The sequence below is a fragment of the Janthinobacterium sp. HH102 genome, assembly GCF_001758625.2.
In the GTDB taxonomy this organism is placed as follows: Bacteria; Pseudomonadota; Gammaproteobacteria; order Burkholderiales; family Burkholderiaceae_D; genus Janthinobacterium.
Map to the genome: position 1 here is coordinate 4960986 of NZ_CP062062.1, position 57183 is coordinate 5018168.

Annotated in this window: 51 protein-coding genes (2 of these 51 running past the window's edge); 17 read left to right on the forward strand and 34 right to left on the reverse strand. The window is 63.9% G+C overall.

Annotated features, from left to right (window positions below):
- The 5 genes from asd to leuC form a co-directional block, all read right to left on the reverse strand.
- A protein-coding gene (gene asd / locus JAB4_RS22630; RefSeq protein WP_071650193.1) for an aspartate-semialdehyde dehydrogenase crosses the window boundary here: on the reverse strand, window positions 1-662 show its 5' portion. It extends 466 nt beyond the left edge of the window; the window shows 662 of its 1128 coding nt (coding positions 1-662); it begins with the start codon at window positions 660-662; its stop codon lies off the left edge, out of view.
- Window positions 663-707: 45 nt separating this feature from the next.
- On the reverse strand, window positions 708-1778 hold the full coding sequence (leuB, locus tag JAB4_RS22635) for a 3-isopropylmalate dehydrogenase (RefSeq protein WP_070221124.1): 1071 nt from the start codon (window positions 1776-1778) through the stop codon (window positions 708-710).
- 11 nt (window positions 1779-1789) lie between these two features.
- Entirely contained in the window at window positions 1790-2437 is a 648-nt protein-coding gene (gene leuD, locus JAB4_RS22640; RefSeq protein WP_070221122.1) for a 3-isopropylmalate dehydratase small subunit, read from the reverse strand.
- Between the two features lie 51 nt (window positions 2438-2488).
- Window positions 2489-2611, reverse strand: a complete 123-nt coding sequence (locus tag JAB4_RS22645) for an entericidin A/B family lipoprotein (RefSeq protein ID WP_010400408.1) — start codon at window positions 2609-2611, stop codon at window positions 2489-2491.
- Window positions 2612-2705: 94 nt separating this feature from the next.
- Window positions 2706-4109 carry a 3-isopropylmalate dehydratase large subunit gene (leuC, locus tag JAB4_RS22650; protein WP_070221120.1) on the reverse strand — a complete coding sequence of 468 codons (1404 nt, stop codon included), beginning with the start codon at window positions 4107-4109 and terminating at the stop codon, window positions 2706-2708.
- A gap of 311 nt (window positions 4110-4420) precedes the next feature.
- On the opposite strand from leuC, the gene JAB4_RS22655 reads away from it, so the two are divergent.
- The gene (locus JAB4_RS22655) at window positions 4421-5557 is read left to right on the forward strand and encodes a S41 family peptidase (protein WP_175444692.1); all 1137 of its coding nucleotides are present in this window, start codon (window positions 4421-4423) and stop codon (window positions 5555-5557) included.
- A 64-nt stretch (window positions 5558-5621) separates the two neighbouring features.
- On the opposite strand, the gene JAB4_RS22660 is transcribed toward JAB4_RS22655, so the two are convergent.
- Together JAB4_RS22660 and JAB4_RS22665 are read right to left on the reverse strand one after the other, a co-directional pair.
- The gene (locus tag JAB4_RS22660) at window positions 5622-7517 is read right to left on the reverse strand and encodes a chemotaxis protein CheA (RefSeq protein WP_070221116.1); all 1896 of its coding nucleotides are present in this window, start codon (window positions 7515-7517) and stop codon (window positions 5622-5624) included.
- Entirely contained in the window at window positions 7517-8371 is an 855-nt protein-coding gene (locus tag JAB4_RS22665; RefSeq protein WP_083286940.1) for a protein phosphatase CheZ, read from the reverse strand. Before JAB4_RS22665 ends, JAB4_RS22660 begins: the two co-directional genes overlap by 1 nt.
- 466 nt (window positions 8372-8837) lie before the next feature.
- Between JAB4_RS22665 and JAB4_RS22670 the strand changes: the two genes are divergently transcribed.
- From JAB4_RS22670 to JAB4_RS22695, 6 genes are all read left to right on the forward strand, one after another.
- Complete coding sequence (locus tag JAB4_RS22670) at window positions 8838-9305, forward strand: universal stress protein (protein WP_070221114.1); 468 nt, start codon at window positions 8838-8840, stop codon at window positions 9303-9305.
- Window positions 9306-9459: 154 nt separating this feature from the next.
- Window positions 9460-10104 (forward strand): response regulator transcription factor, encoded by a 645-nt coding sequence (locus JAB4_RS22675; protein WP_070221113.1) that lies wholly within the window; start codon window positions 9460-9462, stop codon window positions 10102-10104.
- 336 nt (window positions 10105-10440) lie between these two features.
- Complete coding sequence (locus JAB4_RS22680) at window positions 10441-11247, forward strand: helix-turn-helix domain-containing protein (RefSeq protein ID WP_070221155.1); 807 nt, start codon at window positions 10441-10443, stop codon at window positions 11245-11247.
- Between the two features lie 251 nt (window positions 11248-11498).
- Window positions 11499-11696 carry a hemin uptake protein HemP gene (locus tag JAB4_RS22685; protein ID WP_034750559.1) on the forward strand — a complete coding sequence of 66 codons (198 nt, stop codon included), beginning with the start codon at window positions 11499-11501 and terminating at the stop codon, window positions 11694-11696.
- A gap of 85 nt (window positions 11697-11781) precedes the next feature.
- The gene (locus JAB4_RS22690) at window positions 11782-12108 is read left to right on the forward strand and encodes a hypothetical protein (RefSeq protein WP_070221111.1); all 327 of its coding nucleotides are present in this window, start codon (window positions 11782-11784) and stop codon (window positions 12106-12108) included.
- Between the two features lie 48 nt (window positions 12109-12156).
- Complete coding sequence (locus tag JAB4_RS22695; protein ID WP_083286939.1) at window positions 12157-13386, forward strand: DUF2325 domain-containing protein; 1230 nt, start codon at window positions 12157-12159, stop codon at window positions 13384-13386.
- A gap of 15 nt (window positions 13387-13401) precedes the next feature.
- Here the strand turns inward: JAB4_RS22695 and JAB4_RS22700 are convergent, their stop codons facing one another.
- From JAB4_RS22700 to JAB4_RS22720, 5 genes are read right to left on the reverse strand one after another with little or no spacing between them, the layout of a single operon-like run.
- Window positions 13402-14766 carry a sulfite reductase subunit alpha gene (locus JAB4_RS22700; RefSeq protein ID WP_070221109.1) on the reverse strand — a complete coding sequence of 455 codons (1365 nt, stop codon included), beginning with the start codon at window positions 14764-14766 and terminating at the stop codon, window positions 13402-13404.
- A gap of 12 nt (window positions 14767-14778) precedes the next feature.
- Window positions 14779-15807: an FAD:protein FMN transferase gene (locus tag JAB4_RS22705; protein ID WP_070221107.1), complete on the reverse strand. Its 1029-nt coding sequence runs from the start codon at window positions 15805-15807 to the stop codon at window positions 14779-14781.
- 26 nt (window positions 15808-15833) lie between these two features.
- A complete protein-coding gene (locus tag JAB4_RS22710; RefSeq protein ID WP_070221105.1) occupies window positions 15834-16658 on the reverse strand; it encodes a DUF4198 domain-containing protein in 825 nt (274 codons plus the stop codon).
- A 12-nt stretch (window positions 16659-16670) separates the two neighbouring features.
- Window positions 16671-17186: a DUF2271 domain-containing protein gene (locus JAB4_RS22715; protein ID WP_070221103.1), complete on the reverse strand. Its 516-nt coding sequence runs from the start codon at window positions 17184-17186 to the stop codon at window positions 16671-16673.
- Window positions 17187-17217: 31 nt separating this feature from the next.
- On the reverse strand, window positions 17218-17871 hold the full coding sequence (locus JAB4_RS22720) for a PepSY-associated TM helix domain-containing protein (RefSeq protein WP_070221101.1): 654 nt from the start codon (window positions 17869-17871) through the stop codon (window positions 17218-17220).
- Window positions 17872-18133: 262 nt separating this feature from the next.
- Between JAB4_RS22720 and JAB4_RS22725 the strand changes: the two genes are divergently transcribed.
- Window positions 18134-18631, forward strand: a complete 498-nt coding sequence (locus tag JAB4_RS22725; protein WP_070221099.1) for a pyridoxamine 5'-phosphate oxidase family protein — start codon at window positions 18134-18136, stop codon at window positions 18629-18631.
- An 84-nt stretch (window positions 18632-18715) separates the two neighbouring features.
- Window positions 18716-19324 (forward strand): DUF2239 family protein, encoded by a 609-nt coding sequence (locus JAB4_RS22730; RefSeq protein WP_070221097.1) that lies wholly within the window; start codon window positions 18716-18718, stop codon window positions 19322-19324.
- A 9-nt stretch (window positions 19325-19333) separates the two neighbouring features.
- Here JAB4_RS22730 and JAB4_RS22735 read toward each other — a convergent pair whose 3' ends face one another.
- From JAB4_RS22735 to JAB4_RS22795, 13 genes are all read right to left on the reverse strand, one after another.
- Window positions 19334-19600 (reverse strand): hypothetical protein, encoded by a 267-nt coding sequence (locus tag JAB4_RS22735; RefSeq protein ID WP_070300427.1) that lies wholly within the window; start codon window positions 19598-19600, stop codon window positions 19334-19336.
- A 194-nt stretch (window positions 19601-19794) separates the two neighbouring features.
- Window positions 19795-20169, reverse strand: coding sequence for a KGG domain-containing protein (locus tag JAB4_RS22740; RefSeq protein ID WP_070221093.1), 375 nt, complete (start codon window positions 20167-20169; stop codon window positions 19795-19797).
- A gap of 193 nt (window positions 20170-20362) precedes the next feature.
- Window positions 20363-21052, reverse strand: a complete 690-nt coding sequence (gene pdeM / locus JAB4_RS22745) for a ligase-associated DNA damage response endonuclease PdeM (protein WP_070221091.1) — start codon at window positions 21050-21052, stop codon at window positions 20363-20365.
- A complete protein-coding gene (locus JAB4_RS22750) occupies window positions 21049-23508 on the reverse strand; it encodes a ligase-associated DNA damage response DEXH box helicase (protein WP_070221089.1) in 2460 nt (819 codons plus the stop codon). The genes pdeM and JAB4_RS22750 overlap by 4 nt, the downstream gene beginning before the upstream one ends.
- 7 nt (window positions 23509-23515) lie before the next feature.
- Window positions 23516-25156 carry an ATP-dependent DNA ligase gene (locus tag JAB4_RS22755; RefSeq protein WP_139143547.1) on the reverse strand — a complete coding sequence of 547 codons (1641 nt, stop codon included), beginning with the start codon at window positions 25154-25156 and terminating at the stop codon, window positions 23516-23518.
- Window positions 25149-26189: a ligase-associated DNA damage response exonuclease gene (locus tag JAB4_RS22760; RefSeq protein WP_070221085.1), complete on the reverse strand. Its 1041-nt coding sequence runs from the start codon at window positions 26187-26189 to the stop codon at window positions 25149-25151. The genes JAB4_RS22755 and JAB4_RS22760 overlap by 8 nt, the downstream gene beginning before the upstream one ends.
- A gap of 87 nt (window positions 26190-26276) precedes the next feature.
- Window positions 26277-27968, reverse strand: a complete 1692-nt coding sequence (locus JAB4_RS22765) for an ATP-dependent DNA helicase RecQ (RefSeq protein WP_070221083.1) — start codon at window positions 27966-27968, stop codon at window positions 26277-26279.
- A gap of 106 nt (window positions 27969-28074) precedes the next feature.
- Window positions 28075-28473 carry an MAPEG family protein gene (locus tag JAB4_RS22770; protein ID WP_070221081.1) on the reverse strand — a complete coding sequence of 133 codons (399 nt, stop codon included), beginning with the start codon at window positions 28471-28473 and terminating at the stop codon, window positions 28075-28077.
- A gap of 48 nt (window positions 28474-28521) precedes the next feature.
- Window positions 28522-31920: a PAS domain S-box protein gene (locus JAB4_RS22775; protein ID WP_070221079.1), complete on the reverse strand. Its 3399-nt coding sequence runs from the start codon at window positions 31918-31920 to the stop codon at window positions 28522-28524.
- Window positions 31917-33041, reverse strand: a complete 1125-nt coding sequence (locus JAB4_RS22780) for a hybrid sensor histidine kinase/response regulator (protein WP_070221151.1) — start codon at window positions 33039-33041, stop codon at window positions 31917-31919. The genes JAB4_RS22775 and JAB4_RS22780 overlap by 4 nt, the downstream gene beginning before the upstream one ends.
- A gap of 106 nt (window positions 33042-33147) precedes the next feature.
- Window positions 33148-33756 carry a chemotaxis protein CheB gene (locus JAB4_RS22785; protein WP_070221077.1) on the reverse strand — a complete coding sequence of 203 codons (609 nt, stop codon included), beginning with the start codon at window positions 33754-33756 and terminating at the stop codon, window positions 33148-33150.
- A gap of 1 nt (window position 33757) precedes the next feature.
- On the reverse strand, window positions 33758-34582 hold the full coding sequence (locus JAB4_RS22790) for a CheR family methyltransferase (RefSeq protein ID WP_200899269.1): 825 nt from the start codon (window positions 34580-34582) through the stop codon (window positions 33758-33760).
- Window positions 34583-34722: 140 nt separating this feature from the next.
- Complete coding sequence (locus JAB4_RS22795) at window positions 34723-35709, reverse strand: aldo/keto reductase (RefSeq protein WP_070221072.1); 987 nt, start codon at window positions 35707-35709, stop codon at window positions 34723-34725.
- 89 nt (window positions 35710-35798) lie between these two features.
- Between JAB4_RS22795 and JAB4_RS22800 the strand changes: the two genes are divergently transcribed.
- Window positions 35799-36689, forward strand: coding sequence for a LysR family transcriptional regulator (locus JAB4_RS22800; RefSeq protein ID WP_070221070.1), 891 nt, complete (start codon window positions 35799-35801; stop codon window positions 36687-36689).
- Window positions 36690-36756: 67 nt separating this feature from the next.
- The gene (locus tag JAB4_RS22805; RefSeq protein WP_070221149.1) at window positions 36757-37266 is read left to right on the forward strand and encodes a GAF domain-containing protein; all 510 of its coding nucleotides are present in this window, start codon (window positions 36757-36759) and stop codon (window positions 37264-37266) included.
- Here JAB4_RS22805 and JAB4_RS22810 read toward each other — a convergent pair whose 3' ends face one another.
- Together JAB4_RS22810 and JAB4_RS22815 are read right to left on the reverse strand one after the other, a co-directional pair.
- Window positions 37267-37854 carry a class I SAM-dependent methyltransferase gene (locus JAB4_RS22810; RefSeq protein ID WP_070221068.1) on the reverse strand — a complete coding sequence of 196 codons (588 nt, stop codon included), beginning with the start codon at window positions 37852-37854 and terminating at the stop codon, window positions 37267-37269.
- Window positions 37855-37892: 38 nt separating this feature from the next.
- The gene (locus JAB4_RS22815; RefSeq protein WP_070221066.1) at window positions 37893-38783 is read right to left on the reverse strand and encodes a DMT family transporter; all 891 of its coding nucleotides are present in this window, start codon (window positions 38781-38783) and stop codon (window positions 37893-37895) included.
- 101 nt (window positions 38784-38884) lie between these two features.
- Here JAB4_RS22815 and JAB4_RS22820 point away from each other — a divergent pair, with 101 nt between their 5' ends.
- On the forward strand, window positions 38885-39664 hold the full coding sequence (locus tag JAB4_RS22820; protein ID WP_070221064.1) for a helix-turn-helix transcriptional regulator: 780 nt from the start codon (window positions 38885-38887) through the stop codon (window positions 39662-39664).
- 81 nt (window positions 39665-39745) lie between these two features.
- Window positions 39746-42208, forward strand: a complete 2463-nt coding sequence (locus JAB4_RS22825) for an SEL1-like repeat protein (RefSeq protein WP_070221062.1) — start codon at window positions 39746-39748, stop codon at window positions 42206-42208.
- Here the strand turns inward: JAB4_RS22825 and JAB4_RS22830 are convergent.
- From JAB4_RS22830 to JAB4_RS22845, 4 genes are read right to left on the reverse strand one after another with little or no spacing between them, the layout of a single operon-like run.
- Window positions 42205-42852, reverse strand: a complete 648-nt coding sequence (locus JAB4_RS22830) for a heme-binding beta-barrel domain-containing protein (protein ID WP_070221060.1) — start codon at window positions 42850-42852, stop codon at window positions 42205-42207. The genes JAB4_RS22825 and JAB4_RS22830 overlap by 4 nt on opposite strands.
- A 56-nt stretch (window positions 42853-42908) precedes the next feature.
- The gene (locus JAB4_RS22835) at window positions 42909-43313 is read right to left on the reverse strand and encodes a hypothetical protein (RefSeq protein WP_070221058.1); all 405 of its coding nucleotides are present in this window, start codon (window positions 43311-43313) and stop codon (window positions 42909-42911) included.
- A 2-nt stretch (window positions 43314-43315) separates the two neighbouring features.
- Complete coding sequence (gene map, locus JAB4_RS22840; protein WP_070221056.1) at window positions 43316-44119, reverse strand: type I methionyl aminopeptidase; 804 nt, start codon at window positions 44117-44119, stop codon at window positions 43316-43318.
- A gap of 17 nt (window positions 44120-44136) precedes the next feature.
- Window positions 44137-44736, reverse strand: a complete 600-nt coding sequence (locus tag JAB4_RS22845) for a TetR/AcrR family transcriptional regulator (RefSeq protein ID WP_070221054.1) — start codon at window positions 44734-44736, stop codon at window positions 44137-44139.
- 113 nt (window positions 44737-44849) lie between these two features.
- Between JAB4_RS22845 and JAB4_RS22850 the strand changes: the two genes are divergently transcribed.
- The gene (locus tag JAB4_RS22850) at window positions 44850-46364 is read left to right on the forward strand and encodes an AMP nucleosidase (RefSeq protein WP_070221052.1); all 1515 of its coding nucleotides are present in this window, start codon (window positions 44850-44852) and stop codon (window positions 46362-46364) included.
- Window positions 46365-46796: 432 nt separating this feature from the next.
- Entirely contained in the window at window positions 46797-49319 is a 2523-nt protein-coding gene (locus JAB4_RS22855; protein ID WP_070221050.1) for a TonB-dependent receptor, read from the forward strand.
- A gap of 97 nt (window positions 49320-49416) precedes the next feature.
- Here the strand turns inward: JAB4_RS22855 and JAB4_RS22860 are convergent, their stop codons facing one another.
- From JAB4_RS22860 to JAB4_RS22870, 3 genes are all read right to left on the reverse strand, one after another.
- Complete coding sequence (locus JAB4_RS22860; protein ID WP_070308398.1) at window positions 49417-50385, reverse strand: IS1595 family transposase; 969 nt, start codon at window positions 50383-50385, stop codon at window positions 49417-49419.
- 140 nt (window positions 50386-50525) lie between these two features.
- On the reverse strand, window positions 50526-50996 hold the full coding sequence (locus JAB4_RS22865) for a DUF1854 domain-containing protein (protein WP_070221406.1): 471 nt from the start codon (window positions 50994-50996) through the stop codon (window positions 50526-50528).
- Window positions 50997-50998: 2 nt separating this feature from the next.
- On the reverse strand, window positions 50999-53269 hold the full coding sequence (locus JAB4_RS22870; protein ID WP_083286938.1) for an ABC transporter ATP-binding protein: 2271 nt from the start codon (window positions 53267-53269) through the stop codon (window positions 50999-51001).
- Window positions 53270-53736: 467 nt separating this feature from the next.
- Here JAB4_RS22870 and cphA (JAB4_RS22875) point away from each other — a divergent pair, with 467 nt between their 5' ends.
- Both cphA (JAB4_RS22875) and cphA (JAB4_RS22880) read left to right on the forward strand, forming a co-directional pair.
- Entirely contained in the window at window positions 53737-55914 is a 2178-nt protein-coding gene (gene cphA, locus JAB4_RS22875; protein ID WP_070221407.1) for a cyanophycin synthetase, read from the forward strand.
- Window positions 55915-55981: 67 nt separating this feature from the next.
- Window positions 55982-57183 carry the beginning of a cyanophycin synthetase gene (gene cphA / locus JAB4_RS22880; protein WP_070221408.1) on the forward strand. 1369 nt of this gene lie beyond the right edge of the window, so only the first 1202 of its 2571 coding nucleotides appear in the window; its start codon is at window positions 55982-55984; its stop codon lies off the right edge, out of view.

Genomic DNA, 57183 nt, shown 5'->3' on the forward strand with positions numbered 1-57183 from the left:
GCGCCGAATTGCTTGATTTCATCCGGGGAATAGCCGTGCTGGGTGGCCAGCACCTGGCGGTCGATTTCCAGGATGGCGGACGCCGGGTTTTCCAGCAGCGCCTTGACGGAGCTGTTGATGGTGCCAAATTGCGTCAGCAGTTCGCGCATGTGCTGCGCGCCGCCGCCCGAGGCCGCCTGGTACGTCATCGACGTCATCCAGTCGATCAGGTCGTGCTGGAACAGGCCGCCCAGGCCCATCATCATGCACGACACGGTGCAATTGCCGCCGATGTAGTTCTTGACGCCCTTGCCCAGCGCATCCTTGATGACGTGCAGGTTGACGGGGTCGAGCACGATGACGGCGTCTTTTTCCATGCGCAAGGTCGAGGCCGCATCGATCCAGTAACCGTTCCAGCCCGCTGCGCGCAGCTGCGGGAAGACGGCGCTCGTGTAGTCGCCGCCCTGGCAGGAAATGATGATGTCGCACTTGGACAGTTCGGCGATGTTGTTGGCATCCTTGAGGATGGTTTCATTCTTCGCCATGGCCGGCGCCGCGCCGCCCGTGTTCGACGTGGTGAAAAACACCGGTTCAATGTGGGCGAAATCGCCCTCTTCCTGCATGCGCTGCATCAGGACCGAACCGACCATACCGCGCCAACCTACCAAGCCAACTAATTTCATTACCATTCCTCAAGATGAGACGGCGACTGCCATCATTGAAATATTTTATCCTAATGCACGCACTACGGCATCACCCATGGCCTCGGTACCGACCAAAGTCGTGCCCGCTTCGTGGATGTCGGCCGTGCGCAGCCCCTGCGCCAGCACCTGCTTGACGGCGCCTTCGATGCGGTTTGCCTGCTCTTCGCGATTCAGCGAATAGCGCAGCATCATGGCGGCCGACAGGATCGTCGCCAGCGGATTGGCGATGCCCTTGCCCGCGATATCGGGCGCCGAACCGTGCGACGGCTCGTACAAGCCCTTGTTGTTGGCATCGAGCGAGGCGGACGGCAACATGCCGATCGAGCCAGTCAGCATGGCGGCCGCGTCCGACAAGATATCGCCGAACATGTTGCCGGTCACCATGACATCGAATTTCTTCGGCGCCCGCACCAGCTGCATGGCCGCGTTATCGACATACATATGGTCGAGCGCCACGTCCGGGTATTCCTTGTGCACATCGGTGACGATGTCTTTCCAGAACTGGAAGGTTTCCAGCACGTTCGCCTTGTCCACGCTGGTGAGCCGCTTGTCGCGCTTTTGCGCGGCCTGAAATGCCACGTGGGCGATGCGGCGGATTTCGCCTTCCGCATAGCGCATGGTGTCGAAGCCTTCGCGCTGGCCCTTGAACGGACCGTCCGGGCACTCGCGCACGCCGCGGGGCTGGCCGAAATAAATATCGCCCGTCAATTCGCGGATGATCAGGATATCCAAGCCCGACACCACTTCCGGCTTCAGGGTCGAGGCGCCCGCCAGTTCCGGATACAAAATGGCCGGACGCAGGTTGGCGAACAGGCCCAGGTTCTTGCGCAAGCCCAGAATCGCCTGCTCCGGGCGGAACTGGCGCTCGAGGTTGTCGTATTGGTAGTCGCCCACGGCGCCGAACAGCACGGCATCGGCCGCTTTCGCCAGGGCCAGCGTGCCTTCCGGCAGCGGGTGGCCATGGGCCGCGTAGCCGGCGCCGCCCACGGGCGCCGTTTCCAGCTCAAACGATTCGCCCAGCACATTCAAGACCTTGACGGCTTGCGCGACGATTTCAGGACCGATGCCGTCGCCGGGTAAGATTGCAATTTTCATATTTTAATCGTTTAAATGACGTTGGCCAGCCAGGGCTGAGCAGAAAGATGGCGTTCTTCGAAGGCGCGGATGTCGTCGGCATGGCACAGGGTCAGGCCGATATCGTCGAGTCCATTCATCAGGCAATATTTGCGGAAGGCATCGATCTCGAATGGATAGGAGACGGAACCATTGCTGGTGCGCACGCACTGCTGTTCCAGGTCCACCACCAGCTTGTAGCCGGGGAAGGCCTTGACTTCATTGAACAGGTGCTCGACCTGGCTTTCCGACAGCACGATGGGCAGCAAGCCGTTCTTGTAGCAGTTATTGAAGAAGATGTCGGCAAACGAGGGCGCGATGATGGCGCGGAAGCCATATTGATCGAGCGCCCACGGCGCGTGTTCGCGCGAGGAGCCGCAGCCGAAGTTCTTGCGCGTGAGCAAGATCGAGGCGCCCTGGTAGCGCGGCTCGTTGAGCACGAACTCGGGGTTCAGCGGGCGGCGGCTGTTGTCCTGGCCCGGTTCGCCATGGTCGAGATAGCGCCATTCGTCGAACAGGTTGGGGCCGAAGCCGCTGCGGTGGATCGATTTCAGGAATTGCTTCGGAATAATCGCGTCGGTGTCGACGTTGGCGCGGTCCAGCGGGGCGACCAGGCCTTCGTAAATCGTAAATTTATCCATGCTGTTTCTACTCGGTAAGACGCGCGGCGCGGGGCGCCGCCACGTCACGGTTTATTTTCCGCCGGCGCCAGTGACGACCTGGCCGACTTTCTGCACATCGCGGCCGATGCCCGAGACGGTGTTGCAGCCGGACAAGATGACGGTGGCGATGAGGAGGGCGAAGAGTTTTTTCATGATGATTTCAGTCTATGTGCTAATGGTTGCAAATCCCGTTAGTGTAAACCACCGGCAAATGCTGGGGTCAGACCCAACGGGTCTGACCCCAAATTCATCGCAATCCCCGCACGTCGACAAAATGGCCGGCGATGCCCGCCGCCGCCGCCATCGCGGGCGACACCAGGTGGGTACGACCGCCCTGCCCTTGCCGGCCCTCGAAGTTGCGGTTCGAGGTCGAGGCGCAGCGTTCGCCCGGTTCCAGACGGTCCGCATTCATGGCCAGGCACATGGAACAGCCCGGCTCGCGCCACTCGAAGCCGGCATCCTTGAAGATGCGGTCGAGTCCTTCGCGCTCGGCCTGATCTTTCACCAGGCCGGAACCGGGCACGACCAGCGCCAGGGTGACGTTCGAGGCGCGGTACTTGCCGCGTACCACGGCGGCGGCCGCGCGCAAATCTTCGATGCGCGAATTGGTGCAGGAACCGATGAAGACCTTGTCGATGCGGATGTCCGAGATCGGCGTGTTCGGCTTCAGCGCCATGTAGACGAGCGCCTTTTCGATGGCGTCGCGCTTGACGCTGTCTTTCTCATTGTCCGGATCCGGTACGCGGCCATCGATGCCAACCACCATCTCGGGCGAGGTGCCCCACGTCACTTGCGGTTCGATCTCTTGCGCGTTGAGCGTGACGACGAGGTCGAAACGGGCGCCCGGGTCCGAATGCAGCGTGCGCCAGTAGGCCACGGCGCGTTCCCAGTGCGGACCGGCCGGCGAAAACGGACGGCCCTTGACGTAATTGATGGTGGTATCGTCCACGCCGATGATGCCGGCGCGCGCGCCCGCCTCGATGGCCATGTTGCACACCGTCATGCGGCCTTCCATCGACAGGGCGCGGATGGCCGAGCCGCCGAACTCGATACAGTAACCGGTGCCGCCGGCCGTGCCGATCTTGCCGATGATGGCCAGCACGATATCTTTCGCCGTCACGCCGGCCGGCAGAGCGCCGTCGACCTGCACCAGCATGGACTTGGATTTCTTTTGCAGCAAGGTTTGCGTGGCCAGCACGTGTTCCACTTCCGACGTGCCGATCCCGTGCGCCAGCGCGCCGAACGCGCCGTGCGTGGACGTGTGCGAATCGCCGCAGACCACCGTCATGCCGGGCAGGGTCGCGCCCTGTTCGGGGCCGATCACGTGCACGATACCCTGGCGCTTGTCGTTCATGTTGAAGTAGGTCAAGCCGTAGTGCTTGGCGTTCTTGTCCAAGGTTTCCACCTGCAGGCGCGAGACGGGATCGGCAATGCCGTCGACCCGGCTGGTGGTGGGCACGTTATGGTCGGCCACGGCCAGGTTGGCGGAAATGCGCCACGGCTGGCGGCCCGCCACACTGAGGCCATCGAAGGCTTGCGGGCTGGTGACTTCGTGCAGCAAGTGCCGGTCGATGTACAAAATTGTCGTGCCATCATCTTCGGCCCGAACAACGTGGGATTCCCAGAGTTTGTCGTAAAGCGTCTTCATCATGATTTATGCAGCGTTGCCACAGCCTGTAGTAAGTGATCAAGTGATACCAGGTCATACGGTGATCCACGAGGATTATGCCATATATTGCGCGACACAGAACCGAAACAGGCAAAAGCGTGGGATTGGCGATACAAAGTTTGGCCGCATTGTTGGATATGAGCTGGAAATTGCCGATATCGGCATATCGGCGACATGACGGCCCCATCTGCGGGCAGGCCGCCGAACGAGCCACGGCGCGGCCAGAAATCGATACTTTTTCTTTAATCTTTCGTGTATTGTATTCGACAACAATTTCAGGAAAGACTGCATTGATGAGACTGTGTTCTTTTGCCGCCACGCTCCTGGCTACTTTGACAGTCAGCCATACGCAAGCGGCCACGCCGGGCGAGACCTGCCGGCAGGACTTGCGCGCCCTTCCCGCCTTTTTGCTGGAAAACGATACTGGCGCGCGCCAGCATCTGGCACAAAAAGGTCAAGCGTATTTCGACCAGGCATTGGCCAGCGCCAGCACCGCGGCGGCCAGGGTGAACGATGAGGCTGCCTGCAATACGGTACTGTCCGGTTACCTGAGCCAGTGGCGCAAAGGCCACCTGCAGATCATGCCGACCGGTGCGCTGAAACATGAGACACCAGCTGCAGCGCCATCCTCAACCGCCGCGCCAACGGCCACCATCGATGACAGGGCGCCATCGCTGCAGCTGCTGTCGCCGCACACGGCGCTGCTGACCTTACCGAGTTTTTTCCCCGGGTACGCCGGGCTCATCAATGATTTACTGGAAAGCAAGCGCGACGAACTGGCCAGCCGTCGAAACTGGATTATCGATGTGCGGCGCAACAACGGCGGCAGCGACAGCACATATGCGCCCTTGCTGCCATGGCTAGCTTCAGGCGAGAGCGTCAATATCGGTGGTGAATGGCTGTCCACGCCGGCCAATATCGCCAGCCAGGAAAACATCTGCGCGCTGTACGCTCCCGGCGACGCCACCTGCACGAAATATATGGCACTGGCCGTCACCCGCATGCGCAGCGTGCAGCCCGGCCAGTTCGTGGCGCAAAGCACCAACGGGCCTGTCAGCTATGCGAGTGTGTCTGGCCAGGCAGTACAGCCGTCCAGGGTGGCGGTGCTGGTTGACCGCGATTGCGGCAGTTCCTGCGAACAGTTTCTGCTGGAAGCGCGGCAAAGCTTTCGCGTCAAGCTGATCGGACGCAACAGCGGAGGCGCGCTCGATTATTCGAATCTGCGCATGCACCCTCTGCCCTCGGGACGGCGCCAGCTGGCCTACGCCACCTCGCGCTCGGCCCGCTTGCCATATCTGCAGGTCGATCTCGACGGCATCATGCCCGACATCTATCTGCCGCCGCCGAAGGACGAGGCGGAGCGCGCCCAGGAAATCGTGCGCGTGCAGCGCTGGCTGGAAGGCGGCACCTTACGCCCTAACAACATCTGACACCGCTGGCGCCATAAAAAAAGCCCGCTATGCCTAGCGGGCTTTCTAACGATTGAAGCAAGACTCAGGCAGCTAGACGAACGCTTCCCCGGCAGCCGTCCATCAGGAACGACAGGCCCACGACCAGCACCAGCTCGCCTTCGGCCGAGCGGGCCGTACCGGTAATGCCTTCCACGGTGATGGCCGTCATCGGCTTGATCACCAGGTCGGCCGTGCCGTCGACGGCTTCCACGGCAAGAATGTACGGCTGTGGCGCGGCGACGACGATGCCGACGCGTTCGCTGCACGATTCATAGCCCAGGGCACCGGCCAGCGACCGTACGGGCAATGGACGGCCCTGGTCTTTCAGCACGGGCGCGCCGCCCACTTCCATGAAGGTTTCCGGCAATTCGACGACGCGCTGCACCACCGCCATCGGCAGCGCCAGCGCGGCGCCCGAGGTCGACACGAGCATGGTCGGCACGATCGACAGTTCGATCGGCAGGCGGATGGCGAACTTCGTGCCCTTGCCCAGCGTCGACTCGATGTGGATGGCGCCGCGGTTTTTCTCCACGGCCGTTTTCACCACGTCCATGCCCACGCCGCGGCCGGAGACGCTGGACGCCACTTCCTTGGTCGAGAAGCCCGGCAGGAACACCAGCTGGAAGCATTCGTCGTTGCTCAATTGCGCGTTTTCGCTGATCAAGCCCTTTTGCTGGGCCTTGCTGCGCAGGAAGACCGGGTCCATGCCCTTGCCGTCATCCTGCAGCACGATCATGACGCTGTTGGCCTCTTGCCAGGCTTTCAGCGAAATATACGACTTGGCGGGCTTGCCGGCGGCCAGGCGCGCTTCCGGCGATTCGACGCCATGGTCGAGCGAGTTGCGCAGCATGTGCACGAGCGGATCGTACAGGCTGTCCACGACGACGCGGTCGACTTCCGTTTCCGCGCCTTCGATGGTCAGCTCGACATCCTTGCCCAGGTCTTTCGCCAGCTCGCGCACCAGGCGCGGGAATTTCTGGAACAGGCGGCCGACAGGCTGCATGCGCGTGGCCAGGGTGGCCCGCTGCAGTTCGGTCGAGTAACGCGAGGCGCGCTCCAGGGTTTCCGCCAAGGTCGCCATCAGGGTAGCGGCCTGGCCTTCGAATTTGAATTGCAGCAAGCGTTCGAGCAGCACGGCGGCCTGGTTGGCGGCCTGCACGGATTCGCCCGCCACTTCCAGCAGCGCGTCGAGCTTGACGGCGTCGACGCGGATGCTGTCTTCCTTGACGGGCGCGGCATGGCGCACTTCCGGACGCTCTTCGCGTCGTTCGGCGCCATCCCAGGCCTTGGCGGCCGGCTTGGCGGCAGCGGCAGCAGCGGCGGGCGCAGCGGCGGCCACGACGGCAGGGGCAGCGGCGACGGCGGACACCGGCGCGGCAGCGACCCGGCTGCCCTCGGGCACGACGGCGTTATACATGCCTTCCCAGTCCAGGCCATCGGCGCCGGCGGTGGAGACGGCGGCGGCAGGCGTGGCGGCAGGCACTTCCGCAACCTCGGCAACGGGCGCGGCCACTTCCGCCACCACGGCGGCGGCAGGCGCAGGCGCGTCCATGCCCTTGCCTTCGATGGCGTTCGTCAGGATGTGTTCCAGCTCTTCCGGCATGGCCGGCAAACTTTCCGGCGCGGCGCCGTTGGCCAGTTCCGTCAGCTGGTCGGCGACGAAACCGGACGCCTGCAGCGCCGCCTCGATGGCGATGGGGGTGACGGGCGCGGCGCCCGTACGCAAGGCGTCGAACAGGTTTTCCGTCAGGTGGCAGGCCGCCACCAGCGCGGGCAAGCCCATGAAGCCGGCACCGCCCTTGATCGTGTGGAAGGAACGAAACACCGCATTCAGTGTTTCCTTGTTGTCAGGATCGCGCTCGAGGCGCAACAAGTGCTCTTCAACATTAACCGCAAGATCCATCGCCTCAACGACGAAATCCTTGAGCATATCGTCCATTAGAATCCCAAATCCGCAAGAAGGTCGTCTACATTATCCTGGTCCAGCGCCACCGACGGCACGGACGGGCCCTGCATCAGCGGCACCGGCTTTTGCGCCAGTTTCTCGCGCACCTCGGCCGGCGCGTTGTCGCGCAACAGCTGGGCCAGTTCGTTTTCCACGGTCTTGGTGATGTTGACCACTTTTTTGATCAGCTGGCCCGTGATGTCCTGGAAGTCCTGCGCCATCATGATTTCCAGCAAGCGCGCTTTTTCCGCTTCCGTCGCTTCGGCAACGGCTTGCGCGAACTGGCGCGAGTCGCCGGCCAGGGCCTTGAATTCTTCCAGGCTCAGCTTGCCGTCGAACAGCGCCGTCCAGCGGCCGTCCATGTCCTTGGCTTTCTTCGACAGTACATCCTGCGCCGGCATGCCTTCGTCGAGCGTGTTCAGGACCTTGTTGGCGGCCTGTTCGGTCAGGGTGGCGACGTATTCCAGGCGGTCCTGGGCGTCGACGATCTGCGACGACGCTTCCGTCAGCGCCTTGTCGTAGCCCAGTTCGCGCAGCGAATCGTGCAGCAGGCGCACGATGCCGCCCAGACGCTCGAACATCGGCTTGTCGGACTGGTCGACGGGATCGGCCGCGTCGCCAGACGCCTCGGCGCCGGCCACAGGCAGCGCTTCCGCCTCGCCGGCCACCGGCTCGGCGGCTGCCGGCACGGCGGCGTTGGCCGACACCGAGTCGAACAGCGCGTCGAAATCGTCCTCCGCAATCACGGCGGGAGCGGGCGCGGCGGCAGACGCGGGCTGAGCCGCGGCCGCACTTTGCGCAGATACTTCATCGAATAATGCGTCGAAATCATCAGCGGCGTTGGTCATATCCCTGCTTCTCCATAATTTGTCAAAATTCCGCCTGAACTGTGCGTTTTACAGACTGATACCCACAATTTCTCGATTAAGATGATTTGAGGCAATACCGCTGCGATGGTGCGAGTGTAGCAGGGCGCCGCCCTGTTGGTAAATCTCAAAACGCGCTTCCTGGTGCAAAGCTGGCCTACAAGAGCTTTTCCACAAGGAAATATGTGTTCCAGCTGTTGTATTTTGAAATACTACCATTGGCGTGCGTGCAAGACCACGCACAGCAGAAGAAATCCTGCTTCCGGGCGTCTGCGCAACAGCGCCACATGGACATCGTTGCAGCTACACACGATCTTTCTGCCAATGTTGTCTATACTGAAGGTGCAGTTGTATTGATAATTATCAAGTCTTTGCATGAATACAATGCTGCCGCCGCGTCTACAATAAGAGGCGTTGCGCGCGCTCAGTCACCGCCAAAGGACCTGCCATGTATAAGAAAATTCTGATCGCCACCGATGGCTCCACCGTCTCCAACCTGACGGCCTGCGCCGGCGTTGCTTTTGCCGAACAGATGCACGCCGACATCCTTGCCTTGTATGTGGCGCCCGAATACCAGTACCCGGTGTACATCGAAATCATTCCGCCAAGCTATCCCAGCGAGGAGGAGTACCGCATCGCCATGCGCAAGGCCGGCGCCGACCACTGGCAGCCCATCCTCGACGCGGCCGCCAAGCGCGGCCTGGAAGCGACGGGCCTGACGGCCTTTTCCGACAGCCCGGCCCTGAAGATCGTGGAAGTGGCGCAATTGCAGCATTGCGATCTGATTTTCATGGGTTCGCATGGCCGCAGCGGCTGGGGGCAATTGCTGTTGGGCAGTGTGACCAATAAAGTGCTGTCGCACTCGAAATTGCCCGTGCTCGTGCATAGGCTGATCAAGGAACCCCCGTCCGAATAAGAGGTCACATGACCACCGGGGCCGCCGTTGCCGGCATATGCAGAAAAAGGCATAATGCGGCCGCCTCAGTTAAAATGACAACGTTTCTCGTTTCTCAACATTTGATTGTCCGGTGACGGACAGAGCAGATTTCACGCATCCAGATTGCCCGCCTATGATACGTATTGTAATTGCCGACGACCACACCATCATGCGAGAAGGCTTGAAGCGCATCCTTGACGGCGCGCCGGATATCGATATCGTGGGCGAAGCCATCGACGGCTTTGAAGTACTCAATCAGGTGCGCCAGGGCGGCTTCGACCTGCTGCTGCTCGACCTGTCAATGCCGGGCCGCAGCGGCGTCGACCTGATCCGGCAAATCCGCAGCGAGGCGCCCAAGCTGGCCATCCTGATCCTCACCATGCACGAGGAAGAACAATATGCGGTGCGCGCCATCCGCGCCGGCGCACAAGGCTATCTGACCAAGGAAAGCGCTGGTACCCAGCTCGTGGGCGCCATTCACAAGGTGGCGTCGGGACGCCCCTACATCAGCGCCGAGGTGGCCGAGCAGCTCGTGCTCAACATCATGATGCCGAATGAAAGCTTGCTGCACAAACAGTTATCGGACCGCGAGTTCGAAGTCTTTTCCCTGCTGGTGGCGGGCAAGTCGATCACGGAAATCGCCAACAACCTGCACCTGAGCGTGAAGACGGTGAGTACGCACAAGACGCGCATCATGCAAAAAATGGGCATGAGTTCGCTATCCGAAATGGTGCAGTACGCCGTGGCGCACCGCCTGCTCTCCCCCTTCAAGACGTAAGCCCGGCGGCGCGCGCCCGCGCGTCGACCGTAGGAACAATCCTACTCCCCCTACCGTAGCTCCTACTGCCATATTCAGCCACTGCTGATATTAATTGCATATGGTTGTTGGCATACTGAAACCAGTAATCAAGTTGCTGGGAAGTTATTTCATCACACAGCAAGTCGTCAGCGAATTGAGCTTTATCAGCCTGGACGCGCGCCGCCCTTTCCCTGCCCGCCGTCTGCGCACCCTGTCATTCAACTCTGAACTACCTGTCACCAGGAGATGAACATGCTGTCCACGCAAACGCCCGAAACCCGCGCCGCCGCCCCATCGCTGGCTCCCTCTTCCCCGATGGAAGCGGGGCGCCAGCGCCAGGGGCGGCTATGGTCGAACCTGAAGGAGGTATGCGATCTGCTGCATATCTCCAGTGCCTGCACCATCGCCGCAGACGAACTGCTGTTCCAGCACGTGCAATTCAAGACGGGCCAGCGCGTGCATACCATCGGCCAACCGTTCGACACCTTGTACATCGTCAATTCGGGCTTCCTGAAAACCGTGCTCATCGACGAATTCGGCAATGAACAGGTACTGAGCTTTCCCATGAAGGGCGACATGCTGGGCGTCGACGGCATCCACTCGCGCCACTACTCCTCGGAAGCGGTGGCACTGTCCGACTGCGACCTGATCCTGTTGCCGTTCAAGAAGCTGACGGCGCTGGGACGTGTTCACCTGGAACTGGAAAACGTCATGTACGGCGTGATGAGCCGCGAACTGGTGCGCGAACAGGCGATGATCGGCATGCTGGGCGCCTTGAGCGCCGAAGCCCGCGTGGCGCGCTTCCTCGTCTCGCTGGCCGACCGCTTCGCGCAGATGGGCTATTCGAGCAAGCTGTTCAACCTGCGCATGACGCGCCACGAAATCGGCAGCTACCTGGGCCTGACCCTGGAAACGGTGAGCCGCACTTTGTCCGCCTTCAATGAAATCGGCCTGATCTCGGTTGACCAGCGCACCATCGGCATCAAGGATCCGGACGCCCTGAAAACCCTGCGCCGCTTGCCGCCGTCGCGCTCGCGCGCCAAGCAGCTGGCTGCCGCCAAGCTCAAGGCCGACACCACCGCCGCCGCGGCCGCCTCGGCGCAATTGCTGGCCACGATTTAACGCCATCCCGATTTCTTCCAGCTTGGCACAGGCTTGACCCGACCAAGGCGCGCACCGCCTTGCCGGGTCTTTTTTGCTGCCGCTCCCCTTCCATGCCGCGCCAGTGGCCGCCTTCGCGCAGCGCCATGCTCCACGCTGCCATCCCATCGCAAAAAAGCACGGATTGCGCATAAATAAGCCTTGCTTTTCGGGCCACATTCAACAATAATGCAAATACGAATCATTCTCAACTGAGATAAAGAAAGCCCAACATGCAAAGCTCAAAACCAGCCTTGATCCAGGATGCCGCTACCGCCCACGTCCGTCCTCCCGTCAGCATGGCCCAGCCAGCGCGCCGCATCACCAGCGAAGCGCTGCTGCAGCAGGGCCGCGAAGTGGAGATTGAGCACAGCGGCAAGATCTATCGCCTGCGCGTCACCCAATTGAACAAGCTGATCCTGACTGCCTGAAGCAGCACGGCAGCCAGTCACCACGCTCGCCAGCCAGTCGCGCCCCGTGCGCGCAGCCAGCCAAACCACCGCACAGGAGTGTTTGATGGCGAACGACCGACCTTCCTCGATGTTTCCTTCCCCGCAAGGCCAGCAGCCTGAATTGCTGCTGTCGGCCGTGCTGCACCTGATGTCGCACTACCATGCGGACAGTCCCTGCGAGAAACTGGCCGCAGTCATCGAACGCCATCTGCAAGCGCTGGCCGGCTCGCCCGGCCTCGGCCCCGTGCTGCAAGCGACTTGCCAGCAACTGTCGCAGCAATGGGCCACCCTGGTGGCGCTGCACCGGCCCGCGCCGCCGAAGACCACCTTGCTCGAGCGCCTGGCACGCATGCTGAGCGCCAGACGTCCTGCCTCGCCGCTGCCGCACTAATTTCTATTTCTCTTCCACCGCTGCCCCACCGCCCAACAGGATATCGCCATGTGTGACAAAGACCAGTCCCTGCCCGTCATCAGCAATTGCGCCCACGCCGACACGGAAACGGCCGCGCTCGCTTCGCGCCGCCGCCGGCTGTGGGAACTGTCGCATACCTGCCATTGCCCGCTGGTCGGCGTGGGCTTGCCATTGGGCTACCTGCGCAAGCTGGTGGGCAAGATGACGGGCGGGCGCGTGCTGGCCGACGACTACGAAGTGCACGTGGGCGCCGTGACGGAATGCGGCGCGCGCAACCGCCTGTCCGAAGCGCTGCAAAAGGAACTCGAACGCCGCTACGCTCCCGTGATCCTGCGCTTTCGCGGCGCCAAGACCACGGAACAGGTAGCGCAACTGTGGCGCACGGCCGTCGCCAACGGCGACGTGTCGGGCGCCTTCTGGGCCGGCCTGACGCACCCGCGCTGCGACGCCGAGCTGGAAGAGCAGATGTGCCGCGACTTGCACATGATCCAGCACCAGGCCGGCGCCTGCGTACGCGCCGACATGGGCAAATTTACAGCCTTGCAGGAAGAAAACGCGCGCCTGACGCAAGAACTGGCCAAGCTGCAGCAGCGCAGCCAGGCCGCACTGACGGAAAAAACGGGCGAACTGGAACGCCAGGAAGCCGTGCTGCTGCGCACGCGGGCCGAGTCCATCGGCAAGGATAGCGTGATCGACGGCTTGCGCGCGGAACTGGCGCAATTGCAGGCGGCCGTCCCGGCACTGGAATCGCGCACGCGCCTGGTCGAACGCCTGGCGCAAATGGATGAGCGCGAAAAGGAATTGCGCCAGCAAATCGCGGAATTGAAACAGGCCCAGCCGCGCCAAGCCGCCGCCGTGCCGCCACCGGCACCCAAGCTGGAAGTGCCGACCGGCGGCAAGCTGAAAATGCCGATCCGCCTCGTCGATCAAAGCGTCTTGTGCGTGGGCGGACGCAGCGGCAATGTCGCCACCTACCGCGCCCTGATCGAGCGGGTCGGCGCGCAGTTCGCCCACCACGACGGCGGCCTGGAAGACAATGCCAACCTGCTCGACTCGAGCCTGGCGGCCGCCGACCTGGTGATTTGCCAGACGGGCTGCATCAGCCACAGCGCCTACTGGCGCGTGAAGGATTATTGCAAGCGCACGGGCAAGCGCTGCGTCTTCATCGACAACCCCAGCATCTCCAGCCTGGCGCGCGGCTTGCAGGAAGTGAGCGGCGACATGGACACGGCGCCGCTGGCTGCGATCCAGCCATAAGCAATCGCTGCTGCATTAATACACGTCGCGCCGGTAGCGCCCTTCGGCCGCCAGCGCGTCGAGCGCGGGCCGGCCCAGTATCTCTTGCAGGGCCTGGTCGACGCCGCCCGCCATGCCGGCCAGGCTGCCGCAGATATAGATGGCCGCGCCCTGCTCCAGCCACAGCTTGACTTCATCGGCATTGCCGCGCAGGCGGTCCTGCACGTAGGTGCGCTCCGTCTGGTCGCGCGAAAACGCCAGGTCCAGCCGAGGCAAGTCGCCGCTGGCATGCCAGCCTTCAATCTCTTCGCGATAATGAAAATCGTGGGCCAGGTTGCGCTCGCCAAAGATCAGCCAATTGCGCCGCTGCCCTGCCAGCACGCGGCTCTTCAGGTGGCCGCGCAAGCCGGCGATGCCGCTGCCGTTGCCGATCAAAATCAATGGCCGCTGGGCATTGTCTTCCAGGCGAAAGCGTTTGTGCTGGCGCAAGCGCAGCTGCACCACGTCGCCCACCTTGGCCTGCGCCGTGAGCCAGCCCGAGGCCAGGCCCAGGCTGCCGTCGGGATGCGCATGCTGGCGCACCAGCAAGTGCACGCCGCCGTCGCGCGGAATCGAGGCGATCGAGTATTCGCGCGGCTGCGAGGGGTCGGCGGGCGCCGTCACCTGCACCAGGTCGCCCGACTGCCAGTCAGGCAGGCTGCCGGCCACGGGCGCCAGTTCCACGTGATAGATGGCGCCGCCGGCGCTGCCCGGATTGAGCAGCTGCCTGTGCGTCAGGCGCCAGTCGCCGAAGGCGGGGGCGCTCCAGTCGGGCGCGTCGCTGGTGCCGGCCAGGTGACTCAGATGCTGGAACCATTGCTCGATGCTGACGCTGGCGCTGCGGTCGACTTCGATGCGCTCGAACAGGCGCGAGGCGCCCTGCGCCACCAGCCAGGCATCGAGCGCGCGGCCAAAACCGCAAAACTGGCCATAGCTGCGGTCGCCCAGGGCCAGCACGGCGTAATGCAATTGCGGCAGCGCCAGCTCGCCCGTCATCAGGCGGCCCATGAAGGCGGCCGCATTGTCGGGCGCATCGCCTTCGCCATAGGTGCTGACTAAAAACAGAGTCCGTTCGGCTTGTTGCAGATCAACGGCCGTGACTTCGGCCAGCGCGCACAGGCGCACGGGGATGCTGGCAAGTCGCAGGCTCTGCGCCGTTTGCGTGGCCAGTTCCTCGGCATTGCCCGTCTGGCTTGCATACGTCACCAGCCAGGCGGGACTGTTTGCCAGCGCCGCCTTGGCGGCGGCGGACGCGCGGCGCCTGGCGCGCGCGCGCAACCAGGGCGCCAGGCACACGCCCGCGTAGCTGAGGGACAGGGCCGCCAGCAAGGCCAGCCGCGTCGTATCGTGCGTAAAAATCATGGAATTAATCGTTCATTCGTCGAGCATGGCCAGCATGTGGCTGCTCAGCGTTTCGTGAAAGCCAGAGCCGTCGCGCTGCAGGAAGCGCGCGGCCAGGCCCTGCTCTTCGGCCAGCGCCATGCCGGCCTCGACACCGAGCACGGTCAGGGCCGTCGACCAGGCGTCGGCCGCCATGCATTGCTCATGCACGACGGTAACGGAAGCGAGTTGATTGGCGATCGGCATGCCGCTGCGCGGATCGATGGTGTGTGAGAAACGCGCCGTGCCGTCCTCGAAGAAACGCCGGTAGTCGCCCGACGTGGCTACGGACAAGCCGTGCAGCGCCAGCAGCATTTCCGGCGGATGTAGATCCGCGTCGGCGCCGTCGACCTGTTCCAGCATCACCCACCACGGCTGGCCGTCGGGCTTGCTGCCGGCGCCGCGCAGCTCGCCGCCCACTTCGACCAGGTAATGGCCGATGCCCTGGCTGTCCAGATAGCGCGCCAGGCGGTCCACGCCATACCCCTTGGCGATGGCCGATAAATCGAGCTGCAAGCCGCCGGGCTGACGCGCGCGGCGAGCCGGCAAGTCCAGCTCCAGGCGGCGGCGCTGGCGCTGCGACAGCAGCAAGGCCACCGTCTCTTTGTTCGGCGGCAGAAAACCGGACTCGTCGTAGCGATGGCGGGGGCCGAAGCCCCACAGGTTGACGAGGGCGCCCGCGCACGGATCATACGCGCCGCCGGACGCCTGCGACACGTGCATGGCAAAGCCCAGCACCTCGCAAAAGGCGGCGGGCAGGCTGTGCCAGCTGCCGGGTTCGGCCCGGTTGAAGCGGCCCAGGTCGGACTCATCGCTCCAGTGGCTCATTTGCGCCACGACCAGGTCCAGCTGCTGCTGCAGGCCCTGCTGCAAATCGGCGCTGCCGGCGCGTCCCGGCATGGCGGACTCGAGCAGGCGCACCGACCAGCTGGTGCCCATGGTCAAGCCGCGCAAGTCCCGGATCACGGCGCCGGGCGGCGCGGCCTGATCGGAAATATGCTGCGGCAGCAGGACCCGGCGCATCGGCGAGCTCGTGACGATGCCGCCGCTTACTGCGGCAGCACTTCCACGGTGGCCGCGTAGGTCATGCGGCGCTCCGGCATGGCTGGCGGCTGGCCGGCCACGGCAGGTGCGGCCGCAGGCCAGGTGCTGCTCAGGTAATACATGCCGGCGGCCGGCACGGTGAACGTGATCTCGCCCTTGGCATCGGTGCTCTGGCGGATTTCTCCCAGCACGCCACGGTAGCGCACGCCGCCCGGCACCAGGCTGAAGGCCTGATTCGCGGCCGGCTTGCCGTCGATCAGGAAGCGCCACGTGGCTTTTTCGCCCGCGCGCAAGTCGTTCGGATGGGTCACCGGCACGAATTCCAGGCCCACGCCCGTCGGCTTGAATACTTCCGTGCTGGTTTCGCCATTGCTGAAGAAGGTTTCCAGGCGCGCTGCCGTGCGCGTGATTTTCAGCTCTTGCGCATCGGCCGGCACTTCCTTCTTGAACGTCTCTTCATTGCCGCGGAAACGCTTCTGCTCGCCATTGAGCTTGTAGCTGGCCATCACATTCTGCGACACGATGGCCGCTTTATACGTGCCCGGCTTTTCCATCTTCACATCGAACACGCTGCGCAAGCGGCCCGTGAGCGTATTCGCCGGCGCCACTTTCGCGCCATCGGGGCCGGTCACTTGCAGCGCATCCAGGCGCAGCGGCTGGTGGTCGATCTCGAACAGGCCGTCGGAGACGGCAGCGTCCACCGTCACCCAGGCGTCCTTGCTTTCCACCATCGTGCTCGATGGCACCATCCAGCCCCGGTGGGCGTGGGCATTCATGGCCAGGCCGGCCAGCGCCAGGGCGATCAGCGGTTTATTCAGTTGCTTCAACATGGTAGAGGCGCCTTAAGGTTTGAGTTGGACGACGACATTGCCGAGTTCTTCCTTGCCCTTGCCAGGAACGGACTGGGCCGATTTCAGCGGCCACTGGAACGGCACGCGCACCAGTTCGCGTCCGCCCGCTTCGCGTGCCGCTTCCACCACCACCTGGTATTCGCCGGCCGGCAGCTTGTCGAGCAAGGCCTTGGCGCCAGGGAAAGTCAGGGTATGTTCGCCCGGCGCGCGCGTGGCGCCGCTGACGCCGTCCACGGGCATGGCCAGGTCGCGGCCGCTCTTGCGCCACCATTGACGCATGTCCTTCAGCCATTTTTCGCCCGCCTTGTCCTTCTTTTTCACGTCATACAGCACAGCCAGATTGCCAACGACCTTTTGATCGGCCGTTTCCAGCCACGCCGCCACATAGGGGCGGTGGTATTCCGCCACGTTCAGTTGCGGCAGTTCAATCTTGAGGGACAGGTCGGCAGCCATCGCCGACGTACCGATCAGGGGAAGGCCAAGCGCCAGGGAGTAGCGTAATTTCATGGTGTGCCTGTAAAAAGGAAAAATAAAAACATCAGTGGATAAACAGCAAGGCGATCGCGCAAGGTATCAGGATACCGAGGCCCACCATCGGCCAGGTAAATGGCCGGTTGGCCGCGTGGAACTTCAAAATCAATAACCCCGTCAGGCAAAACACAATGCAGGCGCCGGCAAAGATGTCGATGAACCAGCTCCACGCCACGCCCGTGTTGCGGCCCTTGTGCACGTCGTTGAGCCAGGACACCCAGCCCCGGTCCGTCAATTCATATTCGGCGGCCCCGTCTTCCAGGCCGATGCGCACCCAGGCGTCGCCGCCCGCCCTAGGCAACGGCAAATACACTTCGTCGATCGACCATTCGGCGGGACGCCCGCCCGCGTTGAGCGACCATTGCTTTTTCAACCACGCTTCGGCGGCGGCCGGCATGGGCGCGTTGGCGCCATCATGCTGGGCGGCATAGGCGGCCAGTTCCGTGACCAACGGGGCCGGCAAGGTCGCCTTCTGGCGCGTGATCGACGGTTTCGACTCGATCTGGCCGGCGTGGTTCAGGGTGATGCCGGTGATGGCGAACAAAAACATGCCCAGCAAACAAAGTGCCGAGCTGATCCAGTGCCATTGATGCAAGTTCTTCAGCCAGACGGCGCGGCTGGCGTTGTTCCTGGCCTTGTCGGCGGCGCCCGCACTATGCATGCTCCGCTCCCGGCAAGGGGCGGGCCAGCTGGCGCGACAAGTCAGTGTGCTTCATTCCCATCCTTCAATCAGAGTGCATGCCGATATTTCAAACAAATGATAATGATTATCATTTATTAAGTCAAGACATGGGGCGCCCCGCCGGGCCGGCGTTTTGTAACAGCTTTGAAACAAAGCACCGCTGCTACGTAAGCTGCCGTACAGAGCCGCATGCAGCAAGCGCCTATGCTTGTTGTTCAGGACAACCAACAAGGGAGCACCCATGCAATCGTATTCCAGCGAACAACTGGCCAGCATCGCGGCCAAGATCAAGGACGTCAAATTCGGCATGCTGACCACCAGCGACGACATGCGCACCCTCACCAGCCGGCCGCTGACGCAGCAGCAGGTCGATAACGAAGGGCAGATCTGGTTCTTTGTTTCCGACGAGGCCAGCTATACGCGCGACTTGCTGAACAATCCGCAAGTCAATGTCAGCTTTGTCGACACGGGCGACAGCCTGTATGTATCCGTCTGCGGCCACGCGCAGCTGCTGAAAGACCGCGCCAAGGCGGAGGAATTGTGGAATCCGCTCGTGAAAGCCTGGTTCCCGGGCGGGCTCGACGATCCGAAGCTGTCGCTGATCAAGGTGACAATCCAGTCGGCCGAGTATTGGGATAGCAGCGCCAGCAAGATGATGCAATTCTATGAAATGGCCAAGGCCGCCATCACGGGCGAGCCGCCGAAAGACATGGGCGAACACGGCCGGGTCGATCTGTAGCAGATTTATCCTATTTTACCCGGGTAATATTGACTTTCCATTTAACCCGGGTAAAATTGCCTGCATTCCCCATGGAGGCAAGACATGCATACCCCCGCACCACCTCAGCTCACCGCCTTTGCCGGCAAGCGAAAAGTCGCCGCCGGCCCTTTACATGCGCTTGCGCAAACACTGAAGGAACTGGTGACGCGCGATCCCGATGCGCAGATCCTGATTTTCGACGATGCCAGCGGCAGCCAGGTCGACCTGAACCTGCACGGCAGCCTGGCCGAGGTGCTGCAGCGCCTGCCTCGCGCGGCAACGCCGGCGCCGCAGGACGACGCTCCCGCCCCCGCACGCACGGCAGGCCGCCCGAAGCTGGGCGTCGTGGCGCGCGAAATCACTTTGCTGCCCCGTCACTGGGAATGGCTGGCGACGCAGCCGGGCGGCGCTTCCGTCGCCTTGCGCAAACTGGTGGAACACGCGCAGCGCGGCAACAAGCTGCACGATGAGCAGCGCCAGGCACGCGAAGCGGCCTATAAAGTCATGAATGCGCTGGCCGGCGATGCGCCAGGCTTCGAGGAAGCAAGCCGCGCCCTGTTCGCCGGCAAGCAAGCAGCGTTTCTCGCATGCGTACAGGAATGGCCAGCGGACGTGCGCGAACACGTCTTGCAGCTGGCCCGGCGCGGATGGCTTGAGAGTGAAGAAAGTTAGGCGGCCAGATCAGACGCCCGTACTGCCCGTGGTGTCGGGCGCATCGTCGGCGCTCTGCCGGCTCTGCCCGGCGGAGCCGGACTGATGATGGGGCAAGCGGTCGGCGCGCCGCACTTCGCCGATGGAAAACAGATCGTCGCCGATATCGAGCCCTTGCTCGCTATCGACCAGCACAAAGTTCTCGGCAGAATCGGCCGTACTTTGCTTGTTGCCTGCCACGGACGGCGTGCCGCCCTGGCTATTGCCGGCTTGCGGCGTGGTGGAGTTGCCCATCATCTTCTCCCTGATCGTGAGTGCGATTTGACTGCGTTGACTGCGTGTCGGCCTTGGCCGGCGCAGCTATTTCATCATAGTCCATGCCTGCTGCGTTGCATCAAAATTTTGCGGCAGCCAAATAAGCGTGGCCCTGACCAGCGGCGTGCCTGCTTCCCGCTGGCCAGAGTCACTTGCAAATTGCTACTCAGCTGGCGCTACTTGTTGCGCGACCCGGAGCTGGAACCGGACCCGGAACCGCCGCTTTGCTTGTTGCCACTGTCACGGTTGCCCTCCTGGTTCATGCTGGCGTTATCGCGCGAACCGCTGGAGCTGGAGGCGCTTTGCCGGTTGGCATCGTTCTTGTGGCTTTGGCTGCCTGCGCGGCGGGCCTCTTCCGACGTGAATTCATGGGCCGTGCCTTTTTCATGCGCGGCACGTCCGCCTTCGCTGGCGATTTCGCGCTGCTGGGCGGGGTCCATGGAAGCGAAACCCCGCTTGCTGGTATCGCTTTGCTTGCTGCCGCCGCTGCCGCCGCTGCTACTGCTACTGGTTTTACTACCTTGCTGTTTATTGTCGCTCGATGTGGCCATGATGATCTCCTTGATCGATGGAATCGGAAACAGTGCAAACCATGCAATTCTTCCCCCTCGCATGGCAAGGGAACCGTCATCTTAGTGCGCACATGGGGCACAAGAAATAGGAGGATGGCAAGAGCGCATGTAGGATGAGTCCCGCCTACGGTGGCACAGTTACTTTCAGTTTTCCACCAAAAGTACCAAGCACTCAGCAGTTAGCGGGCAGCGGAAAAATCGCCGCGTCGGCCGTCACGTACACGCGCTCGCCAGTGCCTGGCAGCACCGCATGGCCGCCCGTGAAGGCGCCAAACGAGGGCAGGATGGCGCGCTGTTGGCCCAGCAGGAAACACGGCAGGCGCAGGCCGCCGCCGTGCGCTCCGCTCCCTTTGGCACGCAAGTGAAACACGGGATGCACGTGGCCCGCCAGCACGTAGCCGGGCGCGACGGTGTCCGGGTGATGGCAGAACGACAGCTTGCCCACCTGGTGCGGTTCATCGACCATGCGGATGCCCAGCGCGGCGGCAGGATCGCCCGCATGCGCGTCATGGTTGCCGCGCACCACCGTCAGGCGCACGTCGCGATGACGCATGCGCCACGCCAGCATGGCCGCCACGGTGGCGGCCGCATGGGCGGCGCGCGCGTGCAAAAAATCGCCGAGAAAGACGATTTCCTCGCAGGCGTAACTGGCCAGCAAGGCGTCGAGCGCCAGCAGGTTTTGCGTGGTGGTGCCGCGCGGCACGGGCACGCCCAGCGCGCGAAACGCCGCCGCCTTGCCGAAATGGATGTCGGCAACGATCAATATCCTGCGCGCCGGCCAGTACACGGCCTTGTGCGCCAGCAGCCAGACCACCTCGCCGGCCAGCTCCACCGCGCAATGCGCCTGCTCCTGTCCCTTCATGCGGCCGCCTTTTCCAGCGCCAGCACCAGCCGCGCCACCCGGTCCGACAGTTTTTCCGTCGTCAGCTGTTCGCGGAAGCGCTCGACCATCAGGCCGAAGGCAAATGGCGAGGCGCGCTCCAGCGCTTGCAGGCAGATGCTGCGTCCATGCAGTTCGCGCAAGGTGGCGCGCAGGCGCGTCAGTTCCAGTTCCTGCTCCAGCACTTCGCGCTGCGCCTGCGTGAGCAGCAAATTGGCCGCGTCGTGCTTGCGGAACACTTCAAAGAACAGCGAGGACGACGCTTGCAGCTGGCGCGCGCTTTTCGGCTGACCCGGATAGCCCTGGAACACGAGGCCGGCGATTCGGGCGATTTCACGGAAACGCCGCTGCGACAGTTCCGTCGCGTTCAGGCTGGCCAGCACGTCTTCCAGCAAGTTGTCCGTGCTGAACAGGGGAAGATCGGCACCGCTGGCGGCCGTCAGCAGCGGCGCAAAATCGATATCGTCCGCGCCCAGCAATTCAAAGCCGTAATCGTTGACGGCGATCGACAAGGTGGCCGGCTGCACGCGCGCGATGCGATAGGCCAGCAGGGATGCCAGGCCCAGGTGCACGGAGCGGCCTGCGAACGGATACACGAACAGGTGATGGCCTTCGCGGCTGGACAAGGTTTCCAGCAGCAGGCTGGCGCGCGTGGGCAGGCTGGACCATTTCTGCTGGATGGCCAGCAGCGGCGCCAGCGCGCGCATTTCCGGCCCGCTGGCACGGCCCTCCTGCGCCAGCTGCAGCTGGTCCAGCACGGCGTGCGCCAGTTCCGACGACAGCGGCATCTTGCCGCCCTGCCAGCGCGGCACGGCACCGCGGCTGCCCGTGGCGCGCCGCACGTAGGCCGTCATCTCATGCACGCGCACGAATTCCAGGATGCGCCCGCCAAACAGAAAATGGTCGCCCTGCTTCAGGCGCGCGATGAACGATTCCTCGATGCTGCCGATGCGTCCCCCGCCGAGGAATTTGACCTGGATCGCCGCTTCCGAGACGATGGTGCCGATGCTCATGCGGTGGCGCCGCGCCAGCGCCACGTCCGGCACGCGGTAGACGCCTGCATCGTCCGGCAGCACTCTGCGGTATTCCGGGTACACGGTCAGGCTTTGCCCGCCGCGCGCGACGAAGTCGAGCGCCCATTGCCACTCGTCCGGCGTCAGGTGGCGATACGACCAGGCCGCGCGCACTTCCGCGTACAGCGCCGGCGAATCGAAACCGCCGCCCAGCGCGATCGTCACCAGGTGCTGCACCAGCACGTCGAGCGGCTTGTCCGGCACGGGCCGCGCTTCCAGGTGGCCCTGCGCCAGGGCAGCGCGGGCGGCGGCCGCTTCCAGCAATTCCAGGCTGTTGGTCGGCACCAGGGTGACGCGCGAAATGCGCCCCGGCGCGTGGCCGCTGCGCCCCGCCCGCTGCACCAGGCGCGCGATGCCTTTCGCGCTGCCCACCTGCAGCACCCGTTCGACGGGCAGGAAATCGACGCCCAGGTCCAGGCTGGACGTGCACACGACGGCTTTCAGCTCGCCCGTCTTCAGGTGCTGCTCGACCCACTCGCGCACTTCGCGGTCCAGCGAACCGTGGTGCAGGGCGATCAGGCCGGCCCAGTCGGGGCGCGCATCGAGCAGGTGCTGGTACCACAGCTCGGCCTGCGAACGCGTGTTGGTGAACACCAGGGTGGTGGCGCTGCCCTCGATCTCGGCGATCAGCGGCTGCAGCATCTGGATGCCCAGGTGGCCGCCCCAGGGAAAGCGCGTGGGATTGACGGGAATCAGACTGTCGACAAGGATGCGCTTCCTGACTTTACCTTCGACCAGCACGCCATCGCTTTGTTCTCCCAGCAAGACGTCCTGCGCCTGGCGCAGATTGCCCAGGGTGGCCGACAAGCCCCACGTCATCAAGGTTGCATTCCAGCGGCGCAAGCGGGCCAGCGCCAGCTGCACCTGCACGCCGCGCTTGCTGCCCATCAATTCATGCCACTCGTCGACGATCACCGTTTCCAGCAGGCTGAAGCGTTCCTGCGCGTCCGCCTGGCTCAGCATCAGGGACAGGCTTTCCGGCGTCGTGACGAGCACCTCAGGCCACGCTTTCGCCTGCCGCGCCCGCTGCGCGGCGCTCGTATCGCCCGTGCGCGCCTCGATGCGCCAGCCGGGCGCCAGCGTTTCGCCGGACGCCTGCAGCGCGCGCACGGTGTCGGCCGCCAGCGCCCGCATGGGCGTGATCCACAGCACGCGCAAGCCCTGCTTCCTGCCCTTGCGCGCCAGGCGCTCGGCGCGCAGCAAGGCGCCGAACCACACGGCATACGTCTTGCCGGACCCCGTACTCGCATGCAGCAAGCCCGATTGCCCCTGTGCGCCAGCGCGCCAGACGGCGCGCTGGAAAGAAAAGATCGTCCAGCCGCGCCCCGTGAACCACGCATCGATGCGCTGCGCCAGCGTGCTCATTGCCTGCTCATGCGGCGCCCGCCAGCATGGCCTTCAGGGTGGCCAGGGTGTCGGCGTCGGCGACTGTCTTGTCTTCGCGGCGGCGCAGGATGCGGGGAAAGCGCACGGCGATGCCCGCCTTGTGGCGGCTGGACGCGGCGATGCCCTCGAAGCCGATCTCGAACACCATGGTCGGCTGCACGCTGCGCACGGGGCCGAATTTTTCTATCGTCGTCTTGCGGATGGCCGCGTCGACCTGTCCGATCTCGGCATCCGTCAAGCCCGAATACGCCTTGGCGAACGGTACCAGCTTACGTTCCCCCTGCCCGCCCTCCTCCACGTCATCCCACACGGCGAACGTATAGTCCGTGTACAGCGACGCGCGGCGGCCATGGCCCGCCTGGGCATAGATCAGCACGGCGTCGATGGCATACGGATCGATCTTCCATTTCCACCACGTGCCCACGTCTTTCGTGCGGCCCACGCCATACGCGGCCGACACGGCCTTGAGCATCAGGCCTTCCACGCCGCGCGCGCGCGATTCCTCGCGGATGATGGCCAATGCCTCCCAGCTAGCCGCGTCAACACGCGGCGACAGGCGCAACGCGGGAGAGTGCACGCCGGCCACCACGCTTTCCAGCAGCGCGCGCCGTTCAAGCTGGGGCAGCTGGCGCACGTCCACGCCATCGAGTTCCAGCACATCGTAAGCCACCAGCACGGCGGGCAGCTCGGCCAGCAGCTTGGGCGAGACCGTCTTGCGGCCCATGCGTTGCTGCAAATCGGCAAATGGCGCCGGCACGTCGCCCGGCTGCCAGATGAGGATTTCGCCATCGAGCACGGTACCCTCGGGCAAGGCCAACTGCGCCAGTTCCGGAAAGCGCTCCGTGATCAATTCCTCGCCGCGCGACCACAGCCAGTTCATGCCATCGCGGCGCAGCAACTGGGCGCGCATGCCGTCGTATTTCCACTCGGCCAGCCAGCCGGAGAGCTCACCCAAGGTTTCCGGCGCCGTCTGCAAGGGATGCGCGAGGAAAAACGGATACGGCTGGCCGCCGCGCAGCGCATGTTCGCCGTCCGACTGCGCGGCGATCAGTTTCAAAAATCCCGCGCCCGTGGGGTTGACCTTGCCATCGGTCCAGCCCATCAGGCGCTGGGCGATCAGCTTGCTGTCGACGGCGGCGATGGACGCCAGCGCGCGCGTCACCAGCAGTTTTGAGACGCCCACGCGAAAGCCGCCGCCGATCAGCTTGATCAGCAGAAAACGTTCGCGCGTTTCCAGCTCGTCCCAGTACCCCAGCAGGGCGGCGCGGATGGCGTCCGGCGCCGCGCCGCGCAACGGTGCGATGCGCTGCTCGACCCACTCGGCCAGGCCGACGTCGCTGCGTTTGGCGGGCGCGGGCAGGATCAGGGCGATGGTTTCGGCCAGGTCGCCCACGGCGTGATAGGCCTCGTCGAACAGCCAGGCATCGAGGCCCGCCCGTTCGGTCGCGTATTCGCGCAGCAATTTGGTGGGCACGGCCTGACGCGGCTTGCCGCCGGCCAGGAAATACACGGCCCAGGCCGCGTTCTCGGGCGAGGCGCCGCGAAAATAGGCTTGCAGCGCCGCCAGCTTGCGGCTGGTGGAGGTCGTCTCGTCGAGTTCCGCGTACAGCCGGGCAAAGTCACGCATGGCTGACGTCCTCCGCCGCCGTGGCCGCACCGGGCGCACCGTCATCGGCCTCGTCATCGCCGTATTCCGTCTCGAAGCCGCCCGCCTGCCAGCCGTTCTGCTGCAGCCAGCGCACCATGACGGGAATCGAGCCATGCGTGACGATGATGCGTTCGGCCTGCGTGGCCGTGATCGCTTGCATCAGGCCGGGCCAGTCGGCATGGTCGGACAACACGAAACCCCGGTCCACGCCGCGCCGCCGGCGCGCGCCGCGCAGCAGCATCCAGCCGCTGGCAAACGCATCGCTGTAGTCGCCGAAGCGCTTCATCCACGGCGAGCCGGCGGCCGATGGGGGCGCGATCACCAGCGCCGTCTTCAGGGCGGCCTTGTCCGTCACCTCGCCCACCATCACGGTGGCGGGCAAGGCCACGCCCGACTCGCGGTAGACCTGCGTCAGGGCTTGCGCCGCGCCATGGCAGATGAGGGGGCCGATGCTGGCATCGAGACCCGCCAGGATGCGCTGCGCCTTGCCGAAGGCATAGCAGAACAGCACGCTGGTGCGCCCTTCGGCCGCATTCCTGCGCCACCACTGGTTGATGTCGTCGTAGATTTCCTGCGGCGCCTGCCAGCGGTAAATGGGCAGGCCGAAGGTCGATTCGGTGATAAAAGTGTCGCAGCGCACGGGTTCGAACGGCAGGCAGGTGGGGTCGGGCTGCAGCTTGTAATCGCCCGACGCCACCCACACTTCGCCGCGATATTCCATGCGCACCTGTGCCGAACCGAGCACGTGGCCGGCCGGATGCAGCGACACCTGCACGCCGTGGTGTTCGATGGTCTCGCCATACGCGAGCGCCTGGATGGACACGGGGCCCAGGCGCGCGCGCAGCACTTGCTCGCCTGGCGCGGCGCACAGGTAATGCCGGTGCCCGACCCGCGCATGGTCGGCGTGCGCATGCGTGATGATGGCGCGCTCGACGGGGCGCCACGGGTCGATGTAGAACTGACCCGGCACACAGTACAAACCTTCCTTGCGCACCACTACCATGTCTGCCATGCCCTGCTCCCTGCGTTATCACGCGTTGGAATGGGCTGATTCTAGCGCTCTTGCGCCAGATCATCTGTCAGACAGCGCACACTGGGTTCACGCCGGTGCGACAAACTCGGCCATGAAGGTGCGCGTGGTGTTTTCCGGAAAGGCAATCGTGACCTGGTCGCCCGCCACCGACAGCACGGTACCGATCTGGTAGCGGGGCACGCGCACGCGGCTGCCGACGGCAATCTGCGGCGCTGGCGGCGGCGATGGCGCTTGGGACGGGACCGGGGGCAACTCGTCGAGGGAAATGGGCGCGGCCAGCGCGGGCGGCGACAGGCAATTGTCGCAGGTGCAGCAGCGCTGGAAATCGCCGGCATCGCCAAAATAATCGAGCAGCAGTTTCCAGCGGCACAAGCCGCTTTGCGCATAGGCCACCATCTGCTCGAGCGCCTGTTTGTCGCGCTCCTGCTTGTCGACGTAGATCTGCGCCAGCTGCGCATACGCGGGCGAGCTGGCCGAGGGCGCTTTCAGGCTGTAGCCCAGCTTGCGGTCCTGGCGCAGCAGCTTGCCGTCTTTCAACAGTTTCAGGCATACCTTCAGGTGGCCGTCAGAAAAATCGGGCAGGCTGGACGCCAGCGCAGCGAAAGTAAACGTGGCCGGCAATTCTTGCGCTGCCGCCACGATGGCGGCCAGTTCCTCGGCCGTCGGGTAATGCTTGGCCAGAAAAAATTGCTGCACCCGCTTGTCTTCCTGGAAGTACAGCAAGGTGCAGTCGGCGGGCAAGCCGTCGCGCCCTGCGCGGCCCGATTCCTGGTAGTACGCCTCCAGGTTGGCCGGCACCTGCAAGTGAATGACGAAGCGCGTGTCGGGCTTGTCGATGCCCATGCCAAAGGCGTTGGTGGCCACCATGATGCGGCGCTCGCCATTCATGAACAAGTCCTGGTGGTGCTTGCGCTCGCGCGCCGCCAGCTTGCCGTGGTAGCAGGTGACACTCTCGCCCAACGCTTCCAGCCGCGCCGCCAGGTCTTCGACGGCCTTGACCGTGGCCGCGTACACGATGCCCACGCCCGGCGTCTCGCGCAGCAGGCGCAGGACTTCGTCCTGTTTTTCTCCCGCATTCGTGACCTGGATCACGCGGTAGCGCAAATTGGCGCGGTAGATGCCGGTATTGATGACGTTCAGCTTGCGCGCTTCGAGTTGCGTATCGATATCGTCCATTACTTCCCCGGTGGCCGTGGCGGTCAACGCCAGCACGGGCGGGCGGCCCAGCGCGCGCAGGGCGGCCGCGATGTCCAGGTAGGCGGGACGGAAGTCGTGGCCCCACTGGGAAATACAATGGGCTTCATCGATGACGACCAGGCTGGGCGGCGCGCCGGCCAGCAGGGACAGGAAGGCGGTATTGGTAAGACGTTCCGGCGTGCAAAAGATGATGAGCCTGCCGCCCTGGGCGATGCGGGCGATGGCGTCGTCTTCCTCGGCGCGCGACAGGCTGCTGTTGAGCTGCACGGCCGTGATGCCCAGTTCGTGCAGCTTTTCCAGCTGGTCCTTCATCAGAGAAATCAGCGGGGACACCACCACGGTGGCGCCCGGCAACAGGGCGGCGGGTAGCTGGTAGCACAGCGACTTGCCGCTGCCCGTGGGCATGATGGCCAGGGTGTCGCGTCCGGCCAGCACGCTGTCGATGACGTCCTGCTGGCCCGCGCGCAGCCGCGCCACGCCAAATACGGAGCGCAGCAGACGCTGGATCTTGCGCTGGCGGGCGCTGCCCGCTTCGTTCACTGCAGAAATGGTAGTCGCCATCGTGGTCCGGTCCCTCACATGCCGGCGCCAGTCGCCAGCTTGCCGCCACTTTACGGCCGGGTCTGGCGTACGACCATAGGACGGCTGCTACAGCCAGCGTAGGATTTCAGGAAGCGAACAGGATGGCCCAGAACAGCATCAGCAGCCCGGCAATCGACACGCACCACACGAGCGTGCGCACGACGGGCACGCCGAACGCGTACAGGGGCAAATACAGTACGCGCGCGGCCAAATACAGGGCGGCGCCGTACAAGGTCAGTGCGCTTTCCTGCGCCGTCACGTGGGCGATCAGCACGGCGGCGGCGAACAGGGGCAGGGTTTCGAACAGGTTTGCCTGGGCACGCCGCAAACGGCCCGTGATCTTGCCCACGGGCGGTCCGTCGCCGTCGCGCGCGCTCACGTTATAGGCCGTGCCCGTTTCGCGCGTGCGGAACAGCGCGGGCAGCAGGATTTGCACCAGCGCCAGCACCAGGGTACCGGCCAGCATCGTCAGTTCAGGGGTCATGCCTTACCTCTACGTGTGAGACGGGCGGGCCGAAGCGGCGCGTGCCCGTCAAGGTTGGTCGAGTGCCGCTTGCAACTCCATCAAATCATAGGGCTTGCGCAAGACACTGGCGGAAAAACCCAGCTCATCCATCGATTCCTTGCCATAGCCCGTGGAAAAGATGATGCGCATGGCCGGTTTATCGCGCAGCACCATGCGCGCCAGCGCGATGCCGGACATGCCGGGCAGGCTGACATCGGTAAACAGGATATCGAAGTCTTGCTCATTGAGCAATTTCCACGCCGCCTCGCCATCGGATACGCCGCTGACCGTATGGCCCAGCATGCCCACCAGTTCGCACACCATCAGCTGCGAATCGAGGTTGTCTTCCACCACAAGTATTTTCATCGATGTCGGCATGTCCCCCTGTGGTTCCGGAGCATGGCCCGTCAAGTCCAGTCCCGGCGTGTCACTTCCCAGCACGCTGGCAGCCGCGCTGCCGGTCGGCAGGATGCCGGCCACCGGCGCGCCGGACCGTTCAAACTGGCGCGCACGCATTTGCTGCTGGCGGTTGGCCAGCACATGGCGCAGCTTGCGCGCCAGCTCTTCGCGCCGGTACGGCTTGCTGAGCAATTCCACTCCCGCGTCGAGACGCCCCTCATGCACGATGACATCCTGCGCGTAGCCCGACGTAAACAAGACGGCGATATCGGGCTGCAACTCGCGCGCCTGGCGCGCCATCTCCGTGCTGCTGACGGGACCGGGCATGATGACGTCCGTAAACAGCAAGTCGATCTGCGCGCCGCTATGCAGCACGGCCAGCGCGCTTTCGCCATCCTCGGCCTTGAGTACCTTGTAGCCCAGCGCGCCCAGCATATCGACCACGGTGGTGCGCACGCCCACGTCGTCTTCCACTACCAGCACGGTTTCCGTGCCGCCCGTGACGACGCCGCTCAATTCCAGTTCCTCGTCCGCTTCGGCCATCAGGGAACGGGGCAAGTAGATTTTGACTCCCGTGCCCACGCCAGGTTCACTGTAAATGCGGATATGGCCGCGGCTTTGCGTGACGAAGCCATACGCCATCGACAGGCCCAGGCCCGTGCCCGCGCCTTCCGGCTTGGTGGTGAAGAACGGCTCGAACGCGCGCTGCAGCACGGCGCCGCTCATGCCGCGGCCCGTGTCCGTCACCGACAGCATCACGTACTGGCCCGCCGGCACGTCGACCAGATTGTGCACATACTGTTCGTCGAGCACGACGTTGCCCAGTTCGATCGTCAGCTTGCCCACGCCATCCATGGCGTCGCGCGCATTGATGGCCAGGTTGAGGATGACGTTCTCGATCTGGCTGCGGTCGACCAGAGTATTCCACAGCCCGCCGCCGCCCACCAGCACGATGTCGATCGCTTCGCCCAGCGCGCGCCGCAGCAGCGCATCCATGTTGCGCACCACGCGGGCCAGGTCGGCCACCACGGGTTTCAACGGTTGACGCCGCGCAAAGGCCAGCAGGTGCGACGACAATTTGGCGCCTCGCTCGACGGCGGCAATCGCCGTGTCCAGGCGCTGGCGCATGAGGCCATCCGTGCCCGCCAGATGCTGCAGCAAGTGCAAATTGCCGGAAATAATTTGCAGCACATTATTGAAATCGTGCGCGATGCCGCCCGTCAACTGGCCCACGGCTTCCATCTTTTGCGCCTGGCGCAACGCGTCTTCGGCCTTGGTGCGCTCACCGACTTCCTGTTCGACCCGGTGCTCGAGCGTTTCGTTCAATTCATGCAGCGCTTTTTCCACGCGGCGCCGGTCCGTGATGTCCGTCTTGACGGCGATCAGGGAACGCGTATGACCCTGCTCATCGACGAGGCGGCTGACATTGCTCGACACCCACACTTGCGTGCCGTCGGGCTTCAGGTAGCGCTTTTCCAGCGAAAACGACTCGCCCGTTTCCACCAGACGCTGGAACAGCACGTTGTTGCCGGGCACGTCCGCCGGATGCATGATGTCGTTCATGTTCAAGCTCAGCAGTTCCTCGGCGGAACGCCCCAGCATGCAGCACAGGGCACCGTTGACCCTCTGGAAACTGCCATCGAGGCCCAGCTCGGACAAGCCCACCGAGGCCTGGCCGAAAATGGCCGCCATGCGCTCCTGGCTGGCGTTGAGTTCGTCCTCGATCTGGCGCCGCTCCGTCACGTCGAAGGACACGCCCACGTAGCGGCGCTGCCCCGGCATGCGGCCGGCCACCACCTCGCCCTGGCGCGCGATCCAGCGCAGCGCGCCATCGGCGGGGCGGCGGATGCGGTACTCGACGTATTCGAGGGGATTGGGCGCGAGGTCAAGCTTGCTGGGGCCGACCTTTTGCTGGTCGCGCGCATCGACCAGGCTCACCAGCAGGCGCTCCGTCACTTCTTCTTCGTCGGCAATGCCCCACAGGCGGCGGAAGGTGGGCGACACCACCATCGCGCCCGTCTCGGGGAACCATTCGAAGGTGCCGATGCCGCCCGCCTGCTGGGCCAGGCGCAAGCGCTCCTCGCCTTCCATGCGCTCGGTCACGTCAATGCCTTCGACGAGGATGCCCGTCACCGCGCCCTCGTCATCCTTGATGGGCTGATAGACGAAATCGATCTGGCGCTGGCCCGTCTGCCCGTCCGCCGTCTGCAAGTCAACCTTCACCTGGCGCCCTTCGAAGGGCACGCCCGTGCGGTAGACCTGGTCGAGCAAGTCGATGAAACCTTGCGCCTTGACTTCAGGCAAGGCCTCTTCGACGGTCTTGCCCAGCAGATCGCGGTGCCCCACCAGGCGCAGATAATGCTCGTTCGCCAACTCGAACACGTGCCGCGGCCCGCGCAGCAGGGCCATGAAGCTCGGCGCCTGCTGGAACAGGGCGCGCAGCAGCGCCCGCTCCTCGCCCAGGCGGCGGTTGGCCGCGCGCACGGCCTCGCTCTCCAGCTGCAAGGTGGTGTTGAGTTCGCCCAGCTCAGCCGTGGCCAGCTTCAGCTGGCGCCCCTCTTCCATGCGCGCCGTCAATTCCAGCGCCGTGCACAGCACGCCGTCCACCTGGCCGTCGGCGCCATGCACGGGCGTGTAAAACAGATCGAAACAGACGTCCGTGCGCTGTCCGCCGCGCAACAGCGGCAAACAGCATTCGCGGTGCACCTGCGTCTCGCCGCGCAATCCCGCTTCGAGGATGTGCGCGTTCCAGTCCCAGATTTCGGGCCAGATGGCCGGCACCGTGCCGCCCAGCGCCGCCGGATGGCGCGCCCCGGCGATCTGGATGTAGTCATCGTTGTAAATCATGACGTGCTGCGGCCCCCACATCAGCACCATCGCCATCGGCGAATTGAGCACGATGTCGACGCTGGTGCGCAGATGGGCAGGCCAGCCATCAAGGGCGCCCAGGCTGGTGGCGGACCAGTCGAACTGGCGCACCAGTTCGCCCATGCTGCCACCGCCGCGCGGCAAGGCCGGCGCGCTCATGTGGTCAGTCCCGCTTGCACGCACACCTGGCACTGGCGCGGAATGCGCACCGTCGCCAGCGTGCCCTGCGCGGCCGTCGAACTGAGCTCGAGCGTGCCGCCATGGGCCTTGACGAACATATTTGCCGTGTACAGGCCCAGTCCCAGGCCCTGCCCCGTCCGGCGCTTTTCGCCCGCCTGCTGGAACGGTTCGAACAGGGTCGGCAGCAAGGTGGCGGGAATGACGCCACGATTGGCGATGCGCAATTCAATACTGCCGGCGTCCCGTCCGTCGAGGGCCAGTTGCACGGGCGCGCCCGGCTCGCCATGCGTGATGGCATTGTTTAACAGATTCGAGATGACTTGCGACAGCAAGCCCGCATCGCATTGCCCGTGCAGCTCGCCCACGCTGCTGACCTCGACCAGCGGCGCCTGACCGGCCGTCTCGCATTCCTCGACGATGGCGCGCGCCAGCGCCAGGTAGTCGTGCATGCTGCCGCGCAACTCCATCGTGCCGGAACGGATGCGCGCCAGGTCCAGCAACTGGTCGACCATGCGCGCCATGCGCTTGGCGCTGCTTTCGATGCGCTGCGCCGTGACGATCACCTTCGGGTGGTCGCTCATCATCGGCAACAGCATGGCGCCGTTCATCACCACCGACAAGGGCGTGCGCAAGTCGTGACCCAGCACGGCCGTGAACAGTTCATTCAGGTGCAGCGCATGCTTGAGTTCGTCGAGCTGGGCCGACAATTCGCGTTTCTGCTGGTAGAGCTGGACCAGCACGGCCACCTTGCTTTGCAAGGCTTTCACGTCGATGGGCTTGTAGAGAAAGTCGACGGCGCCCGCCTCGTAGCCGCGGAAACTGTAGCTCGGCTCGCGCGACGCGGCCGTGAGGAAAATCAGGGGGATGCTGCGGGTGCGCTCGCTGCCGCGTATCAGCTCGGCCAGCTCGAAACCATCCATCTGCGGCATTTGCACGTCGATCAGGGCCAGCGCCACTTCATGCGTCAACAGCAGTTCCAGCGCTTGCGCGCCCGAGCTGGCCTTCAGGATGACAATGCCGGGCCGCGCCAGCACGGCTTCGGCGGCGACCAGGTTTTGCGCGATGTCGTCAACGACGAGGATATGAATAGGGGCGGTCACGGAATCATCTTCAGGCATCGCAACGGCAAGACGCCATCGTGTTTCGATATGGACATAAACATTGTTTCAATTCTCACATATATTACACGCACTACACTATTCCCATTCACTTCTGTTCGCCATCGCCGAGCAATGCCAGGCTGGCGGCCATTTGCGGCAAATCGAGCACGCGGTCGGCGCCGGCCAGCTTGAGCGCGGCGGCCGGCATGATGCCACAACTGGCCCGCTGCGGGTCTTGCACCCAGGCGCTGCCGCCCAGCTGCCGCACGCGCGCCAGGCCCGCCGCGCCGTCGGCCGAGGCGCCCGTCAGGATGATGGCCAGCATGGCGCGCCGGTAGGCATACGCAGCCGTTTCCAGCAAGACATCGATCGATGGGCGCGAAAAATACACGGGCGCTTCCTGTGACAGGGAAAAACAGCCATCGGGCTCGACTTGCAGGTGGTAGTCGGGCGGCGCGAAATACACGACGCCGGGTTGCAGCGGTTCCTTGTCCTGCGCTTCGCGCAAGGGCAGCTGGCAACGTTCCGCGTACAACTGCGGCAACTGGCTCGAGCGGCCCGGCGCCAGGTGCAGCACCACCACCACGGCCGCGCGGCAGGTGGCGGGCAAGGCGCGCAGCACGATGCCCAGCGCTTCTACGCCGCCGGCCGAAGCGCCGATGGCGATCAGGCGCAGGCCGGCCGGCGGTGACGCGACGTCGGAGCTCGGCAGCATGTCAGGCACGCTGGAAGATGCGTTCGGCCGGGCTCAGCTCGTTAAAGCTGTCCGCATGACGGCTGAAATGCAGGCTTTCCTTCATGCCCAGACCCAGGAAGCCCCGGTTCACCAGCGCTTCGTGGAACAGGCCCAGGCTGCGGTCCTGCAAATCTTTATTGAAATAAATCATCACGTTACGGCAGGAAACCATGTGCACCTCCGAAAACACGCTGTCCGTCGCCAGGCTGTGGTCGGCGAAGACGAACTGGCGCCGCAAGCGCCGGTCAAAGATGGCGCCCTTGTAGGCGGCCGTGTAATAGTCGGACAGCGAGCGCTTGCCGCCCGCCAGCTGATAATTCTCGCTGAACTGGGCGATGCGCTCGACCGGATAGATACCCGCTTCCGCGGCGGCCAGCGCTTCCACATTGATGTCGGTCGCATAAATCATGCTGCGCTCGAGCAAGCCTTCCTCTTCCAGCAAGATGGCCAGCGACCACACCTCTTCGCCGCTGCTGCAGCCGGCCACCCAGATCTTGATCGAGGGATAGGTGTGCAGGATGGGCACGACTTTTTCGCGCAAGGCGCGGAAATACGCGGGATCGCGGAACATCTCGCTCACCTGCACCGTAAAAAATTGCAGCATCTGCGCGAACATGGCCGGCTCGTGCAAGATGCGGTCCTGCAATTGCGACAGGCTGGCGCAGCCGAAGCGCTCCATGGCCTGACGCATGCGCCGGCGCAGGGAGGCCACGGAATAATCGCGGAAATCGTGCTGATAGCGCAGCAATATTCCCTCAAGCAATAATTTCAGTTCTATATCGAAAATATCGTCATCTAACAACATCCACCTCATCGGATACCTGACCGTTGAACACGGGGCAACACGCACCGTGCAGTCACTGCCAAATGCTAGCAGATCGTCGCCGATTATCCCGCAGGAAAAGCGTCAGTTAGGTACGCTGGCGTACGCTAGATCCAATTTTTTCACGCGTCCACGCCCTTCATGCCTTCCTCCGTATAGCGCGCGCCCGCCGCCATGCCCAGGGGAAAGGCCGCGTTCATCGCCGCCAGCTCCGCCCCGTCCAGCCGCACGGCCAGCGCGCCCAGGTTGTCGTGCAGGTAGGCGATGCGCTTGGTGCCGGGAATGGGAATGATGTCGTCGCCTTGCGCCAGCAGCCAGGCCAGCGCCAGCTGGGCCGGCGTGCAGCCTTTGGCGCGCGCAATGTCCCTGACCTGCGCGACGATGGCCTGGTTATGCGCCAGGTTGTCGGCGGCAAAACGGGGATTGAAGTGGCGGAAATCTCCCGCGTCGAGACTGGCCGCATCGGCGATGGCGCCCGTCAGGAAACCGCGCCCCAGCGGGCTGTAGGCAAAGAAACTGGCGCCCACGTCGCGGCAGGCGGCCAGCACGCCCTGCTCCGGCTCGCGCGTCCACAGCGAGTATTCGCTCTGCACGGCGGCCACGGGGCAGAGCGCCGCCGCGCGCCGCAAAGTGGCGGCGCTCACTTCGCACAGGCCCACGGCGCGAATTTTTCCTTCTTGCCGCAATTGCGCCAGCGCTCCCATCGACTCTGCCAACGGCGTATCGAGGTTCAGGCGGTGCAGGTAAAACAGGTCGATGCTCTCCACGCCCAGGCGCGCCAGCGACGCTTCGCACGCCTGGCGGATGTAGGCGGGGGAATTGTCGACGCGGCGCGCATAGCTGCCCGGCTCGCGCGCCAGGCCGCACTTGGTGGCGACCAGCGCCTGGCCTGGGTGGCGCGCCAGGAAACGTCCCAGCAATTGCTCGTTGCGGCCAAAACCGTAGGCGTCGGCCGTGTCGAACAGGGTCACGCCCGCCGCCAGGGCCGCTTCCAGGGTGGCCATCGATTGCGCCTCGTCCGTGGCCCCATAAAATTCCGACATGCCCATGCAGCCCAGGCCCAGTGCCGAACTGTTCAAGCCGCTATTACCGATCCGTCGTTGTTGCATGCTGCTCTCCTCATGTGTTGACTCGATGCAGCCAGTCTAGGCCGTGCCGGCTGGCGGGGGAATGCGCGATTTCGTGATACCTTTCTGGTATGAGAGCCCTCGACACCCACGCCCTGACCCTGTTTTGCGCCGTCGCCCGTTGCCTGAACTTTCGCCAGGCGGCCGAGCAATTGCACATGACCCAGCCGCCCTTGTCGCGCGCCATCAAGACACTGGAAGAAAAACTGGGCGCGCGCCTGTTCGAGCGCGACACGCAGGGCGTGGCCTTGACGCAGGCGGGCCGCACCCTGCTGCCGCAGGCGCTGCACATCCTCGACTTGCTGGAGACGGCGCACACGTCGCTGCAGCGTGATGCCGCCCCGGCACGCCTGCGCCTGGGTCTGACCAGCTCCGTGGCGGCCGGCCTGTTCCGCCCGCTGCTGGCGGCGCTGGAGGCGCAACTGGGCAGTGTCCGGCTGGAACTGACGGCGGCGCCGTCGCCGCGCCTGGTGGCTGGCGTGCGCAAGGGCCAGCTCGACGCGGCCCTGCTCGCGCTGCCCAGCGCCACGTTCGAACTGGCCGTGCAGCCGCTGGCGCGCCAGCCCATGATGCTGGCCCTGCCCGCCGGGCACCGGCTGGCGAAGAAGCGCAAGCTCAGTCTGACCGACATCGCGGCAGAATCGATTTACTGGTTCGAACGGGCGCGCCAGCCCGCCTTCTTCGACCATTGCCAGCAAGTGTTTCGCCGCCATGGCTTCGCGCCCGCCTTCCTGCGCGAAGCGCCCGACCACCATGTGCTGCTCGGCGACGTGGCGGCCGGCAAGGGCATGGCGCTGCTGGCCGACTCGTTCCGCGCGCTGCGCCTCGCTGGCGTGGCCTACCGGCCATTGGCGGAGGGCGAGGAATTGGCTGCCGGCATCGGCCTGGCCTGGCGGGAAGAGCACGGCCATGCGGCCCTGCCCCTGCTGCGCCGGCTGGCGCAGGAACACCTGCAAAAGTGAGGGTCACACGCGGATGCGCCAGACGCGCTACCATAGCGCCTTCCCCATTTTGCGCCCCACCACGACCATGACGTTTACCCTCAGCGACGCCGCCTACGCCACCGATACCCCCGAAGCCAAGCAAGCCATGTATGCGGACCTGCGTTCGCAACTGCAAGGCTTGCTGTCGGGCGAAACCGACTTCATCGCCAATACGGCCAACTTCAGTTCGCTGGTCTTCCACACGATGCCGGGCCTGAACTGGGCCGGCTTTTATTTCCTCAAGGGCGAGGAACTGGTGCTGGGACCGTTCCAGGGCAAGCCGGCCTGCATCCGCATCAAGAAGGGCCGCGGCGTATGCGGCACCACCGTGGTCGAAGGCAAGTCCATCGTCGTGCAGGACGTGCACGCTTTTCCCGGCCACATCGCCTGCGACGTCAATTCCCGTTCGGAACTGGTCGTGCCCGTGTTTGCACACGGCCAGATCGTCGGCGTGTTCGACCTCGACAGCCCTTTGACCGGCCGCTTCGATGACGTCGACGCGCAAGGCGTCGAATCGCTGGTGCGCGTGCTGGAAGCGGCTATCGTCGCTGAATAATCAGTTGCCGGACTTGACGGCGATGAATTCGCCCTTGCCGACAGTCGCCAGGCACGCCGTGTAGCGGCTGTCGGCGCGGATGGCGTCAAGGAACTGCGCCATGTCCGCGTAGTGCGAACTGGCGTTGTCGACCACCAGCACGCCGCCCGCCGCCAGCACCCGGTCCAGCTGCGGCCACCATTGTGCATATTGCTGGCGCGCGGAATCGAGGAAGATGAAATCGTAGGCGCCGTCCGCCGCATCGCGCAGCACGTCGCCCGCGTCCGCCAGCAGCTGACCGATCACGCCTTGCAGTTGCGCGCGCACAAAGTTGTCGTGCGCCATGTCGAACTTGTCCTGCGCCTTTTCCACCGTCACCACGCTGCCGCCCAGCGCCTGCGCCGCGCGCGCCAGCCACAGGGTCGAGTAACCGTTCGAGGTGCCGATTTCCAGCAGCCGGCGCGCGCCGCGCGCGTGCACGAGCACGGCCAGCAATTCGCCCGTGTCGCGCGTGATGTTGAGCATGCGGCTGGCGCGTTCCGTGTGCGCCGCATCGTTGCTGCTGCCGAAGGCTTCAAGTTCGCTCAACAGGGTATCAATGTCCGGCATGATGGCTCCTTGTGAAAAACATCAGCATAGCAAAAAAACTAGGCGCTGGCGCGGCGCAGGGGGCGCTTCAGAGTTTGCACCATCACCACGCCCAGCAGGGTCACGCCGCCGCCGATCACATCGTAGCTGTGCAAGGTTTCACCGAGAAACAGCATGGCGATGATCACCGTGAACACGGGCAGCAGATTCATCAAGGTGGTGGCGCGGCTGGGGCCCAGCTTGGCCAGGCCATGCATCCACAGAAACGGCGCGATAATGGACGCGGGGATGCCGGCAAACAGCACCAGCGGCAAGCCGGCGCCCGTGACGGGCGGCGCCGACTGGCTCAGGTAATACACGAACAGCACGGGCACGGCGCACCAGACCTGGATCAGCAAGGAGTGCCAGTTATTCAGAGGAATCTTCCAGCGCTTGAGCAGCACGCCGTAGCCCGCATACGACAGGCAGGCCAGCAGCATCAGCGCGTCGCCCAAGGCCGCGCCATGGGCGATCAGGGCGGCCGGGTCGCCATGGCTGAGCAGGTAGCCAAGTCCCAGCAAGGACACGATGCCGCCGAACACGCCGCCCACGGTAGGCGCCTCTTTCAACACCAGTACGGACAGGCCCACGGCCAGCAGCGGCATCATCGACGCGAGGATACCCATGTTGGTGGCCGTCGTCGTCTGTGCGGCGATGTAGGCAAGGCACTGGTACATGACCATGCCCAACATGCCCAGCACAAACAGTTTGCCCAGATACGGTGTCACCACGGCCCGCTGCTTCCACACGGCGCGTCCAAACACGAGCGCCAGCAGCACGCCGGCCAGCAGCCAGCGGAAGAACGAGATGGCGGCCGGATCGATCACGCCCACGGCCAGCTTGCTGACGATGGTATTGATGGCCCAGATCAGCACGGCGATCACGGGAAACAGATAATGCTTGGCTTGCATGCGGCGGACTCCAGATTTCAATACCGCCATTTTCGCATGGTCTGATTCCATGGATATAATGCATATCGGACAATCGATGCGAAGAACAGGACAAAGACACCATGGCCAGCAACCAGCATTTCCCCGCCGTTTCCGACGCCCTGCCCTATCCCGTGTACTTTCGCCTCGACGATTACCGTGCGCACCAGCAATTCGATTACCAGAGCCATCCGTGGGGCCAGCTCACCTATTGTTCCACGGGCGTGATGGAAATCATGGTGGCGGGCCAGCGCTATCTGTCGCCGCCCCAGTACGCCGTGTGGATACCGCCCGAGACCCTGCACGACGGCTATATCCGCCAGGACGTCGTGTTTCACTCGGCCTACATCGATGCCAGCCTGTGCGCGCAGCTGCCGGCCCAGCCGTGCGCGCTGGTATTGAGTCCCCTGCTCAAAGCCATCCTCGGCGACTTCGCCGACAGAAACGTCACCACGCCCGCCACCGCAGCCGACCAGCGCCTGGCGCAAGTGCTGGTCGACCAGCTGCAGCTGGCGCCGTGCAGCCGCAACTACCTGCCCGGGAGCGACGAGCCCGTCATCGCAGCCTTGCTGGCGGCCCTGCAGGCGGAGCCGGGAAGTAACCGCTCACTGTCCGAGTGGGCCGCGCAATTGCACGTCACGGAGCGCACCCTGGCGCGCCGCTGCCAGCGCGAGCTGGGCATGCCGTTCGGCGAATGGCGCCAGCGCCAGCGCTTCCTGGCCGCCCTGCCCCTGCTGGAACAGGGAGAAACCGTGCAGGCGATCGCGCTGGAACTGGGCTACAGCACGGCCTCCGCCTTCATCGCCATGTTCCGCCGCCAGAGCGGCGGCACGCCGGACCAGTTCCGCCGCGGCCTGCGCTGAAAAAGCGGCTCCGCTTTGTCATGCTTTGTCATATTGGGATGCTAAAATTCAAACATCTTTCCAGAGAGCAAAAGGACGCGCATGAACCCCAGCACCGACACGGCCACCGATACCCAAGGCAGCGAACACATGCCCCAGGCATCAGAAACGACCGTGACGGCGCCAGCGCCCGTCAAGCTCGGCAAGGAAGACATCCCCACCGTATTGGGCAAGCTGCGCACCCTGGTGCAGAACAAGACGCGTTTCGAGCCGCACGACATCACGCCGCTGGGCGAGGAAGACGTGCTGCAGGATTTTTCCCTGCAAGCCAATTACGCGCTCGAAGCGCGCTTCGAACAGCGTGTGATCAATGGCTATTTCACACCCTCGGGCAATGACTGCCGCTGTGGCTCCCACGAGGTGGGAGCGCTCGCTCACGCGCAGGAGAAGGAGCGGCTGCGCCGCGCGGCGGGCAAGCTCGACAATGCCTTGCGCCAGGCGGGCCAGGCCTACAACGCCATCGAAGCGGGCGCCTACCTGCCGCACGCCGTCAAGTACTGGCACCTCGATACGTGCGTCCCCTGTTCGGGCAAAGGCCGCATCGGCTGCCACACCTGCCACGGCGCGACGACGGAAACATGCTGGAACTGCCACGGCGGGCGCACCGTCAGCTGCGACGCTTACGGCTGCTACGGCAGCGGCAAGGTGTCGTGCTCGTATTGCAGCGGCAGCGGCACCGTGTCCGAGCAAGTCACCGATTACATCACGGTGCAAGTGCCCACTACCACCTACAGCAACGGCAGCTCGCACACGAGCTACCACAGCGAAACGCGCACGCAATACCGCACCGAGCATCGCAATTGCTACCATTGCAGCTACGGCAAGGTCAGCTGCAACACCTGCCACGGTTCCGGCAACATCAATTGCGGCACTTGCCGCGCCAGCGGCAAGGTTACGTGCCGCACCTGCAGCGGCGTGGGCGACCTGCGCTGCAACCCGTGCGACGGCTCCGGCAAGGTGGGCACGGCGGCCTGGGTCGACGTGCACGTGACGCCCGGCTACAGCGTCAGCCTGCCCAAGCAGGCGCCCGACGACGCGCGCCGCATCCGCGACAAGGAGAGCGTGCACTCACTGGCGGCCATTGCCAGCAGCCTGACCCTGGCAAAAGTGAGCATTTACAACGAAGACCAGCCGCAGGAAGTCGACGCCCTGTATGCGGCCAAGCTGCGCATCGTGCGCCTGGACGCATCGTGCAATGCAGAAAAACACCACCTGGTGGCGTACGGCACGGACTTGCGCTGGCTGACCCTGGACGACATCGTGGAAAAACTGCTGCGCGGTGACCTCAAGGCGCTCAGCGATGCGTTGGCCGGCAGCGCCGACGACGGCCTGTTCTCGGCCCACGTGCAAGGGCTATTGACGCCGCTGCGCGACGTGGCCGCCTCGGAGCTGAATGCGGACGTGATCGAGTCTGTCCTCAGCGGCGACGCGGATCACGCCCATGTCGATGTCGTCTCCGCCGAGTATGCCAACAATGTGCGCACCTGCGTGCTCGGTGCCCTGCGCCAGGTCTACACGCGGCTGGCCAAGCAATTCTGGTGGAAAAGCGCGCTGGCCGCGCTGGCCGCCGCCATCGCCGTCTGGTTCTTCGCCGGGCACGGGGCCGCTGCCGTAGCCGGCTTGCTCGTCACGGGCGCCGGCTACTGGCTGTTCAACCGCAAGGTGAAAAGCGTGCTGAGCGAAGCGCTGGGCGGCGAGCAGCAGGCCGAACGCGCCATGGGCATCGCCGGCAAGGGCCGCCGCAACCAGCTGGCGCAAGTGCTGATCCTCGCCCCCGCCAGCGTGGCCGTACTGGCCGCCAGCTATGGCTTGCCCGTGCGCGTGCGCCCCGCTGCGCCGCCGCAGCAGGCGGCCATGGCCTCGGCGCCCGTTACGCCCCATGCACCGGCCGCCGTGCCGCCGGACGCAAGTGCCGCCAAGGCCGTCAAGCTGTACGAAAATGGCGACAAGGCACAGGCGCTGGCCATGCTGGAAAGCCTGGTCGGCAAGGGCGACGCGGGCGCGTATGGTCTGTATGGCTGGATGCTGCTGATGGGCGAAGGCAAGCCCGGCCCCGTCACGGCGCCGACGGCGCAGCAGCGCGAAGCGCGCCAGGTGGCCGCCAAGCCCCTGGTCGGCAAGGGCTTGCTGAAGAACGACAGTTATGCGCTGACGGCGAAGGGCGTGATGCTGGCCGAAGGCTGGCAGGAACCACGCAACATGGCGCGCGGGCTCGACCTGCTGAAACAGGCCGCGAACAAGGGCAATGCGCAAGCGATGCACTTATTGGGCCTGTACCACGTGCGCGGCTACCAGATTCCCGTCAACCACAAGGAAGCGCGCAAATGGTTCACCCTGGCCGCCGACAAGGGCAGCGCAGGCGACATCTACAACCTGGGACTGATGGACTGGGAAGGCGCCGGATTGAAACGCCCGGACCGCGCCAGCGCCATGCAGCGCTGGAAGATCGCTGCCGCCATGGGCGAGGAACGCGCGATCAAGGCCGTCGCCCAGGGACAGCCTTAAGCGGCTGCCGCCAGCGCCTGCAAGGCCATCGGGTTCGGCGTGGGCTCACCGATTTTCGTCAGCAGGTTGCGGTCCGTGTGGTGGAACGGTTCGTCCTTGCCGCGGATCAGCATGACCGTGTCTTCATCGTAGCCCCACGTGCCGTCGGCGTGGATATCGACCTTGATCCGGTATTCGACGGTGGTGAACGCGTGTTCGAGGAAGGGGTTCGAGCAGATGCCGTAGGCCGTCGAATCGCGCTTGGCCACCAGTTCGAAACTGGTGGCGTCCGCCGTCGTCGTACCGGACGCCATGGCGATCTGGCCGCGCGGGATGGCCAGGGTCTGGATCACGGCGCCCGTGGCCGGCTCCCACAGCCAGTAGCCCACCTGCTCATGATAGGTTTTCACTTGGTCCGGCTTGGTGATGTGGATGTAGTAGCGCAAGCCGTAGAACAGTTGCGGGCCGTTGGTGACGGGGTCGATCGGCTGCAGTTCGATGCGTTCGACGAAGGCCTGCTTGCGCGGACCGTCCGCTTTCGGCTTGACGTCCAGGCCGCGCGTGCCCGTCCAGATGCCGGCCATGCCGGTCAGGGGCCCCAGGTTGTTCAGGGTATGCACGTCGGCGGACGGCTCGGTGTAGATATCTTCGGGAAAATCGCTCATGCGGAAGTCTTCAAAATGGGGCAACAGTGCTTGCCGCCATTGTAAGACGCAGGCCGCTATCTGGGAAAGAGCGCGATGTGGCGTTCGACGAACAGCAAGGCTGCAGCGGCCAGCTCGGGGCGCTGCGTTTCGAACACGGCCGCATCGCGCGTTTGCAGCAGATTGGCTGCCGCCTCGGGCAGGCCCAATTCGCCGGCGACGAACGCCGCCACCGCGTCGATATTCGCGTACAGGGCGCTGTCGAAGCCTTCCCAGTCCACGTAGGCCAGCCACTCGGCCAGGGTCAGCACTTGGGCGACGGGCGGCGCCAGGGCTGCGATGCGTTCAGAACGCAGCACGCTGTCGTCGCGGATGCCTTCCTGCTGCAGGACGGCCAGCGCCACCTGCTGCAGCGCGTCTTCGGGATCGTGCCGGTATTTGTTCAGCAGGCGCTGCGTCAGGCTGGTACTGGCCGCATCCATGCTCAGACCAGCGGCTCGGTCGAACCGGTCAGGGTAAAGATCTCAAAGCCCGTTTCCGTCACGGCCAGCGAATGCTCGAACTGCGCCGACAGCGAACGGTCTTTCGTCACCGTCGTCCATTTGTCGGGCAAGACCTTGACCTGGTAGCTGCCCACGTTGAGCATCGGTTCGATCGTAAAGATCATGCCTGGTTCGAGCACGATGCCCGTGCCGGCGCGGCCGTAGTGCAGCACTTGCGGCGTGTCGTGGAAGACCTGGCCCACGCCATGGCCGCAGAAGTCGCGCACGGAGGAAAAGCCCTGTGCCTTGGCCACCGCCTCGATGGCGGCGCCCACGTCGCCCAGGGTCGCGCCCGGACGCACGGTGTGGATGCCGGCCATCATGGCGTCATACGCCGTGTTGACGAGGCGGTTGGCCAGGATGGACACGGCGCCCACCTTGAAGGTGCGGCTGGTATCGCCGAACCAGCCGTTGAATTTCGGGGTCACGTCGATGTTCAGGATGTCACCCACCTTCAGGATCTTGGTGTCCGACGGGATGCCGTGCGTGACGACGTGATTGACGGAGATGCAGCTGGCGTGCTTGTAGCCGTGGTAGTCGATGGTGCCGGGGATGGCGCCGGCGGCGCGCATGAACTCCTCGCACAAGGCGTCGAGTTTGGCCGTCGACACGCCCGGTTTGACGAAAGGCGCGATGTAGTCGAGCGTGTCGGCGGCGATGCGGCCGGCCGCGCGCATGCCGATAAAACCCTCTTCATCGTGCAGCGGGATTTTCTTGCCGTGTTCAAGCTGGGTGGAATAGCGCATGGGGATTCTTTTCTTTGTTAGTGTGATGTGGAATGCAAGGCCCAGCCGCGCACGGCATCGTGCGAGGCGCGCAGCATGGCGTCGACGCTGGCCGGTATCGGCCGCTCTTGGGTCAGGTAGGGCTTGACGACGGCCACGGGCGCGTCGATCAGCACGAATTTGAGCAGCATGTGATCGAGGTCCAGCTCCGTGGTGGCGGGCATGGCTTCGGCGCAGCGCACAAAGCAGGCGTCGAGCGCCGCCTGCTCCTCTTCCACGGCGGCCAGCAACTCCTCGCTGAGGCCACCGCTGAAATCGGGGCTGTCCGCGCATTGCAGCAGGAAGCGCGCATACACGGGCTTGCGCCGGCACCAGTCCAGCAGACCGTGCACGCCGGCCCAGGTGTCGCCGCCGAGCCAGCGGCTGGCTACTTCCTCGCGGAAGTCGCTTTTCACGCGCAGCCAGGCGCGCGCCAGGATGGCGTTGCGCGAATCGAAGCGGTGATACACGGAGCCGATGGGCGCGCCGGCCTTGACGGCGATGGCGGCCATCGACACGGCGCCCACGCCGCACTGGGCGGCGACGGCGATCGCGCTGTCGATGAAGTTGTTTTCGTTGAATTTGGCAAGTCTGACCATTCAAATAGAATACAGATTCTATTTGAATCCGTCAAGCGCCCCCGACATGCGCCAACATGAGTTGCCGCGCTGCCTTACAATGGTATGCACGAACCGCTACAAGGAGAATCCGCTTGCTTACGCCCCCCTTCATCGCCTCCTCCCGCTTCGACGATCCACGCCTGGCGTTGGAACAGGTGCAAGCCATCTACCGCAGCAGCATCGAACACTTGCGCGACGCGCTGCAGCGCTTTGTCGCCGGCGAAGACATGCACGAACGGGTGCGCGCCTGCTACCCCTTCGTGCGCATCCAGACCGACACCGTGGCGCGCGCCGACTCGCCGCTGGCCTACGGTTTTGTCGCCGGCCCCGGCGTGTTTGAAACCACGCTGACGCGCCCCGACCTGTTCGGCGATTACTACCTGGACCAGTTCACCCTGCTGCTGAAAAACCATAACAGCGGCCAGAAAGTGCACCTGGAAGTGGGCGTCAGCGCCCAGCCCATCCCCGTGCATTTCTCGTTCGCCGAGCATGACCATATCGAAGGCAATATGGATGCGGGCCGCCGCCTGGCCATGCGCGACCTGTTCGACCTGCCCGACCTGTCGGCCATGGACGACGGCATCGCCAACGGCACGCACGAACCGGCGCACGGCGAAGCGCAGCCCCTGTCGCTGTTCACGGGACCGCGCGTCGACTATTCGCTGCAGCGCCTGCGCCATTACAGCGGCACCTCGCCGCAGCATTTCCAGAACTTCGTCCTGTTTACCAATTACCAGTTCTACATCGATGAATTCATCCGCCTGGGCCACGCCATGATGGACCGCGCGCCCGATGCGGCCGCGCCATCGGACGACGACGGCTACGTCGCCTTTGTCGAACCGGGCAACGTGGTCACGCGCCGGGTCGGCCAGACGGTCGAAAGCGAGGATGCGCTGGGCGCCGCCCCGCCGCGCCTGCCGCAGATGCCCGCCTACCACCTGCTGCGCGCGGACGGCAGCGGCATCACCATGGTCAATATCGGTGTCGGTCCGGCCAACGCGAAGACCATCACCGACCATATCGCCGTGCTGCGCCCGCACGCCTGGCTGATGCTCGGCCATTGCGCGGGCCTGCGCACCACGCAAAGCCTGGGCGACTACGTGCTGGCGCACGCGTATGTGCGCGAAGACCACGTGCTCGACGAAGACTTGCCGCTGTGGGTGCCGATCCCGCCGCTGGCGGAAATCCAGCAGGCGCTGCAAACGGCGGTGGCGGAGATCACCCAGCTCACGGGGCATGACTTGAAACACATCATGCGCACGGGGACCGTGGCCAGCACGGACAACCGCAACTGGGAACTGCTGCCGCAGCGCACGCCGGAGCGCCGCTTCAGCCAGAGCCGCGCCATCGCGCTGGACATGGAAAGCGCGACGATCGCCGCCAACGGCTTCCGTTTCCGCGTGCCGTACGGCACCCTGCTGTGCGTGAGCGACAAGCCGCTGCACGGCGAAATCAAGCTGCCCGGCATGGCCAATCACTTCTACCGCGAAAGAGTCGACCAGCATCTGCGCATCGGCATCCGCGCCGTGGAACTGCTGCGCCGCCAGGGCGTGGACCGCCTGCACAGCCGAAAATTGCGCAGTTTTGCGGAAGTGGCGTTTCAATAAGCGCGCTTCCCCGTCATGCCGGCCGCCCTCCACGGGCGGCTTTTTTTTGCCCGTAGCGCTGACGCAATGCGGCAGGCAATCGTCGCAACGACACTATAAAACGTCACAAAAAAACAACAGATGTCTAGATCGGCATTATAAAAAAACAAAACTATCCACGCTTTTTTTGCTAATGGGAAAATTAAATTTATTTAACAATTGAAATTTAATGATTTCCTGCCATACACAAATCAAATTCATCCAGCGTCATTCTTCGAAGAGAGAATCCATACGCAAAAAGCAGAGCCGTCTTGACAGCCCAAGGCGAAAAATGGTCTGATGAATTGTAAATTTAAGCTGCTAAATTTATAAACATGGTAATTTTGAAAATACTTTCAAATAGCTAAATAAAAACCCTAAGGAAACTAAAGTTTCCTAGTTGGAGGATGGACAATGATTGAAAAGAAATTAAGCAAATCCTTGCGCATGATGTTTGCCGGCACTTTGGTCATGAGCGCAGGCTTCATGCACCAGGCCGCTCAAGCGCAGGAAGCCAAGGCTGACGAGAAATTGCAGCGCGTGGTCGTCACCGGTTCCGCCATCAAGCGCGTGGATGCCGAAACGGCCGCACCGGTGGAGATTTACACCAAAAAAGATATCGAGCGCACGGGCGCCACCAGCGTTGCCGAATTGGTCAAGAATCTGGCCTCGATCGACATCAATGATCAAGGCGAGCTGAGCGCCAACTCGCCTTCCGGTTCCGGCACCACCAACATCAAGATGCGCGGCTTGAGCGAACGCAACGTGCTGATCCTCTTGAACGGCCGCCGCCTGCCAACCAATGCGCTGGCTGACGGTTCGGGCGCGGGCGCCGCGGTCGACGTCAACGCTATCCCGCTGAGCGCGCTGGAACGCATTGAAATCCTGAAGGACGGCGGATCCGCCATTTATGGCGCCGATGCGGTGGCCGGCGTGATGAACTTCATCACCAAAAAGAACTACCAGGGCCTGGAAGCGAAGACCAGCTATGGTCAAAGCTCGCGCTCGGACGCAAAGGAAAAGACGGCCAACCTCGTGTACGGTTTTGGCGACTACGACACCCAGGGCTTCAACGTACTGGCCACGGTCGACGTGTTCAAGCGCGATCCGATCTACCGCAAGGACCGCGACCTGACCCGTTCGGCCGACTTCCGCCGCTTTGGCGGCCCGGATGGCCGCAGCGGCTTCCATCCTAGCGGCAATATCGCCGGCGGCGGCACCCTGGTGCCATGCCCACCGGACGATTTGAGCAACGGCTCCTGCCGTTTCGACGTCAACAAGACCTTGCTGACCTCGACCAACGGCGCCGACCGCGTCAGCGGCATGCTGATCGGCAGCCTGAAAATCAGCGACAACATCCGCGCGTTCGCGGAATTTACCTATTCCGAAAGCAAGGATGACTTCGAAGCCCAGGCTGCTCCGGGCAACTTCGTAGTCAATGGCAAGACCGTTGCCGGCCGCTTTATGCAAATGGGTCCTCGCAAGACCAACCGCAAGGGCACAATGACCCAGTTCTCGACGGGCCTGGAAGGCACGACGCGCGGCATCGACTGGGACGTCGCCATCGGCAAGGGCGTAAGCAAGGCCACCAACCGCGATTCGAACTACGCACATTACGATCTGTTCAACGAAGCGATCGAGAATGGTTCGATCGACCCAACCCGCACCGACAACCCGCAAGCCGCCGTCGACAAGATTCGCCTGACGCCTACGCGCGCCGGCAAATCGGAACTGACCTTCTTCAACGCCAAGGCCTCGGCGCCGATCATGGACCTGGCTGGCGGTGCGATGGCCTACGCCGTCGGCGTGTCGTACAACAAGGAAACGCTGAGCGACCAGCCCGACCAGAACCAGATCGATGGCCTGGTCTTCGGCAGCATCCAGCAGGCTGCCGTGAAGGCGGACCGCAATTCCAAGGGCATCTTCGGCGAACTGTCGATTCCCTTCCTGAAAAACGTCGAAGCTCAGGTCGCCTTGCGCTATGACGACATCTCGAATGTCGGCAGCAAGACCAGCCCGAAACTGGCTTTGCGCTACCAGCCGCTGAACAACCTGATGTTCCGCGGTTCGTATGCAGGCAGCTACCTGGCGCCATCGCTGAAACAGATGTATGGCGGCGTCGATGCCGGTGCCTATACGACGAACGACAAGGAAATCTGCAATGCCTTCCCTTCGATTTCCGGCAATTGCACCAACTTCTCCTACTACCAGGTCTCCGGCTCCAACAAGGACTTGAAACCTGAAACGGGCAAGACCTATAACCTGGGCGTGGTGTTCTCGCCAGTGAACTCGCTGACGGTCAGCATCGATTACTTCAAGATCGACAAGAAGAACGAGATCGGTACCCTGACGGAAACCAAGGCGATCGAGCGCGGCAACGTCGAAATCAAGAATGGCGACGCGCGCATCCTGCTGAACAACCAGAACCTGGCTACCACCGAAGTACGCGGTTTCGATACGGACGTACGCTACACCTCGCCGCAAACGATGTTCGGCAAGTTCACGATCCGCAATGCGTCCACCGTCTACACCCGCATGGAAACGCAGGATACGGAAACGGATCCGGTGCAAAGCACGCTGAAGACGTTCATGAACCCGAAATACCGCAACACGTTTACTGCGAGCCTGGAAAAGGACAATATGTCCGGCTCCCTGGTCATTCGCACGACGGGCGACATGATCGACTCTGACAAGCGCCGCGAAGAAATCAAGCCGGGCACCCGCACGATTCCTTCGCACACGGAAGTGGATCTGACGGGCCAGTACGTGGCGATGCAAAACCTGACCTTCACGGCCGGCATCAAGAATCTGTTCGACAAAATGCCGCCGTTTAGCGCAATGGGCGCGGGTAACCAGTACGGCACCCTGGGCTTTGCTCAGCTGTACAACGTGCGCGGCCGTTACTTCTACATCGGCGCAGGCTACAAGTTCATGTAATGTAGCGCAATCCCCGGCAGCCTGAAATGGCTGCCGGTACTGCCCCCGAAAGCCGCACGAGAGTGCGGCTTTTTTCATGCCCGGCAGACGAAAAAAGCTATGTCACCGTCAAATGTGGGAACTCGCCCAATGTTGCCTTCAATAATGTTTCTGGGGAGCGGATGCGCCCGGCGTCGAGTATCCAGCGCCAGCCCAGGTAATTCGGCAGGTAGCGCGTCGCCACGCCGTGAAAGGGGCCTAGCCATGCCCGCAGGCGGCTGTGATACGCGTTGACGTTCTGCACGTGGGCGGCGCCCTGCACGCGGATGCCTGCGCGCACATTGACGGCCTGGTGACTGATGCCCGCTTCACGCGCGAAGGCGCGATAGGCAGCGTGGTCGTCGGTGACCAGCAAGATGTCCTTGTCGATCACCGGCGGCAGGCAGGCATGCAGCTGCGCCTTGGTCAGCGCCCCTTTTCCCGCGACGAAATCGCGGGTTTGTCCCGTGCGGTCGCGCGCCACCAGGATGCAGACTTGTTCACTGGAAATGCCGTGCTTGCGGGCATGGCCGCCACGGCGGCGCGCCGGACGCGTCAGATGCCGCGCGCCCTTTTCCGATTCCAGCACATACAGCTCGTCCGCTTCGGCGATGCCATGCAGGCAATGGGGCCGGTCCGTCTTGGCCAGGCTTAAAAACCGGTGGCGCCAGCGAAAGGCGGTGTTGCGGTGCACGCCCAGCTGGCTTGCTGCCTTGCGCACGGAAGCCGACTCGAGCAGGCAGTTGGCGTAGTCGAGCCACAAGGTCTTGTGGCGCAAGCGGGCCAGCGGTGTGCCGGTGAGCGCATTGAAGGTGCGCCCGCACGGCACGCAACGGTAGCGCTGCAGTCCGTGCGCATGACCGTGCCGGTGCGCATGACTGCTGTTGCAGGCAGGACAGTGCAACCGCTGCCGGGCTACGCTTTCGACCAGTGCCACGGCGGCGTTCTGCGATCCTGCCCCGCGCAGCAGAGCAGTGCTCGCCAAACGCTGGCGACGGCTCAGTGCGGCGAACTGGGCGATGAAGGTTTTCCATTCGGCTGGCTGCATGGAAGGCTCCCGTTTGTCTGATATGTACAGTCAGACAGCCGGGGCTGGGGAAGATTCCTTGAGTTCCCCTATTTGTCGGGGACAGAGCCTAAAAAAAAACCGCTGCAGGCAGCGGTTTTCAGGTAACTCCAACGCTTACCTTACAGGAAGCGGTCGAGTATCTTGCGCGTCGTCTTGTCGATATTAAACATGTCGCGTATCAAAAAGTGGATGCCGTGGTTGTCGGCGATCAAGAGCGACGCGGCACCGATGCGGCGGATGTCTTCCTCGCCTTTCAGCACGAATTGCGTCTCGCCCCGGTCCGTGTCGACATGCCAGGTGCATGGCGTGGCGAAGCTGGAGACGCTTTTCACGCGCGCGATCTCGGGCATGAATTCGCGTCCTTCCAGCTCTTCCTGCAGCAGGCTGCGCGCCGGCTCCGGCATGGCGTCGAGGCGGTCGATCCACGCCACTTCCTTGCCGTTGCCCAGCACCAGCGAAATGCCTTCGTCCGGCGACTGGATGGGGAAGGCGCGCACGGGCGCCACGCCTTCAAAGACCTGGCCGTCCGCGTCCGTCATCACCAGCTTGCCGAAAGGGTCGCGGCTTAATGTAAAAGTTGTACTGGCCATGCTTATTCCTTGTCATCCAGGGCGAGTTCGTTGTTGCGCGCCTGTGCTTCGTAGAGGCGGAAATAGGCGCCCTCTTTCGCCATCAGTTCATCGTGACTGCCCACTTCGACGACCTGGCCACGGTCCAGCACCACCAGACGGTCGGCCCGGTGCAGGGTCGACAGCCTGTGCGCGATGGCGATCGTCGTGCGGCCCTGCACCAGATTGTCGAGCGCCTTCTGGATCTCTTTTTCCGTTTCCGAATCGACCGACGATGTCGCTTCATCCATGATCAGGATGCGCGGGTCGATCAGCAGGGCGCGGGCGATCGAGATGCGCTGGCGTTCGCCGCCGGACAAGCCCTGGCCACGTTCGCCCACCATCGAATCGTAGCCTTGCGGCAGGCGCAAGATGAATTCGTGCGCATGCGCGGCGCGCGCGGCGGCGATGATCTCCTGGCGCGTCGCATGCGGTTTGCCGTAGGCGATATTTTCCGCGATGGTACCGAAGAACAGGAACGGTTCCTGCAGCACCAGGCCGATATTGCGGCGGTAGTCGGACACGGCGAACGAACGGATGTCGACGCCGTCGAGCAAGATCGCCCCTTCCGACACGTCGTAGAAACGGCAGATCAGGTTGACCAGCGTGCTCTTGCCCGAACCGCTGTGGCCCACCAGGCCGATCATCTCGCCCGCCTTGATGTTCAGGGTGATGCCGCGGTTGACGGCGCGGTTGCCATAGCGGAAACCGACTTCGCGCAAATCGATCCTGCCTTCGATCTTCTCCAGTTTCACGGGCTGCGCCGGTTCCGGTACGCTCGACACATGGTCGAGGATGTCGAAGATGCGCTTGGCGGCGGACGCCGATTTCTGCGTCACGGAGACGATGCGGCTCATCGAATCGAGGCGGCCGTAGAAGCGCGTGCTGTAGGCGATGAAGGCGGTCAGCACGCCGACGGTGATTTCGCCGCGCGACAGCTGCCAGATGCCGAAGCACCAGATGACCAATAAGCCCATCTCCGTCAGGAAGGAAACGGTCGGCGAGAACAGCGACCAGACCTTGTTCAACTTGTCGTTGACGGCCAGGTTGTGCGCGTTGGCGTCGCGGAAGCGGGCCGCTTCGCGCTTTTCCTGCGCAAACGCTTTGACGACTCGAATGCCGGGGATGGTATCGGCCAGCACGTTGGTCACTTCGCTCCACACGCGGTCGATCTTTTCAAAGCCCGTGCGCAAGCGGTCGCGCACCAGGTGGATCATCCACGCGATGAACGGCAGCGGCGCCAGGGTCATGATGGCCAGCCACGGATTCATCGACCACAGGATCACGCCCGTCATGATGATCATCAGCACGTCGGAAGCGAAATCGAGCAAGTGCAGCGAGAGGAAGACGCAGATGCGGTCGCTGCCGCTGCCGATGCGCGCCATCAGGTCGCCCGTGCGCTTGCCGCCGAAAAATTCCAGCGACAGTTTCATCAGATGTTCATAGGTCGCCGAGCGCAAGTCGGCGCCCATGCGTTCGGACACCAGGGCCAGCACATAGGTCTTGCCCCAGCCCAGCAGCCAGGCCAGCAGGGCCGAACCGAGCAAGCCGCTCATGTAGTACACCACCAGCCACGGATCGATATGCTTGCCGTTCTGATACGGGATCAGCACATTGTCCATCAGCGGCGCCGTCAGGTAGGGCGGAATCATGTGCGCGGCCGTGGAGAGCAGCATCAGCATGAAGCCCAGGGCCAGCTGGCCACGGTAGGGATGGGCGAAACGCCACAGGCGGAACAGGGTCCAGGTCGATGGCGGCGTATGCAGCACCTTGGCGCAGATCGGACATTCTTCCTGCTCCGGCTCCAGAGGCGCCTTGCAGCTCGGACACACTTCCTGCTCCGCTTCCAGCACGGGCTGGCCCGTCAGGTGGCTGTCGAGGCGCTCGACGAACTGTTCCAGCACGCGGATCGCATGCAGATTCTGGCCCAGGGTAAAACGCCACGACGCCAGGCGGCCGTGGTCGTCGAACAATTCCAGGTGGCCGACGCCGGCGTGGTCGTGGTGCGTCAGGCGCAGTCCATGGCGGAAAGACCAACTTTTCCAGGTGGTATCGCCCGGGGAACGGGCCAGTAAACGCTTCTCTGTGACAACAATTATGCCTTTTGTGAAACGTAATCGCGCATCGAGGTCAACCTCAACGCTACTTAAAACGTTCTCCCCTGGAGAAAGCTTGCTTTCCACTTCCGCCAGCCAGTGTTCCGGCAGCGAGGTAAGGGGAATAGTTGTTGCAGGAACACTCAGTTCAGTTGTCATCGTAAAGCATACTCCGGCTCGAGGCCAAGCCCTTCAGGGCGGGATTTGGGGGATGGGGCAGACGCCCGATCAATGTTTGTGTATTGCGCGATGGCGAGGTAGATGCACCAGTGGCAATTTCCTGTATTGTATCGAATGGATGCCTGCAGGTAATGAATGATGGCAAAACGGAGCAAAAAAATGCGCGGCCATCGTACAGGGGCAAGTATACAACAGCCCGCTGTTGCGCAAATGCTCCAGCTTAGCCCGGAGTCGGTAACTTTATAACAAGTATGGCAACAATTAGTAACAATTAGAATGACAACACCAGCAGAATACGAGAAGCAAACGCGACAAGAGGCCGCTAAAAGTGGCACACTGCGCATACCCGGGATAAAGAACCAAGCACGAGCCTGAAAAGACTCTGTAAAGCCAACATAAAGTATCTGGCGCCCAGACGCCTGGCTTGTTATCAAGAAACCACTTACATGATCAAGAAGAAGAACATCGAATTCGTCCGCGTCACCCACTTGCGCGGCCCCAACATCTGGACTTACCGCCCGGTGATTGAAGCCTGGGTCGACATCGGCGAACTGGAAGACTATCCATCGAATACCCTGCCCGGCCTGTACGAGCGCCTGGTGGCGTGGCTGCCCGGCATGATCGAGCACCGCTGCGGCGTGGGCGAACGGGGCGGCTTTTTCGAGCGCCTGCGCGAAGGCACATGGTCGGCTCACATCCTCGAACACGTGGTGCTGGAACTGCAAAACCTGGCCGGCATGCGCACGGGCTTCGGCCAGACGCGCTCGACCAGCCAGCGCGGCGTCTACAAGATGGCCTTCCGCACGCGCGAAGAGCACGTGGGCCGCGCCGCCCTGGCCGCCGCGCGCGAACTGCTGATGGCCGCCATCAATGATGAAGCCTACGACCTGGAAGCGGCCCTGGCGCCGCTGCGCGACATGGTCGACTCGCGCTGCCTGGGCCCAAGCACGGCGAGCATCGTCGATGCGGCCACCGAGCGCCGCATCCCTTCCTTGCGCCTGAACGACGGCAACCTGGTGCAGCTGGGCCACGGCGCCGCGCAGCGCCGCATCTGGACGGCCGAAACAGACCGCACCAGCGCGATTGCCGAAGGCATCGCCAGCGACAAGGATCTGACCAAATTCCTGCTCAAATCGTGCGGCGTGCGCGTGCCCGAAGGCAGCCTGGTGCGCAGCGCCGAAGCGGCCTGGGAAGAAGCGCAGGACATCGGCGTGCCCGTCGTCGTCAAGCCGTATGACGGCAACCATGGCCGCGGCGTGTCGCTGAACCTGATGACCGAAAGCGACGTCAAGGCCGCCTATGAACTGGCCGCGCGCAAGGGCGACAGCTCCGCCGTGCTGGTGGAAAGCTTCATCACGGGCGACGAACACCGTCTGCTCGTCGTCGGCAACAAGCTGATCGCGGCCGCCAAGGGCGAATCCTTGTGGGTCGACAGCGATGGCACTTCCAGCGTGCTGGAACTGGTGAACACGCAGATCAATATCGATCCGCGCCGCGGCGAAGGCGAAGATTTCCCGCTCGGCACCGTCAAGCCGCATGAATCGGGCGAGATCATCCTCGAACTGCAGCGCCAGGGCATGACCGCCCTGTCCGTGCCGCAGGCGGGCCAGAAAGTGCTGATCCAGCCGAACGGCAACGTGGCCATCGACGTCACGGACGACGTGCACCCGTCCGTCGTGCATGCGGCCCTGCTGGCCGCGCGCGTGGTCGGCCTCGATATCGCCGGCATCGACCTGGTCACCACCGACATCACGCGTCCGTTGGAAGAGCAGCGCGGCGCCATCATCGAAGTCAATGCCAGTCCCGGCCTGCTGGCGCACATCAAGCCAGGCGTGGGCCAGCCCCGCCCTGTCGGCGCGGCCATCGTCGACCACCTGTTCGCGGCCGAGGAAACGGGCCGCATTCCGCTGATCGGCGTGACGGGCACGCGCGGCACCAGCCTGATCGTGCGCATGCTGTGCAAACTGCTCAACCTGTCGGGCCTGCACACGGGCGCCGTCTGCAGCGAAGGCATGTATCTGGACCAGCGCCGCGTCGTCAGCAGCGATTGCGTGAACTGGGACGCGGGCCAGCGCCTGCTGCTCAACCGCACCGTGCAGACGGCCCTGTTCGAGAGCAATCCGCGCATGATCCTGGCCGAAGGCCTGGCCTACGACAAGTGCCAGATCGGCGTCGTCACGGACATGGGCAGCCTCGATAGCGTCAAGGATTTCGACGTGCTGGACGAAGCGGGCCTGTACAAGGCCGTGCGCAGCCAGGTCGACGTGGTCGTGCCGACGGGCGTGGCCGTGCTCAACGCCGCCAACGCGCACGTGCTGGAACTGGCCGAACTGTGCGACGGCACGGTGACCCTGTATGCGCAGGATGGCAGCTTGCCCGCCATCGCGGCGCAACTGGCCGCCGGCCAGCGCGCCGTATTCGTGCGCGGCAACCACATCGTGCTGGCCGAAGGCGGCATCGAAACGGTCCTGCTGTGCCTGGACCTGCTGAAACCGGCCACGGCCGGCAATGTCGACAGCGTGCTGGCCGTGGCCGCCGCCGCCTGGGCCCTGAACCTGCCCGTCGACCTGATTTGCGCGGGCCTGCGCACCTTCGATGCGGCCCCCGGCTGCATCGGGAACTAAGGCAAAGCAGCACTCAAGCCCGGCTACGGCCGGGCCCACAAGAACACAACAGGATTACGGTTTAATTATGGAAGTATCTCGCGTACGGGCCTTGCGGGGCCCTAACCTCTGGAGCCACGACACCGCCGTGGAAGCCATTGTTTCCTGCACCACGCAGGAACTCGACATCGCCCAGCTGCCCGGCTTCGAAGCCCGCCTGCGCGCACTCTTTCCGCAACTGAGCCCGCTGCAACCGCTGGGCAATTACAACGCCGCGCCGATGGCGCAGGTGCTGGAACTGGCGGCGCTGGGCCTGCAGGCGCAAGCCGGCTGCCCCGTCACCTTCAGCCGCACCACGCCGACCCTGGAAACGGGCATCTTCCAGGTCGTCGTCGAATACTCGGAAGAAGCCGTCGGCCGCCTGGCCCTGGAACTGGCGCAGCAGCTGTGCCGCGCCGCGCTCGACGATGCGCCGTTCGACCTGGCCGGCGCCCTGCACCAGCTGCAGGAACTCGATGAAGACGTGCGCCTGGGCCCTTCGACGGGCGCCATCGTCAACGCCGCCGTGGCCCGCAACATCCCGTTCCGCCGCCTGACCGAAGGCAGCCTGGTGACGTTCGGCTGGGGCAGCAAGCAGCGCAAGATCCAGGCCGCCGAAATGGACGGCACCAGCGCGATTGCCGAAGCCATCGCGCAGGACAAGGAACTGACGAAGAAATTGCTCGATTCGGCCGGCGTGCCGGTGCCGCAAGGCCGTGTCGCCGTCGACGCGGACGACGCCTGGGCCGCCGCCTGCGAGATCGGCCTGCCCGTCGTCGTGAAACCGAAGGATGGCAACCAGGGCAAGGGCGTTACCGTCAATGTCACCACGCGCGAGCAGCTGACGGCCGGCTTCCTCGCGGCGCAGGAATTCCGCGACGACATCCTCGTCGAACGCTATCTGCCGGGCCACGATTTCCGCTTGCTCGTCATCGGCAACAAGATGGTGGCAGCGGCCCGCCGCGACCCGCCGCAAGTCGTGGGCGACGGCCAGCACACGGTGCGCGAACTGGTCGACCAGGTCAACCTGGACCCGCGCCGCGGCAGCGGCCACGCCACCTCGCTGACGAAAATCCGCTTCGACGACATCGCCCTGGCCAGCCTGGCCAAGCAGGGCTACGTGGCCGACTCCGTGCCGCCCGTGGGCCAGCGCGTGATCTTGCGCAATAACGCCAACCTGTCGACGGGCGGCTCGGCCACCGACGTCACCGTCGACGTGCATCCGGAAGTGGCGGCGCGCGCCGTCGCGGC

What these genes read in the sequence shown, in the direction of transcription:
- JAB4_RS22860 (WP_070308398.1), bottom strand. Translation starts at nt 50,385, where the DNA reads ATGCAGCCAGCCGAATGGAAAACCTTCATCGCCCAGTTCGCCGCACTG.
- JAB4_RS22855 (WP_070221050.1), top strand. Translation starts at nt 46,797, where the DNA reads ATGATTGAAAAGAAATTAAGCAAATCCTTGCGCATGATGTTTGCCGGC.
- JAB4_RS22645 (WP_010400408.1), bottom strand. Translation starts at nt 2,611, where the DNA reads ATGAAAAAACTCTTCGCCCTCCTCATCGCCACCGTCATCTTGTCCGGC.
- leuC (WP_070221120.1), bottom strand. Translation starts at nt 4,109, where the DNA reads ATGATGAAGACGCTTTACGACAAACTCTGGGAATCCCACGTTGTTCGG.
- JAB4_RS22845 (WP_070221054.1), bottom strand. Translation starts at nt 44,736, where the DNA reads ATGGTCAGACTTGCCAAATTCAACGAAAACAACTTCATCGACAGCGCG.
- JAB4_RS22835 (WP_070221058.1), bottom strand. Translation starts at nt 43,313, where the DNA reads ATGGATGCGGCCAGTACCAGCCTGACGCAGCGCCTGCTGAACAAATAC.
- JAB4_RS22720 (WP_070221101.1), bottom strand. Translation starts at nt 17,871, where the DNA reads ATGCATAGTGCGGGCGCCGCCGACAAGGCCAGGAACAACGCCAGCCGC.
- JAB4_RS22685 (WP_034750559.1), top strand. Translation starts at nt 11,499, where the DNA reads ATGCAAAGCTCAAAACCAGCCTTGATCCAGGATGCCGCTACCGCCCAC.
- JAB4_RS22690 (WP_070221111.1), top strand. Translation starts at nt 11,782, where the DNA reads ATGGCGAACGACCGACCTTCCTCGATGTTTCCTTCCCCGCAAGGCCAG.
- JAB4_RS22775 (WP_070221079.1), bottom strand. Translation starts at nt 31,920, where the DNA reads ATGAGCGCGCCGGCCTTGCCGCGCGGCGGTGGCAGCATGGGCGAACTG.
- JAB4_RS22795 (WP_070221072.1), bottom strand. Translation starts at nt 35,709, where the DNA reads ATGCAACAACGACGGATCGGTAATAGCGGCTTGAACAGTTCGGCACTG.
- JAB4_RS22810 (WP_070221068.1), bottom strand. Translation starts at nt 37,854, where the DNA reads ATGCCGGACATTGATACCCTGTTGAGCGAACTTGAAGCCTTCGGCAGC.
- JAB4_RS22715 (WP_070221103.1), bottom strand. Translation starts at nt 17,186, where the DNA reads ATGAAATTACGCTACTCCCTGGCGCTTGGCCTTCCCCTGATCGGTACG.
- JAB4_RS22725 (WP_070221099.1), top strand. Translation starts at nt 18,134, where the DNA reads ATGCAATCGTATTCCAGCGAACAACTGGCCAGCATCGCGGCCAAGATC.
- JAB4_RS22730 (WP_070221097.1), top strand. Translation starts at nt 18,716, where the DNA reads ATGCATACCCCCGCACCACCTCAGCTCACCGCCTTTGCCGGCAAGCGA.
- JAB4_RS22740 (WP_070221093.1), bottom strand. Translation starts at nt 20,169, where the DNA reads ATGGCCACATCGAGCGACAATAAACAGCAAGGTAGTAAAACCAGTAGC.
- JAB4_RS22865 (WP_070221406.1), bottom strand. Translation starts at nt 50,996, where the DNA reads ATGGCCAGTACAACTTTTACATTAAGCCGCGACCCTTTCGGCAAGCTG.
- JAB4_RS22830 (WP_070221060.1), bottom strand. Translation starts at nt 42,852, where the DNA reads ATGAGCGATTTTCCCGAAGATATCTACACCGAGCCGTCCGCCGACGTG.
- map (WP_070221056.1), bottom strand. Translation starts at nt 44,119, where the DNA reads ATGCGCTATTCCACCCAGCTTGAACACGGCAAGAAAATCCCGCTGCAC.
- JAB4_RS22660 (WP_070221116.1), bottom strand. Translation starts at nt 7,517, where the DNA reads ATGGACGATATGCTCAAGGATTTCGTCGTTGAGGCGATGGATCTTGCG.
- JAB4_RS22820 (WP_070221064.1), top strand. Translation starts at nt 38,885, where the DNA reads ATGGCCAGCAACCAGCATTTCCCCGCCGTTTCCGACGCCCTGCCCTAT.
- JAB4_RS22705 (WP_070221107.1), bottom strand. Translation starts at nt 15,807, where the DNA reads ATGCGCCGGGTCCTGCTGCCGCAGCATATTTCCGATCAGGCCGCGCCG.
- JAB4_RS22760 (WP_070221085.1), bottom strand. Translation starts at nt 26,189, where the DNA reads ATGGCAGACATGGTAGTGGTGCGCAAGGAAGGTTTGTACTGTGTGCCG.
- JAB4_RS22735 (WP_070300427.1), bottom strand. Translation starts at nt 19,600, where the DNA reads ATGATGGGCAACTCCACCACGCCGCAAGCCGGCAATAGCCAGGGCGGC.
- pdeM (WP_070221091.1), bottom strand. Translation starts at nt 21,052, where the DNA reads ATGAAGGGACAGGAGCAGGCGCATTGCGCGGTGGAGCTGGCCGGCGAG.
- JAB4_RS22800 (WP_070221070.1), top strand. Translation starts at nt 35,799, where the DNA reads ATGAGAGCCCTCGACACCCACGCCCTGACCCTGTTTTGCGCCGTCGCC.
- JAB4_RS22805 (WP_070221149.1), top strand. Translation starts at nt 36,757, where the DNA reads ATGACGTTTACCCTCAGCGACGCCGCCTACGCCACCGATACCCCCGAA.
- JAB4_RS22815 (WP_070221066.1), bottom strand. Translation starts at nt 38,783, where the DNA reads ATGCAAGCCAAGCATTATCTGTTTCCCGTGATCGCCGTGCTGATCTGG.
- cphA (WP_070221407.1), top strand. Translation starts at nt 53,737, where the DNA reads ATGATCAAGAAGAAGAACATCGAATTCGTCCGCGTCACCCACTTGCGC.
- JAB4_RS22710 (WP_070221105.1), bottom strand. Translation starts at nt 16,658, where the DNA reads ATGTTGAAGCAACTGAATAAACCGCTGATCGCCCTGGCGCTGGCCGGC.
- JAB4_RS22790 (WP_200899269.1), bottom strand. Translation starts at nt 34,582, where the DNA reads ATGTTGTTAGATGACGATATTTTCGATATAGAACTGAAATTATTGCTT.
- JAB4_RS22665 (WP_083286940.1), bottom strand. Translation starts at nt 8,371, where the DNA reads ATGACCAACGCCGCTGATGATTTCGACGCATTATTCGATGAAGTATCT.
- JAB4_RS22655 (WP_175444692.1), top strand. Translation starts at nt 4,421, where the DNA reads ATGAGACTGTGTTCTTTTGCCGCCACGCTCCTGGCTACTTTGACAGTC.
- leuB (WP_070221124.1), bottom strand. Translation starts at nt 1,778, where the DNA reads ATGAAAATTGCAATCTTACCCGGCGACGGCATCGGTCCTGAAATCGTC.
- JAB4_RS22750 (WP_070221089.1), bottom strand. Translation starts at nt 23,508, where the DNA reads ATGAGCACGCTGGCGCAGCGCATCGATGCGTGGTTCACGGGGCGCGGC.
- JAB4_RS22680 (WP_070221155.1), top strand. Translation starts at nt 10,441, where the DNA reads ATGGAAGCGGGGCGCCAGCGCCAGGGGCGGCTATGGTCGAACCTGAAG.
- JAB4_RS22695 (WP_083286939.1), top strand. Translation starts at nt 12,157, where the DNA reads ATGTGTGACAAAGACCAGTCCCTGCCCGTCATCAGCAATTGCGCCCAC.
- JAB4_RS22785 (WP_070221077.1), bottom strand. Translation starts at nt 33,756, where the DNA reads ATGCTGCCGAGCTCCGACGTCGCGTCACCGCCGGCCGGCCTGCGCCTG.
- JAB4_RS22770 (WP_070221081.1), bottom strand. Translation starts at nt 28,473, where the DNA reads ATGACCCCTGAACTGACGATGCTGGCCGGTACCCTGGTGCTGGCGCTG.
- JAB4_RS22675 (WP_070221113.1), top strand. Translation starts at nt 9,460, where the DNA reads ATGATACGTATTGTAATTGCCGACGACCACACCATCATGCGAGAAGGC.
- JAB4_RS22755 (WP_139143547.1), bottom strand. Translation starts at nt 25,156, where the DNA reads ATGCGTGACTTTGCCCGGCTGTACGCGGAACTCGACGAGACGACCTCC.
- JAB4_RS22765 (WP_070221083.1), bottom strand. Translation starts at nt 27,968, where the DNA reads ATGGCGACTACCATTTCTGCAGTGAACGAAGCGGGCAGCGCCCGCCAG.
- JAB4_RS22825 (WP_070221062.1), top strand. Translation starts at nt 39,746, where the DNA reads ATGAACCCCAGCACCGACACGGCCACCGATACCCAAGGCAGCGAACAC.
- leuD (WP_070221122.1), bottom strand. Translation starts at nt 2,437, where the DNA reads ATGGATAAATTTACGATTTACGAAGGCCTGGTCGCCCCGCTGGACCGC.
- JAB4_RS22670 (WP_070221114.1), top strand. Translation starts at nt 8,838, where the DNA reads ATGTATAAGAAAATTCTGATCGCCACCGATGGCTCCACCGTCTCCAAC.
- JAB4_RS22870 (WP_083286938.1), bottom strand. Translation starts at nt 53,269, where the DNA reads ATGACAACTGAACTGAGTGTTCCTGCAACAACTATTCCCCTTACCTCG.
- JAB4_RS22700 (WP_070221109.1), bottom strand. Translation starts at nt 14,766, where the DNA reads ATGATTTTTACGCACGATACGACGCGGCTGGCCTTGCTGGCGGCCCTG.